A 57,671-nucleotide genomic window follows, 5' to 3' on the forward strand; every position below is an offset into this window, starting at 1 on the left:
AAATACTACGTATATTGAAAGCCGAAAATAGTCTAGTGATGATGGCAAAGAGGTCACACCCGTTCCCATACCGAACACGGAAGTTAAGCTCTTTAGCGCCGATGGTAGTTGGGGGCTTCCCCCTGTGAGAGTAGGACGTCGCTAGGCACAAAGCAGCCACTGAGAAATCAGTGGTTTTTTTATTATTTCAAAACTCAGTAATAAACCCCTAAAAAATGTTAAAATTTAATTGATCTTAATGAACAATTAAAGGGGTGTATTAAAATGGCAACAGGGTTATATAGTGAAAATGTTCAAATTGAAAAAGCAAAGCTACAGGAGTTTATTCAAAATAAAGAGCAATGGGCTGTACTAATACCCGGTTATTTACATCATGAATTTCCGAATGAACAAAATATGATTTGGGTATTTAAAGGGGATTTTGGCATTATCCAAAAAGCTGTAAAGGTTGAGCTTAAGAACAAGGAGGCAAATCCTAATCAAGTTATGTTTGATTTGGTAGGCTTGTCAGATCCGATAAACGGTGACGGTTACTTTGAAATTACACAAAATCAAGACGGTACATGTCAGTTAGTAGGCAATTTAACAATGAAGGCAAGTGGTTTCTTAGCGGGGATGATGAATCCAATTTTAGAAAAGTTTGTACCGCAATTAGTAGAACAGCTAGTACAAGAGATGGCTATAAAGGCTAGTATCTAGTATCTTGATAGAGAGACTGGCGTTAAGTACATTTTAGAATAGTTTAGAAGAGTAGAAGGTCATTGCTATTAGGTGCAATGATCTTTTTGTATTCATCAGCAAAAGTAGTCCGAGATGACATTATATTAAAATGTTTACGAGTCGGAACTGAAATCACTCTTACGTTATTCGCACTTATTATCTGGAATAACTTGACATATTATTTTATAAAGTTAAAATTTGAGTAAACACTCAAAAAAAGCGGTGGTGAAAGGTTTGATCTCAAAGAAGAATAGAATTTTGGAAGCGTCATTAGAACTTTTTACTAAAAAGGGCTTTACCGCAACGACTACTAAAGAAATAGCATTAAAGAGCGGAGTAGCAGAAGGGCTTATATTTTATTATTTTAAAGATAAAAATGAACTTCTTAATTATCTTATTCGTGAATTTTCATTTATTGGCTCTCTACAAAATGAGATAAAAGAGCTTTCAAAAATGGAGCCGTATCCAGCTTTAATTAAAATTGGCCATTTATATGCCAATTTTTTATCACATAATAAAAGCTTTTTAACTTTTATTTGGTCCCCAGAAATAGTACAGAACACGAATGTTAGTAAGGATATTGAGGTTTTTATCAACACAATGGGAGAACAAGTCAGTTCATTTTTGATGAGAGCTTCTTCATGTACTGTAGAAAAAAAGACAATAGAAACAGCAGCTTCAATGTTTCTTTCAACAATTTTAACGCATGTTTTAGTTGAAGAAAGAAAAACAGATAAAATGCCAATTGAAAATAATCATTATATTGAAGAGATAGCTATGGTTATTTTAAAAGGAATTCAAAATTCGGACGCATTTGATTATCTATAGCGAAAGTGACAGCGTTGGAAATTGATATAAGTTGATTGGAGTGAAGATCGGGCGCCCCCCATGAAAGCACCCAGTCGGAATGGAAATCAACCACACTTTATGATGAGAGCTATTTTTGGGGAAACATTTGAGTGATTACTCAATATATTTTATAAAGGAGGAATCATTATGGCACAATGGGTAGGCATGCAAACACTTATTTGGCTATTCCCTATCATGTTTATTCTTCATGATTTTGAGGAAATCATTATGGTTGAAAAGTGGCTAAATAAGAATTCTACAATTTTGTACGAAAGATTGCCGAAAAAAATTGCTGATCGAGTTATGAAACAGTTCTCGATGTCGACAGCGCAGTTTGCGGTAGCAGTAATCGTAATATTCATGTTTGTAAGTAGTTCCACATTTGTGGCAAATCAGTATGTGAATCAAGGGCCATTTGGAGATATCTACTTTTTTACTGTTGTTACGCTAACCTACTTTCTGCATGCGTTTACACACCTTGCACAGTCAATATTTCTTCGTTCCATTACACCCGGTGCACTCACATCTTTGATAATCGTCATTCCATACAGTTTCATTTTGTATCATTCGTTATTAGTCAATAAAGTCATAACTTGGAACATTATTTTTATTTGCTTACCGTTTTGTCTTTTATTGATCCCTATTGCATTACTGGCACATTGGATCGGGAAAAAGGTTATCTGAATTTCACCTTATTTATATTCCATTCGGCAAATGTTTTAGTAACGTAAGTGTTATAATTAACTAAGAATATAACGGAAATGGGTGTTTTGTTTTGCAAAAGAAAAAGCCGATTGTAGAAGGGTTAGAGCGCTTTCGACAACAACAAAATATTTCCTTTCACGTCCCAGGGCATAAGCATGGAGAACTATCCCATCTTCCTCAGCCCTTTAAAGATGTAATGCGGTATGATGTGACTGAATTATCAGGTCTTGATGACTTACATCACCCGGAGGAAATAATATTAGAGGCAGAAAACTTATTGGCAGATACATATGGGGCGATGAAAAGTTTCTTTTTAGTGGGTGGATCTACAGTTGGCAATTTAGCGATGATTTATGCCACATGTAAAAAAGGTGATACGATTATTGTTCAACGTAATGCACATAAGTCTATATTTCACGCAATTGAGCTTGTTGGAGCAAAGCCTGTATTCGTTTCCCCGCTATGGGATGAACGTACATTAACTGCAACCCATGTTTCTTATAAAGATTTAAAAGATGCAATTGATGATTATCCAGAGGCCCGTGCTGTCGTTTTAACGTATCCTACTTATTATGGTATGACATCTAAAGAAATGCAGCAGCAGATTGCGTATTGTCATGAGAAAGGTATTCCTGTTTTAGTGGATGAAGCACATGGAGCCCATTTTAGTGCATGTACCTTGTTTCAACCATCAGCATTGACATTTGGTGCAGACGTAGTAGTACAGTCTGCGCATAAAACATTGCCTGCTATGACAATGGCATCCTTTATGCATGTTAATTCTAACTTAATCGATGTCGATAAAATAAATCACTATTTACGAATGCTTCAATCTAGTAGTCCATCCTATCTTTTATTGGCTTCTTTAGATGATGCACGCTATTATATACAGACATATATGGAGAGTGATGGTGCATATATAATAGAAAAAAGGAATCAATGGATAGAGGCATTACGAGCGATTGGCTCTTTGGAAGTTATTGAGGTAGACGACCCTATAAAATTATTGTTACGTGTTGATGGTTATAGCGGTTTTCAATTACAAGAAGCGTTAGAAGCAAAGCACGTATATGCAGAACTAGCAGATGCGAATCAAGTGTTGCTTGTGCTACCTTTGTTGAAACGTGGGCATAACTATCCATTTGCAGAAATACGTGTCCGTATTAAGGATGCTGTAACATTGTTATTAAGTATACCAAAGGCGGAAACAATAACTGTTTCACAAACAGCCTATAATTTTGTGGCAATTACGGAACCAGCCTATACATTTGATGAAATTGAAAAGTCGGAAAAAGAATGGTTACCGTATATGCGAACAATAGGACGTATCTCTGCTAGTATGATTATTCCTTATCCACCAGGTATTCCATTGCTTGTTCCGGGCGAAAAAATAACAATAGCAAAGCTTAGCCAGCTAGAGGAGTTACTGGCTAGTGGTGCAACGTTCCAAGGAAATCACCGTTTAGAAGAAAAAATGATTGAGATCATTAAATAGTTGGAGGCAATAACAGCATGAATTGCAATTTATTTATTACATTTGAAGGTCCAGAGGGTGCTGGAAAAACAACAGTCATTCAAAAAATAGCCGAGCGACTTGCAGAAGAAAATATCGATGTATTAGCAACGAGAGAACCTGGTGGTATTGAAATTGCTGAGAAAATTAGAAGTATTATTTTAAACCCTGAACATACAGCTATGGATGAGCGTACAGAAGCATTATTATACGCAGGGGCGAGAAGTCAGCATTATTTTGAAAAAGTAAGACCCGCGTTGGATGCTGGTAAAATGGTTATTTGTGATCGATTTATCGATTCCTCATTAGCATACCAAGGATATGCACGTGGTATCGGCGTTGATGAAGTGTTATCTATTAATGAGTTTGCAATCGGCAAGAAGTTGCCCGATATGACAATATTATTTGACCTTGCACCAGAGGTTGGTTTGGCACGGATTCATGCTCATGGAGATCGAGAAGTAAATCGCTTAGATGTTGAAAGTTTAGCTTTTCATAAGAAGGTACGAGAAGGATATTTACAGTTAGTGGAGCGTTACCCTGAGCGTATACATGTCGTCAATGCGGACCAAAATATTGAGCGTGTTGTTGAAGATGTATGGTCATTAATATATGAAGCAATACAGTAAATGCATGAAGTTGTCTACCACAATGTGATATAATGGTAACATCTATAATCATTCGGTAAATGTCTTCTACGCGAAAGCGGAGCGACAGCAGCTGAATGCGGATATTGTTCCTATTCAGTAGATATTCAAACAACTACTGAAATAGGGGAACTCTGGCGTATGTCACGGAATCGGAAAGGAGTGCTTTGTGCAAGCACGAAGCCAAATCCGGACACAATTATGCCTCGGCATAATTGATAAAAGGTAACTAAATTTTTTTTAGATGAATTTTATCGAAGGGGTGAGTGCGAATGAAGTTAGTCGTAGCTGTAGTGCAAGATCAGGATAGCAGCCGCTTATCGAATGCTTTAACGAAAAATCAGTTTCGCGCAACTAAATTAGCGAGCACAGGAGGATTTTTACGCTCTGGAAATACGACGTTCCTTATTGGGACGGAAGACTCTCTCATACCCAAAGTTTTAGATATTATTCGTGATAATTGTCGAGCACGAGAACAAATGGTTGCCCCTGTTTCGCCATTAGGTGGGAATACAGATTCCTATATACCTTATCCTGTAGAGGTAGAGGTAGGAGGAGCGACAGTTTTTGTATTACCAATTGAACAGTTTCATCATTTTTAACTTCTTTCAGCAAGTGTTTTCGTAACGTAAGTGAAACGGCGTACAGAAGTCTCCCGCCTCTATAGGTTGTGAGATGAAATGCGGGTTTAGATTACTTTTCAGCGGGTGTACAAACATCCGCTGAAATAGAGGAACTCAGCCTAAGAACGCCACATCCTGTGGCAATGACTGAGTGACCAACTTCGTGCTGTTGCCGCTGCCGCTTCGCTTTCGCGCAGATAAAACCCTTTTGCTGTCGCTACGCTTTCGCGCAAAAAACATTTGTTGGCCTAAAGCCTCCGGCGGATGTTACGGAAATCGGAAAGAAGTTCTTTGTGCAAGCACAATATATGTATTTGATAAAGAAAGCAAGTGGGGGCGAAACAGCTTGAAGATCAATCAAGATATACGTGTCGGGTTAAATACTAATCGTAAAGAGCCACTGCATAACAATAATCAAAATAACCGATTTGGAGATATGGTCGTCAAGCAAGGAACCAAATTACAGACTGAACAGCTTACACGTTTGCTAGGGGATATTTCTACTGCAGGTGATCGTGTTGCAAGATCACGTAATTTACGAGAACTTGCTCGTTTTAAAATGCTAGTTAAACGATTCCTACAAGAAACGGTAGAGCATGGAATGGATTTAAAGCAATCACATACATGGAATCGTTTTGGTGAAGGGAGACGCTTAAAAATAATTGAAACTATTGATACGCGTCTTGTAGAGCTTGCGCAAGATATTTTAGATGAAGAAAAGGAAGCAATTGACCTTCTAGATAAAATCGGTGAGATTAAAGGCTTATTAATTAATTTGTATATGTAAAACCCGTGTCTCGTTCTCTTGTAGGCGCGGGCTTTTTTCAAATCTATTCAGCAGCCAAATTTTTTTTGCTGAATGACATGAAACTAATCTATCTGTTCTAAAACCGCAGATATTTCTGTACTAAAATTGAGCAATAGGAAACAATTATGCTATAAGTGTAATTGTTATAGGAAGGAATTTTAATATATGGCCAAGAATGTTGAAGAGCTATTCACACTACAACCAGTCGTAATGAAGCAGCTTCAAACGATTTTTGACAAAAATAGATTAGCGCATGCATACATTTTTGATGGCGAAAAAGGGACAGGCAAAGTAGATATTATGCAGTTTTTTGTCAAGTTAATGCTATGCGAGCAACCAAATCAAAATGTTCCATGTGAAACATGTCGAAATTGCAGACGTGTTGATTCTGGTAATCATCCAAATATTCATCAAATTTATCCAGAAGGTCAATTTATAAAAATTGATCAAATACGTGAACTAATTGCAGAAATGAAGATGATGGGTGTGGAAGAGGGACGTAAGATTTATGTACTTCATCATGCAGACCGTCTCAATATTGCATCTGCAAACATGATACTTAAATTTTTAGAGGAACCAGAGGGTGAAGTAACTGCAATTTTGTTAACGGAGCAAATGCAGTCAATTTTACCAACGATTCGTTCTCGCTGCCAGCATATTAAATTTCAAAAAATGCCTCGACACATATTATTAAAGCATTTGCAAGAAAACAACATTTCTTACTCAATGGCTTCTACAGTAAGCATGATGACGAACGAGCTCGAAACAGCTATGATTTTAGCAAATGATGAGCAGTTTGCACATGCTCGAAAAACAGTGTTAAAATTAGTAGAGGCAATTCGTCAGAATGTACATGAGGCAATGCTTGTTGTACATGAAGAATGGTTGCCACTGTTTAAAGAAAAGGGCGAGATGGAGCAGGCATTAGATTTACTACTATTTGCTTACCGTGATATAGTGTCAATAAAAGCTAATCCCGAAGCAGCTTGTACTTACCCAGACATGTTACAAACATTTAAAGAAGCTGCGCTACATTCGACTTATGAACGTCTATCTAGTCAAATGGAATCTATTTTACAGGCACGTTCATCTTTACAGCGTAACATGAATAGGACGTTAATGATGGAGCAGTTAATGCTAAATCTGCAGGAGGGATATACATTTGTATAATGTAGTGGGAGTCCGTTTTAAAAAAGCGGGTAAAATATATTATTTTGATCCAGCATCATATCTACTAGAGGACAGTCAATATGTCATTGTAGAGACAGCTCGCGGTGTAGAATATGGTAAAGTAGTTGTCCCTCAAAAGGTTGTTGAGGATAATGATGTTGTATTACCACTTAAACAAGTTCTACGACCAGCGGATGAACGTGATCGTATCCAAGTAGAGGAAAATGCTGCCGAATCAAAGCGCGCATTTGAACTAGCAAGTACAAAAATCATTGAGCATAATTTAGAAATGAAGCTCGTTGATGTTGAATATACATTTGATCGTAATAAAATCATCTTTTATTTTACGGCTGAAGGACGCGTTGATTTCAGAGATCTTGTAAAAGATCTAGCGTCGATTTTTAGAACACGTATCGAACTTCGCCAAATTGGTGTACGTGATGAAGCGAAGTTGTTAGGTGGCATTGGTCCATGTGGCCGTATGCTGTGCTGCTCAACTTTTTTAGGAGATTTTGAGCCAGTTTCTATTAAAATGGCTAAAGATCAAAACTTATCTTTAAATCCATCCAAAATTTCAGGTCTTTGCGGTCGTTTAATGTGCTGCTTGAAGTATGAAAATGATGAATATGAAGAAGCAAAAGAGGGCATGCCAGACGTTGGTGAAATGACGATGACACCAGATGGCCGTGGTAAAGTTGTAGGTTTAAATGTACTGGAAAGAATCATTCAAGTATATTTACAAGAGCAGGAGCGCACAGTCGAGTATACATTAGAAGAACTGCTAGCATGCGAAAAAAATCTTATTTAAGATAGAGAATTGGACGAGGTGGCTTGGGTGAAGGACCGTAATTTCTTAGATACCGTTATGGAGTTCGAACAACAGCTCGAAGCAATGCAGGAGCAATTTGGTGCATTGAAACAATTTGTAGCGTTAATGATGGAGGAGCATAAGGCACTCGAAACAGAAAATCATCACCTTCGTACACGTCTAGAAGAACTACTTTCTAATGAAAACTCTGTACAGGCTACTGATGAGAAGAAAGAGAATCCGTTAGATATTGGCGAGGGTTATGATAACCTAGCACGTTTATACCAAGAAGGCTTCCATGTTTGTCATGTTCATTTCGGAAGTTCCCGTAAAGGTGAAGACTGTCTGTTTTGTCTATCATTTTTAAATAAACAAAATGTGTAATAGAAGGCTGATTCCCACTATGGTGGTGTCAGTCTTTTGTTTTGTATAGTAGGAGGAAGAAACATGGAAAATTGGTTGAAGGGTGACGAACGATTAGACTATTTATTGGCTGAGAATTTACGTATTATTCAAAGTCCATCTGTCTTTTCGTTTTCATTGGATGCAGTGCTACTTTCGAAATTTGTCAATGTCCCATATCATAAAGGGAAAATTGTTGATTTGTGCTCAGGTAATGGTGTAATTCCACTTTTTCTAAGTGCCAGAACAAAGGGACATATTACAGGAGTAGAAATTCAACCACGTTTATTTGATATGGCTGAGCGCAGTATCCGTTACAATAAGTTAGAAGAACAAATTCATATGGTCCTTGGTGATGTGAAGGAAATTCCTAAGAAGCTTGGTATTGAAAAATATGATGTTGTAACCTGTAATCCACCATATTTTTTAGCACATGAGGCTAGTGATAAAAATTTAAGTGAGCATTACGCTATTGCACGTCATGAACTATATTTAACGTTAGAGGAAGCAATACAATCAGCAAGTAAATTGTTAAAACAAGGCGGAAAGGCAGCATTTGTTCACCGTCCTGGTCGATTACTAGATATTGTTACAGCAATGCGTGCAAATCGTTTAGAGCCTAAACGTATTCAACTGATTTACCCGAAAGAAGGTAAGGAGGCCAATACACTATTAATAGAAGGAATTAAAGACGGTAAGCCTGATCTGAAAATATTACCGCCCCTGTATGTTTATAATGCGAATAATGAATATACAGCAGAAGTGAGAGAAATCCTTTATGGAAAAGAACAATAGCCATTATTTTTATGTGTTAGAGTGTGCCGATCAATCCTTTTATGCTGGCTACACGAATAATGTAGACAGGCGTGTCGATGTACATAATGCTGGTAAGGGAGCAAAATATACGAGAGCGCGAGGACCAGTTGAATGTATTTATGTAGAGGAATTCGATACAAAACAAGAGGCGATGCGTGCAGAATATTCTTTTAAACAGCTAACACGGAAGCAAAAAATGAAATATATAGGGAGGGAAGACGCATGAAATCTCAGAAAAGTACAATGCACGGTCATACAGGTTGTCTATATTTAGTGGCAACACCTATTGGCAACCTAGAGGATATGAGTGTACGTGCGCTACGTATTTTAAAGGAAGCAGATATTATTGCTGCGGAGGATACACGTAATACAAAGAAGCTATGCAACTACTTTGATATAGAAACACCACTGATAAGCTATCATGAACATAATTTAGAGGTGGGGGGAGAAAAGCTATTAACTTTCTTACGTGAAGGAAAAACAGTCGCATTAGTTAGTGATGCTGGTCTACCTTGTATTTCCGATCCTGGTGCAGATATAGTCGAAAAAGCAATCGAGCAAGACTTTCCAGTTGTGCCGGTGCCAGGTCCCAATGCTGCAATATCAGCATTAATCGCTTCTGGATTAACACCGCAGCCTTTTTTCTTTTATGGATTTTTAAATCGAGGTAAAAAGGATCGTCGACAGCAATTAGAGCAACTAAAAAAACGTCAGGAAACCATTTTGTTTTATGAGGCTCCACATCGTATAAAGGACACTTTAAAAGATATGGAAGCTATTCTTGGTAATCGTCGAATCGTATTAGCTCGCGAGTTAACTAAAAAATTCGAAGAGTTTTTACGTGGTACGTTGGCTGAAGCTGTGGAATGGTCACAAACAGAAGAAATTCGAGGGGAATTTTGTATTGTCCTTGAAGGAAACGAGAATGCCGAGGAAGAAAATAGTGAAGAAGCCTATTGGATGACAATGTCTATTGTGGAACACGTCGATTATATTATTAATCAAACAGGTGTTACATCAAAAGAGGCGATAAAAGAAGTAGCGAAACTACGTCAAGTAGCGAAGCGAGAAGTTTATAATGAATACCATAGTTAATGGAAAGAAAGAGGTTGCCTTAATAGGGTGACCTCTTTCTTTGTATATCTATTCAAATAAGTGGCCCATCACCACAGTTCGGAATGACATTTGTTAAAACGCATACCATATATCCGTTGATTGGAGCGGAGTCTAGGCGACTCCTCGGAGATCAGCGATAGAGGAACGAAGACTAAAATCATCACGTCCTGTGATAACGCCTTCGTGACCAACATCTTGTCGCTGCCGCTACGTTACACTACGCTTTCGCACAAAAAACATCTTGTCGCTGCCGCTACGTTGCACTACGCTTTCGCGCAAAAAACTGCTGCTGCCCCAAGCGGGTCTTCGGATGCCCCCAGGAAGTTTTGCTCTGTGCGAAAGCGAAGCGACAGCAACAACAACAACAACAACAAAGCGCCCAGCCGGAACGGAAATCAACTCCACGTTAGATGATGGGCATATAAATCATTTAAATTGATAATAATTGTAAAAAATAGTACCCTTAATCATGAAAGGTCTGACATGGACATTATAAGGGACTTAAGAATTGGTTATATTATATTTAATTGTGTATGCACAAATATCCGCCAAAGCGAAATTGATAAAAACAAAACACCTAAATCACGGTGTTTGATTTAGGTGTATATCAAATTATTTTGTTAAGTTAGATTGGATTTCTTTTACTAACATTTCTGCGCCTTCAGGGCTTAAAATTAATTTGCCTCCAACTAGACGGAAGTTATCATCAGAAACTTCACCAGTTACAGCACATGTCATGTTAGGCATATATTTTTTTAAGATGATTTTGTCATCATCCACATAGATTTCTAAAGCGTCTTTCTCTGCAATACCTAATGTACGGCGAAGTTCGATTGGAATTACTACACGACCTAATTCATCGACTTTACGAACGATTCCTGTTGATTTCATAATTATTTTTCCTCCTAATGTTAAAAAGTTATATTGTATTTCGTCAAATTTCGACATAATTTCTTTGTCTGATAGTTATCATACCAAGTAATGCCATAAACGTCAATTAATTAATACACTAATATTATTGCTTTAAAAAAATTTTTTGAGGAGAAAACAGATATTTTGGTTTTTTTAAAAGGTTTTTATTATATATTTTAATTTATAGTAAAAAAGCTTCTTATTTAAGACATTTAATGGATTGATTCTATCATTCGACATTTTTCGCATACGATAAACTATCAATCAATTATGCCTCGGCATAATTGCGTCCGGAATCGGCTTTGTGCTTGCAGAAAGAGCTCCTTTCCGATTCCGTGACATCCGCCGGAGGCTTTAACTTCTCTCAGCGGGTGTTTGGACATCCGCTGAAAGAAGTTGAAACGAATTTCGTACTTAGTTAGAATAGATAGTATACTGTGAAACAATGGAGGCAGTTCTTGTGAGCGAACAAAACAAAACATTCTATATAACAACCCCTATTTATTACCCAAGTGGGAAATTCCATATCGGTACAGCGTATACAACTGTAGCATCAGATACAATTGCACGTTATAAACGTTTACGTGGTTATGATGTACGTTTCTTAACTGGGATGGATGAGCATGGGCAAAAAATTCAAGAAAAAGCTGCAGAAGCGGGCAAACATCCTCAAGAATACGTGAATGAAATTGCAGATGCTGCGAAAAAACTTTGGGCATTAATGGACATTTCATACGATGACTTTATTCAAACAACGCAAGAGCGTCATACGAAAACTGTCGAAAAGATTTTCCAAAAGTTTTTAGATAATGGCGATATTTATAAAGGTGAGTATGAAGGTTCGTACTGTACGCCATGTGAATCATTCTTTACCGAGACACAATTAGTAGATGGTAACTGTCCAGACTGTGGTCGTCCAGTACACAAAGTTAAAGAGGAATCTTACTTCTTTAATATGAAGAAATACGCAAATCGTCTATTAGCTTATTATGAAGAAAACCTTGATTTCATTGAGCCTGAATCTCGAAAAAATGAAATGATTAATAATTTCATTAAACCAGGGCTAGAAGATTTATCTGTTTCAAGAACTTCATTTGATTGGGGCATTAAAGTTCCTGGAGACCCTAAACATGTAATTTATGTATGGGTAGATGCCTTAACTAACTATATAACTTCATTAGGTTATCTTTCAGAGGATGAAACATTATTCAATAAATATTGGCCAGCAGATGTACATGTAGTTGGTAAAGATATCGTTCGATTCCATACTATTTATTGGCCAATTTTCTTAATGGCACTAGATTTACCACTTCCTAAAAAAATATTTGCCCATGGTTTTATAATGATGAAAGACGGTAAAATGTCTAAATCAAAGGGCAATGTTATTTATCCTGAAATGTTAATAGAACGTTATGGCTTAGATGCGACACGATATTTCCTATTACGTGAGTTACCATTCGGATCTGATGGTGTATTTTCGCCAGAATCTTTTGTTGAACGTACAAACTTCGACTTAGCAAACGATTTAGGCAATTTATTAAATCGTACTATTTCAATGATTAATAAATATTTCGACGGCATTATTCCTACTGAAAATCTTCAGTCGACAGAATTTGATGCAGCTTTAAAAGAGCAGGCTGAATCGGTACGTATTAAATATGAAGAAAGTATGGAAAAAATGCAGTTTAGTGTCGTATTAGCAGACGTATGGACACTTGTTTCGAGAACGAATAAATATATAGATGAAACTCAACCGTGGGTGCTAGCAAAAGAGGAATCAGATAAGCCAAAATTAGGCGCTGTTATGCGAAATTTGGCGGAGAGTTTACACCAAATTGCTGTCATGTTACAACCATTTATGACATCTACTCCCAAACGAATTGTTGAACAGTTAGGCTTGGATGACAAATTCTTAGCATGGGAAACAATTGAAACATTCGGCAATACTATTCCAGCAAACATTAAAGTGGTAGAAAAAGGTATTCCGATTTTCCCTCGTTTAGAGAGTGAAGTTGAAATTGAGTATATTCGTGAAGAAATGCGTGGTTCAGTGAAAACTCCACAAGTGGAAGAAACAAAAGTTGAGCAAAAAGCTGCGGAGATTCCAGAAATTCCTGAAATTACTATTGATGATTTTATGAAAGTTGATTTACGTGTAGCTACTGTAACAGCGTGTGAAACTATTCCGAAGGCAGACAAATTATTAAAGCTTCAAGTGGATCTTGGATATGAGCAACGACAAGTAGTTTCAGGTATTGCAAAGTTTTATTCTCCAGATGAATTAATTGGTCAAAAAGTGATTGTAGTCACTAACTTAAAGCCAGTTAAATTACGCGGTGAATTATCGCAAGGAATGATTCTAGCTGGTGAAAAAGATGGTATTTTAAAATTAGCATCGGTTGATTCGAAACTAGAGAATGGCGCAAAAGTAAAGTAAAAGATTGAAGGAAGGCCTGCTGAATGTAAAAAGTTCAGCAGGCTTTTAAAATCCGTTTTGAAAATAAGCAGTTTATTATTTTGAAATAATTTATACACACTATTCATTAGATTTTTTTGGGTATATAGTAACAAATATGGTGTCCGAGGTTATGAGTAATGTTATAATACTAAATTGTTTGTAACAAAATTGTAACACTGATGAAAAATATGAAATAATAATTTTTAATAAAATCTATGTTAGGAGAATGACGATGTTCATTGATACACATGTACACTTAAATGCAGATCAGTATGAAGACGACTTACAAGAGGTTATAAATAGAGCTCTTGAAGCCAAAGTAGAAACGATGGTTGTTGTTGGTTTCGACCGTAAAACAATAGAGAAAACAATGCAACTGCTTGAACAATATGATTTTGTTTATGGTGTCATTGGTTGGCACCCGGTTGACGCCATTGATTGTACAGAACAGGATTTAAATTGGATTGAGGAATTAGCAGCACATCCAAAAATAGTGGGTATTGGTGAAACTGGGTTGGACTACTATTGGGATAAATCCCCGAAAGATGTTCAACAAGCACTTTTCCGCAAGCAAATTCATTTAGCGCAAAAGCTGAATTTACCAATCATTATTCATAACAGAGATGCTACTGGAGATGTTGTACAAATTTTACGTGAGGAAAACGCTGCTTCCGTGGGAGGCGTTATGCATTGTTATAGTGGCAGTGTGGAAACCGCACATGAATGTATTGCTATGAATTTTATGATTAGTCTTGGTGGGCCAGTGACATTTAAAAATGCACGAATGCCGAAGGAAGTGGCGACAGAAATACCTTTAGAGCATTTGATGATCGAAACAGATGCACCGTATTTAGCTCCTCATCCATACCGAGGAAAACGTAATGAGCCAGCTTTAGTGCCATTAGTTGCAGAAGAAATTGCCCGTTTAAAAGGATTAACGATTGAGGAAATTGCACAGGTAACGACAGCCAATGCGAAAAAATTTTTTAGGATTGACAATTAACTAGCTGAGATGCCTCCAATACTGGGTTTGTGGTTGGCTAAAAAGGTAATGTCAATTTTCTTTGAAATACATTCGGGTTGACAGTGCCAAATCTAGTACGTATAATCCAACTTTGTATTAAGGAGGCGTTTTTTCATGTCAAATAATTCCATGAAAAACTTGTTCTTAGGATCATTGAGGAGTAAGCAAACAGTGATAAGCATTATTTCACTTGTCCTGTTTGTATCTGTAATTTCATTTGTACTTTATCAAGGTACTAAAAAGTCCGTAACGCTTGATGAGAACGGAGAAACAATCGAAGTAACAACACATGCCAAAACTGTAGAACAATTATTACAAGATCAAAATATAGACGTAGCAGAGCATGACAAAATATCACCCTCTCTGAACACCAAAATTGTTAATGGATTAGCAATTTCATGGGAACAGGCAAAAGAAGTAACTATTTCAGTTGATGGAAATCAGTCAAAAGTTTGGACAACTGAAACACAAGTGAAAGACATTTTGAAAGAAGCAAATATTGAAGTATCAGAGCATGACTCATTAGCACAAGGCCTAGATACAGAAATAGGAGCAGACAACAAGATCGATATTCAAAAAGCGTTTCAAGTATCGCTTGTCGATGGCGTAAACAAGAGACAAGTATGGTCCACTTCGACTACGGTCGCTAACTTTTTAAAACAACAAGGAATTCAACTAAGTGAATTCGATCGTGTCGAGAATAACCTGAAGGACGTAATCACTCCGCAGAGTAAAATCACAGTAGTTCGCGTAGAAAAGGTTATCGATGTAGTGGAAGAATCTTTAGATTTCGCAATTGAAAAGAAGCAGGATGCTTCATTGCAACAGGGAAAACAAAAAGTTGTAACAGCTGGCCAAAAAGGATTAATGACTAAAACGTATGAAGTCGTGAAAGAGAATGGCCAAGTTGTAGCTAAAAATTTACAATCTAAAAACGTTGTAAAAGAATCGAAAAAGCAAGTGGTTGCAGTAGGTACTAAAACTGTAGTAGCTAGTGCAGCGACTGTATCACGTGGTTCATCAGAGCCAGCTAGCGGTAAAGAATTTTATGTAACGGCAACTGCTTATACACCTAATTGTAGCGGCTGCTCGGGGATATCTGCCACTGGCATAAATTTAAAATCAAACTCTGGATTGAAAGTAATTGCTGTAGACCCTTCTGTTATTAAGCTTGGCTCAAAAGTTTGGGTTGAAGGCTATGGAACAGCTATAGCAGGGGATACTGGTGGTGCAATTAAGGGTAATCGTATCGACATACTAGTACAATCTGAATCCCAAGCTAGTAATTGGGGAGTAAGGAAAGTGCGTATTAAAGTATTAAATTAAAAAAATTGTAAAATTAATCAAAATTGTTTTTCACTATTATTAGCTTTCCTGTTTTGACTGGCGGGAAAGCTTTTTTATCTTTTTCAGTAATTTGCTCTGGAGGATAAAACCTAGCTATATCTACATAAAGTAAGCTGTAACGGTAACTGTGCAGTTTACTCGACGGCGAATAGCCGTGTATTTCTGTACAATCGTACAGTGCAGTTGTAAAATGGTCTGAAGATAAGGTAGAAAAGAGGAGCCTTTTTGCAAATAAAAGAAATCATTGTTGTTGAAGGAAAAGATGATACAACAGCTATTAAGCGAGCTGTACAAGCAGATACTATAGAAACAAATGGATCGGCTATTTCAGAGGAAACACTGAAGAGAATTCAACATGCACAGGATAAAAGAGGCGTTATTGTTTTTACTGATCCAGATTATCCAGGACGTCGAATTCGTGCCATTATCGAGGAGCATGTAAAAGGTGTAAAACACGCTTTTTTACCGAAAATCAAAACAATTGCGAAAAACGGTAAAGGACTAGGCATTGAGCATGCAGCAGATGAGGATATACGTGAGGCACTGCAACATGTCTATACCCCTAATGAGGTTGAGACAACTACAGATGATATCACTCTCGAAGATTTAATGACGGCACGTTTAATTGGCCATCCACAGGCGAAAACTCGTCGTGATCGTCTTGGGGAAATTTTGAATATTGGTGCAACAAACGGTAAACAACTGCATAAAAGATTAAAAATGTTTCAAATCACAGAAGAGCAATTTGGTGCGGCAATCGCACAGTTAGATCAGGAGGAAAACGATGCATAAGGATATTGCAACACCAATTAGAACACAGGAAATTTTAAAAAAATATGGATTTTCATTTAAAAAAAGCTTAGGTCAAAATTTTTTAATCGATCCGAACATTTTACGAAATATTGTTAGTCATGCAAATTTAACAGAAAATAGTGGTGCAATCGAAGTTGGTCCTGGCATTGGAGCATTAACAGAGCATTTAGCAAGAAGTGCAAAAAAGGTCGTATCTTTTGAAATTGATCAGCGATTATTACCTGTATTAGAAGATACACTTAGCCCATATAATAATGTAACTATTGTACATTCAGATGTTTTAAAGGCAGATGTTGCTAAGGTAATTCAAGAAGAGATGCCAGGTATTGAGGATATTATGGTTGTAGCGAATTTACCTTATTATGTGACGACTCCAATTTTAATGAAATTACTCAATGATCGTTTGCCAATTCGCGGTTTTGTTGTCATGATGCAAAAAGAGGTTGCAGATCGTATTACGGCTAAACCTGGAACGAAGGAATACGGTTCTTTATCAATTGCGATTCAATATTATGTAAAGGCTGACATTGCCATGACGGTACCGAAAACAGTTTTTATGCCTCAGCCAAATGTGGATTCTGCAGTGATCCGTCTTATTAAGCATGATGAACCACCAGTAAAAGTGATTGATGAGGATTTTTTATTCGTTGTTACTCGTGCGTCGTTTGTACAACGACGAAAAACAATCTTCAATAATTTACAATCAGGTTTACCAAATGGTAAGGTACACAAGGAAAAAATTATGGATGCTTTAAAAGCAGTAAATATTGAACCAACACGTCGAGGAGAAACTCTAACCATTCAAGAGTTTGGAAAATTAGCCGATGCACTATACCCTACATTTGCAAAGTAAAAAATTTTTGTTAACTTTTTTGAGTATAAAAAAAAAAACATGTGTTTTTTATGAAAAATAAGTTGACAATATTTATTAGAGGCTGATAAAATATTATATTTTGTTGACATTTTTGGGCGAATCGCTTATACTGTTTAGTAGTGAGGTGTAAGCGAAAATGCCAAAAACTTTAGCGGACATTAAAAAGTCGTTGGATTGTCATTTGGGTAAACGTTTGCAGTTAAGAGCAAACGGAGGTCGCAAGAAAACGGTCGAGTGTGCAGGGGTATTGCGTGAGACATATCGTGCTATCTTTGTAGTTGAGCTTGATCAAGAAGACAATACGTGCAAGCGCGTATCGTATAGTTACACAGATATTTTAACTGAAGCAGTAGAGATTACATTTTTAGACGAGGCAAAAGCTGCTATCGCAAAATAGTTTCTAGTACTTATTTCTATATTTTGAAACACTCATGTATGTAAAAAACTACATGAGTGTTTTGCGTTTTCTGGGACATACTAAAATCGTCAGTTGTTTAAGGAGGAGTTTATATGCCTAGAAAAGGTATCATGTCACCTCGTTTAAAAGAAGAGATCGCTAAAGAACTTGGATTTTATGATGTTGTGCAACGAGAAGGCTGGGGCGGCATAAAAGCTCGAGACGCCGGTAATATGGTCAAACGTGCCATCGAAATGGCTGAAAGAGCAAGTAGTGAGCAAGAGAATAATAAGTAGCCTCTTTGTGAAAATAGACCACTTATTATTTTGAAACTTCATTTCGCAGGGATGAAAACTTCCTGTAAACACAACAACACAACTGACGAAAGAGAACCGTTACACCAAATAGGGGTATACGGTTCTTTTTTTCCATTTTCGCTTTCCCGTTATGGTAAAATAAAATGAATAATCTTGTGAAAGATGAACAACAGGTTTATCTTCATTCAGAAATTGTTTTATATAGTTAAAGCCTCCGGCGGATGTCACAGAATCGGAAAGGAGTCCTTTGTGCAAGCACAAAGCCGATTCCGGACGCAATTATGCCGAGGCATAATTAATAATTAGGAGCATTGTTTATCTGTGCGAAGGCGAAGCGTCAGCCAATTGCGCTAATGCGTAATTGATAAGTGTAGCTATTAAGGAGGAAGAAAGATGCTTTATGTAAAGGCGCCTGCAAAAATAAATTTAACATTAGATGTGCTTTATAAAAGACCGGATAATTATCATGAAGTAGAAATGGTCATGACAACTGTGGATTTAGCTGATCGTATTTGTCTGGAATCTCGAGAAGATGGCGTAATTGAAATAATTTCGACTGATAATTTCGTGCCAAATGATCACCGTAATTTTGCTTATCAAGCAGCGCGTCTAGTTAAAGATACATACGGCATTGGACAAGGTGTATCCATTACTATAGAGAAGGAAATACCAATCGCTGCAGGGTTAGCGGGTGGCAGTAGCGATGCGGCTGCTACACTGAAGGGTTTAAATGAGCTGTGGAATTTAGGGTTATCTATAGATGAGTTAGCTGAATTAGGTTCGAAAATTGGTTCAGATGTTTCGTTTTGTGTCTACGGTGGCACAGCATTAGCAACGGGGCGTGGCGAAAAAATTCAGGAATTGCCTGCACCACCAAACTGTTGGGTAGTCTTAGCTAAGCCTAAAATAGGTGTCTCTACTGCAGAAGTGTATGGAGGATTAAAGGTTGAAGGGTTAGAACATCCAAATACAAAGCAAATGATTCAAGCTATTGACACGGAAGATTATGAGCTATTATGTAAATCATTAGGAAATGTTTTGGAAAGTGTAACATTTAAGCTACATCCAGAAGTAATCATGTTAAAGGAACAGATGAAGCGCTTTGGAGCAGATGCAACATTAATGAGTGGAAGCGGTCCGACGGTGTTTGGATTAGTGGATAGTGAAGCTAGAGTGAGCCGTATTTATAATGGTTTACGTGGTTTTTGCGAAGAAGTATATGCAGTTCGGATTTTAGGTGAGCGAAATACGCTTGCTTAAAACCGCAAGTTTATGTTAATTTTACCTATAAATATTCGTGTTTAGGAGAGGGTCGCATGAAATGGAAGCGTAGTGAACGACTAGTTGATATGACGTACTATTTACTAGAACATCCACATCAGCTGATCCCGCTAACTTATTTTTCTGAACTATATCAATCTGCAAAGTCTTCCATTAGTGAAGATTTGACGATTGTAAAAGAAACTTTCGAAGAAAAAGGAATCGGGTTATTGATGACAGTACCGGGCGCTGCAGGAGGAGTTAAGTATATTCCTAAAATGTCCGAGGCTGAGGTCCGTTTAGTTATTCATGATTTAAAAGCGGAGCTCGAGCATTCAGATCGTTTGTTACCAGGCGGTTATTTATTTATGACGGACTTACTCGGCAATCCAGATTTAATTAATCGAGTTGGAAAGGTATTTGCATCCGCATTTGCTGATCAACAAATTGACGTCATAATGACTGTCGCAACAAAGGGAATTTCTATTGCCCACGCGATTGCAAGACATTTAAATGTACCAGTTGTTGTTGTCAGAAGAGATAGCAAGGTAACTGAAGGATCTACAGTCAGCATCAACTATGTATCTGGTTCTTCCAGAAGAATTCAGACAATGGTATTATCAAAAAGAAGCATGAAGAGTGGACAACGAGTGCTTATTACTGACGACTTTATGAAGGTCGGTGGTACAATGAATGGCATGAAAAATCTATTAGAGGAGTTTGACTGTCAGCTAGCTGGTATTGCAGTGCTAGTAGAGGCTGAGCATGCAGACGAAACTTTAGTAGATGATTATTATTCATTAGTAAAGCTTCATGAGGTCAATGAAAAAGACCGTACAATTGCATTAAGTGAAGGTAACTATTTTTCTAAAAGGGGAAATGACAAATGAAAGTAGTAGCAACAACAAATGCACCAGCAGCAATTGGACCATATTCACAAGGGATTATTGTAAATGGCATGTTTTATAGCTCAGGCCAGATCCCACTAACAGCAACAGGCGAATTAGTGGAAGGTGATATCACTGTTCAAACAAATCAAGTATTTGCAAATTTAAAAGCAGTTTTAGCTGCTGCTGGATCATCTTTGGACAATGTTATTAAAACAACCGTTTTTATGAAGGATATGAACGACTTTGTTGCAATGAATGAAGTATATGCTAGCCACTTCGGCGATCATAAACCAGCTCGTTCAGCAGTAGAGGTTGCTCGTCTACCAAAAGATGTGAGCGTAGAAATTGAAGTTATTGCCATCGTTAAATAAGAAATTTTTTAAGCTCACTAGAAGAGAATGATTAGCTCTTTTAGTGAGTTTTTTTATTTTCATTCAGTTATGTTTACTGCGCGAAAGCAAAGCGACAGCGGCAAATGTTTTCTGCGCGAAAGCGAAGCGACAGCGGCAAATGTTTTCTGCGCGAAAGCGGAGCGACAGCGGCAAATGTTTTCTGCGCGAAAGCGAAGCGACAGCGGCAAATGTTTTCTGCGCGAAAGCGAAGCGACAGCGGCAAATGTTTTCTGCGCGAAAGCGAAGCGACAGCGGCAATCGCTGATAAAGATAACAAACCTACCAATAAAGCTCCGAAAAGGAAATCATGCTATTTTGAAACATTGGATCAATCTGGGCAACATCGTATAGGGTGGCCGACAAACAATTGTCAAAATTTAAGTAAATTAAAGGAAATATTATACTAATGAGTATTCAAATTTTTTAGAAAATTTGATAGACTATAAAAAGGAAAATATTCGGTAATAAAGAATATTATATTTTCATTTAGGCATCTGAGAAGAGAGGTGGTGAGAAAATGGAAGTTACTGATGTAAGATTACGTCGTGTACAGACGGATGGTCGCATGCGTGCGATTGCTTCCATTACACTCGACAATGAGTTCGTAGTTCATGATATTCGTGTGATCGATGGCAATACAGGTTTATTCGTTGCTATGCCAAGTAAACGAACGCCAGACGGTGAATTTAGAGATATTGCGCATCCTATCAATTCTACTACTCGTAATAAAATTCAGGAGATTATTTTAAACGAGTACCATAATTCAAGCGAGGAAGAAGCAACAGAAAAAGCAGAAGAATTAGAAGGAATTGGCGTATAGTTAATAAGAGCTCTTCTTAATTGAAGAGTTCTTTTTATTTTGAGCATAAGAGAAAACGAGCAATTTTAGGAAATACATATTAACATTCGAGCATAAGGTGCATTTGATTTGGAAATTCATCTTTTTGTCAAGTCAACATGCCTTGAAAATAGATGGATTTTGCTATATAGTCATAAGAGAAAATGAGCGTATTGGAGGACTTACAGATGAGCAACATTTTTGCTGTCATTTTGGCTGCAGGTCAAGGTACACGTATGAAGTCCAAATTATATAAAGTGCTCCATCCAGTATGTGGGAAGCCGATGGTACAACATGTGGTGGATCACATTCAAACGTTAGATGTGAATCGCATTGTAACGGTTGTAGGACATGGTGCAGAAAAGGTGAAACAACAGCTTGGCGCTAAAAGCGAGTATGTTTTACAGGCTGAACAGTTAGGGACAGCTCATGCTGTACAACAGGCTGAGACAATTTTAGGTAGCGAAGAAGGTACAACATTAGTTGTTTGTGGCGATACACCACTTATTCGCCCTGAAACGATGCAAGCTTTGTTCGAGCATCATCAAGCAAAGAATGCAAAAGCAACTATTTTAACAGCTATTGCTGAAAATCCAACAGGCTATGGTCGTATTTTACGTGGCGACAATGGACAAGTGGAGCAAATTGTTGAGCAAAAGGATGCTTCAGCAGAGCAGCAATTAGTGAAAGAGATTAATACGGGCACATATTGCTTCGATAATAAAGCGTTATTTGAGACATTGAAGCTTGTGAAAAATGACAATGCACAGGGTGAGTATTATTTACCTGATGTGATTGAAATTTTACAAAAACAAGGCGATGTTGTTGAAGCATATGTAACGCAAGATTTTGAAGAAACACTTGGTGTCAATGATCGTGTTGCTCTGTCTCAAGCAGAGGCGCTAATGCGTACAAGAATTAATGAAAAGCATATGCGTAACGGTGTCACAATTATTAATCCTGAAGCAACATATATTAGCACAGACGCAATGATTGGTCGTGATACTGTCATCCAACCAGGTTCTATGATTGAAGGTACAACTGTTATTGGTGAAGATTGTATAATCGGGCCTAACACACAAATCATAGATAGCCGTATCGGTGACCGAACAACTGTGCATTCTTCTGTTGTCCGTGAAAGCGCTGTAGCAGAAGAAACAGCTATTGGACCGTTTGCACATATTCGACCACTTTCTGACATTGGTAGCCATGTGAAGATTGGTAACTTTGTAGAAGTGAAGAAAAGCAAACTAGGTAATGACACGAAAGTATCACACTTAAGTTATATAGGCGATGCTGAAATCGGAAGTAACGTCAATATTGGCTGTGGTTCCATTACAGTAAACTATGATGGGAAAAACAAGTTCCAAACAGTTATTGAAGATGATGTATTTGTAGGATGTAATACTAACTTAGTAGCGCCAGTGAAAGTTGGAAAAGGTTCATTTATTGCAGCAGGATCTACAATTACAAAAGAAGTTCCTGAGGATGCACTTGCGATTGCTCGTGCAAGACAAGAAAACAAACCGAATTATGTAAGCAAATTAAATTCAAAATAATTATCAACTAAACAGGAGGCCATCATGCCGTATCATTATGCAAACTCACAATTAAAAATATTTTCACTTAATTCTAATAATCCACTTGCTCAAGAAATTGCGCAAGAAATGGGTGTTGAATTAGGTAAATCTTCTGTTAAACACTTCAGCGATGGAGAGGTTCAAATTAGCATTGAAGAAAGTATTCGTGGTTGTGATGTGTTTATCGTGCAATCTACTTCTGCACCAGTAAACGAACATTTAATGGAGCTTTTAATTATGGTAGACGCTGTGAAACGCGCATCTGCTCGTACAGTAAACGTTGTAATGCCTTACTATGGCTATGCGCGTCAAGACCGTAAAGCTAAAGCACGCGAGCCAATTACAGCTAAATTAGTAGCAAACTTACTTGAAACAGCTGGTGCAACACGTGTTATCGTTTTAGACTTACATGCACCACAAATCCAAGGCTTCTTCGATATTTTAATCGACCACTTGATGGCAGTGCCTTTATTATCTGATTACTTCAAATCAAAAGGTATCCCAGAAGATGAAATCGTTATTGTTTCTCCAGACCATGGTGGTGTAACACGTGCTCGTAAAATGGCAGAACGTTTAAAAGCACCTATTGCAATTATTGACAAACGCCGTCCAAAACCAAACGTTGCAGAGGTAATGAACATTGTTGGTAATGTTGATGGTAAAGTGGCAATCTTGATTGATGATATTATTGACACTGCAGGTACGATTACAATCGGTGCGGATGCATTACGTGCAGCTGGTGCGAAAGAAGTTTATGCTTGCTGTTCTCACCCAGTATTATCAGGTCCAGCAATCGAGCGTATCGAAAACTCTTCGATTAAAGAATTAGTTGTAACAAATACAATCCAACTTCCTGATGAGAAAAAATCTCCGAAAATTACAGAGCTTTCAGTAGCTAAATTGATGGCAGATGCAATCTCTCGTGTCTATGAAAATAAATCTGTAAGTACTCTATTTGATTAATATAAATAAACAGATCCCAATATGTGGCTTATTAAGGACAAATCTACGTTTGTAAGTAGATTTGTCCTTTTTCTAGGTTTCTTTTGTTTGAATTTTCTTATAAAAGGGTATATGGTAATTGTGACTTAATAATATTTACACTACTTTATAAAAAATAGTTTACCGCCTAAGGTTGGGGTATATTTTGTTAAAATGTAAGTTATGAATAAGTTGATTGGAGTGGAGGCTGGGCGACTCCTTGGGGAATAGCGTCACAGATAAGACCCTAGAGCGAGCGCATAGGGGAACGAAGGCTAAAAGCATCACGTCCTGTGATAACGCCTTCGTGACCAACATCGGTGCTGTCGCTTCGTTGCACTACGCTTTCGCGCAACAAACATCTGTTGGCCCAAGCGGCTCATCGGACGCCCCCAGGAAGCTTTTCTCTGTGCGAAAGCGAAGCGACAGCAACAAATGATTTATCTGTGCGAAAGCGAAGCGACAGCAACAATTGTTTTATCTGTGCGAAAGCGAAGCGACAGCAACAACAAGGCGCCCAGCTGGAACGGAAATCAACCCCACGTTATGGTGATGAGCTAAAATTGTAGTAAATATTATTATAGCCTTAACAAATGTCGATTTTATCGAAAATAGTGACATTTAATAAGGTGTAAATAAATTTTTCTTGGAAGGGGAAGTATAGTATGAGTACAGTATTAAGTGTTAAAAAGCGCGAAGCTGGGCATCGTTCGACATTAACCCAACTTAGAAAAGGGGGAGCCATTCCTGCAGTTATTTACGGCTATAATTTAGATTCAACCCCAATTTCTATTTCAGAGAAGGAATTCAGAAAGTCTATTCAAAAGAATGGGCAAAACGGTGTGTTTTCGATGGAGTTAGATGGGAAAAAAGTGAATGTTGTTGTATCAGAAATTCAACAATGCTCTATGAAAGATGAAGTAAATCATATCGACTTCTTAGCAATCAATATGTCCGAAGCAATAGAGGCTGAAGTGCCTATTAAACTTGTAGGAGAGTCAGTTGGTATTAGTGTAGGTGGCATATTAATGCAGCCTAACCTAGATGTAAAAATTAAAGTAAAGCCAGCAGATATACCAGAAGCTATTGAAGTTGATATTACTGAACTTAAAATTGGTGAAACAATTACGGTAGCTGATATTCGAGATACGATTGATTTTGATATTATCAGTGAAAGTGGTCATACATTGGTATCAATTATGGCTCCAGCAGTCATTGAAGAATCGACAGTAGATAGTGAACAGGTACAAGAGTAAAAATATTTGTTAAGGAAAGGCTACTGAGGAAGTTAAACTTCTTCAGTAGCCTTTTATATTTTAAATTAATATATGTGTTGTTTTAAAACCATTTCCTATATGTATGGTTGAAGTGAGGATTTTAAATAATATCAAGCCATTATTGAACTTTTACTTTCAAAAACTGTACAAACTGCTTTCTGAGTGCATGATATGGTAAAATAATGACTATTAGATTTGAAAGAAGAGGGGTACTTATGAAAATTATCGTTGGTTTAGGGAATCCGGGTAAGCCTTATGAGCATACAAGACATAATATTGGCTTCGATGTTATTGATGCATTAGCTGAAAAATGGGGTACACCTTTAACTAATTCAAAGTTTAATGGTATGTATGCAACGGTACATCGTCCTGAAGGGAAGGTTCTACTTGTTAAACCTTTAACATATATGAATTTATCGGGGGAATGTGTTGGGCCTCTTATGAACTATTTTGATATTGATGTGGAAGATTTAATTGTTATTTATGACGATTTAGATTTAGAAACAGGGAAATTACGCCTTCGTCAAAAAGGAAGTGCGGGTGGACATAATGGTATTAAATCATTAATTCAGCATTTAGGTACTCAAGAATTTAATCGTATACGTGTTGGGGTTAATCGCCCGCCAGCTGGCATGAAGGTAGCGGATTACGTGTTATCAAAATTTTCAAAAGAAGATCAAGCTATTGTTGGCGAATCTATTGAAAAGAGTGTAAATGCTGTAGAAGAATCTCTTTCAAAGCCATTTCTTGATGTGATGAATCGCTTTAACGGGTAACAATAGGTTAAATCGTAGTTTGGATATTAAAGTTGTCTAGGATGACGATTAAAATGTTTTTTCCTGCGACTTCAGCTAATTAAATATATAGTATAGTCTTAAACACAATGCAAAAACTATCTCTATTCTAAATGGCGCTAAGGCAAAATTGGAAGTGCATAATCTGTTTTAGAAATGTCTATACTTTAAGTAGTAAGTTGCTTAAAGGAGGATGATTTGGAGATGTCAGTTCGCTATCGATGTCGGCATTGTGAAGTAGAAATAGGAACACTACCATTTGATGCAGATGATACAATTCGAAAACTTCATATTTTCGAATTGGGTGAAGCAGATGATTATGTTGAAAAAGATCAGCATGGTCACACGACGGTACACTGCATTTGTGAGCAATGTGAGGATTCGCTGAAACAATATCCAGATTATCACGCACTCAATAAATGGATTCAATAATTGGAAGGATGCTTTGGCGCACATCACGTGCGTTCAAAGCTTTTTCCATTTAACTTTTTCAGCAAATGTTTTATGTAACGAAAGTGAAACGGCAGTTACAAATGTTTTATGTAACGAAAGTGAAACGGCAGTTACAAATGTTTTATGTACCGAAAGCGAAGCGACAGGTACAGAAGTCTCCCATCTTTATAGGTGGTGAGATGAATGCGGTTTTAAGTAACTTTTCAGCGGGTTCCAAACATCCGCTGAAATAGAGGAACTCAGGCTAAGAACTTCACATCCTGTGAAAACGCCTGAGTGACCAACATCGGTGCTGTGTTGTTGCTGTCGCTTCGCTTTCGCACAGACAAAAACACGTTGCTGACGCTGCGTTAGCACTACGCTTTCGCGCAATAAACATTTGTTGGCCTAAAGCCTCCGGCGGATGTCACGGAATCGGAAAGGAGTGCTTAAAGGATGTTAGCCTAAAATCATCGCATCCATGCGATAACGGCTAACTGACCTGCATCGGTGAAAACGCCACGTCCTGTGGCATTACCGAAATGACCGACATCGTGTCGGCCCTCACGCAGGCCTAAGCACAAAGCCGATTCCGGACGCAATTATGCCGAGGCATAATTGATAAATATACAATAAAGATGCATATTATAGTACTAGATTACTAGTCATGGCGATTAGTATTATGCGCTGAAAGGAGCTTTTGACATTGGAAGTTTTACGACAGCTTGTGATGCAGGACAAACATATCACATCATTTTTACAGGAGATTCAGAGCGGTCATTCTGCAACACAGCTTATAACAGGATTAACAGGAAGCGCGCGCCCGTTAATGGTCGATGCGTTATTTGAATATGTAAAAAAACCTATTTATATTGTATCTCCTAATCTATTGCAGGCACAAAAGATGGTTGACGAGCTAGCGGGACTTTTAGGTGAGGAGCACGTTCATTATTATCCTGCCGATGAGTTTATTGCTGCTGATTTGTCTGTTGCCTCTCCAGAGTTACGTGCTGAGCGTATTGCAACACTTGATTGCCTAGCTAGAGGGGAAAAAGCTGTTTATGTGATACCGGTTGCGGGCTTACGCAAAATAATGCAGCCTAAAGAGCATTGGCTACAGTATTTTTTACAAATTGCAGTAGGCGAAGATATTCAGATTGATGAATGGCTACAAACGTTAGTAGAGATGGGGTACGTACGTAATTCGATGGTGACAACACCTGGAGAGTTTGCGCTACGTGGGGGCATATTAGATATATATCCACCATATTTAGAGGTGCCGATTCGTATTGAATTATTTGATACGGAAGTTGACTCGATTCGAACGTTTTCTGCGGATGACCAACGTTCTATTGATAAATTGCAGAAAGTTCGTATTCTACCAGCATCAGAAGTTATTTTGACAAAAGAAGAAAGAATAACATTAGCAGGCCGTTTAGAAGCTGCATTAGCGACGAGCTTAAAGAAAGTCAAAAAGCAGGAGACGAAGGAATTACTGTATCAGCATATTCAATATGATATTGAATTGTTACAGCAAGGAAATTTACCAGACTACGTAAATAAGTATGGTTCATTATTGTATGAGAAAACATCATATTTAGGAGATTATTTTGTACATGATGGCATTGTGCTGTTTGATGAGCTCGGACGTATTCAGGAGGTTATGGATGCCTGGGAGCGTGAAGAGGATGAATGGTTTTTATCATTAATTGAAGAAGGAAAAATGGTGCATGATGTAAAGCCAGCATTCTCTTTGAAAGAAATTCTAGCAATGCTGTCTCAGCAAAAACTATATTTTTCATTATTTTCAAGGACATTTGCAGGTGTATCCTTTAATAAGACGACGAACTTTTCTTGCAAGCCAATGCAGCAATTTCATGGTCAAATGTCATTATTACAAAGTGAGGTTGAACGCTGGCTACTTGGTAAATTTACAGTACTGATTGTTGCGAGAGATAAAGAGCGTGTTAAACGTGTACAACAAATGCTTGAGGAATATGATATTCATACGACAATTGGTAAGCCGACAGAAGCGGGTATTTATATTGTGGACGGCTCACTATCTAGTGGCTTTGAATTACCACTACAACGCTTGGTGGTTGTCACAGAGGATGAGCTATTTAAACAACAGGCGAAGAAAAAAGCACGTCCTCAAAAAATGACGAACGCAGAACGTATTAAAAGTTATACAGAAATTAAACCGGGCGACTATGTTGTACATGTACATCACGGTATTGGGAAATATATCGGCTTAGAAACATTAGAGGTAAATGGTACACATAAGGATTACTTACACATTCGATACCGCGCAGATGATAAGTTATATGTTCCAGTAGAGCAAATAGATTTAATCCAAAAATATGTAGCATCTGAAGACCGAGAACCGAAGCTACATAAATTAGGTGGAGCAGAGTGGAAAAAAGCTAAAGCAAAGGTATCCTCTGCTGTACAAGATATTGCTGATGATTTAATTAAGCTGTATGCGAAACGTGAAGCAGAGAAAGGCCATGCATTCGCGATTGACAACGACGATCAGCGCAATTTTGAGGCTTCTTTCCCTTATGAAGAAACAGAGGATCAGCTACGTTCAATTATCGAAGTAAAACGTGATATGGAGCGTGAGCGTCCGATGGATCGTCTTGTATGCGGAGACGTAGGATATGGTAAAACAGAGGTAGCGATTCGTGCGGCATTTAAAGCAATTCAAGATGGCAAGCAGGTTGCTTTCCTTGTACCGACAACGATTTTAGCGCAACAACATTACGAAACGATTCGTGAGAGATTCCAAGACTTTGCTATTAATGTAGGTCTCTTGTCTCGTTTCCGCACCAAAAAAGAGCAAACGGCGACGTTAAAGGGTTTAAAAGAAGGGCAAATTGATATTGTCGTTGGAACGCATCGAATTTTATCTAAAGATTTACTATTCCAAGACCTTGGACTGCTGATTGTTGATGAGGAGCAACGTTTTGGTGTAACGCATAAGGAAAAAATTAAACAGCTAAAGACGAATGTTGATGTATTAACCCTAACGGCAACTCCGATTCCAAGAACGCTTCATATGTCGATGGTAGGTGTTCGTGATTTATCGGTAATTGAAACGCCACCAGCAAACCGTTTCCCTGTGCAAACATATGTAATGGAGCATAGCGGTGCATTAGTGCGGGAAGCTATTGAGAGAGAAATGGCGCGTGGTGGGCAAGTATTTTACTTATACAATCGTGTAGAAGATATGGCTCGTAAGGTTGATGAAATTCAAATGCTTGTTCCAGAAGCGCGTATTGGGCATGCGCATGGCAAAATGACGGAATCAGAATTAGAATCTGTCATATTAGCCTTTTTAGAAGGTGACTATGATGTGCTTGTAACGACAACCATAATTGAGACAGGCGTGGATATACCAAACGTTAACACATTGATTGTTCATGATGCTGATCGAATGGGCTTAGCACAGCTTTATCAATTGCGTGGGCGTGTTGGGCGTTCTAATAGGGTGGCATATGCTTACTTTATGTATCAACGTGATAAAGTTCTTACAGATGTAGCTGAGCAAAGATTACAGGCGATTAAAGAATTTACAGAGTTAGGTTCAGGATTTAAAATTGCTATGCGTGATTTATCTATTCGTGGTGCTGGTAACCTGCTTGGAGCGCAGCAACATGGCTTTATTGATTCTGTCGGTTTTGACTTGTATTCACAAATGTTGGAAGAGGCAATTGCTGAGCGCCAAACAGGTGTGAAAAAAGAGGAGAAGCCTGATATTGAAATTTTATTGAGTATTGATGCGTATATTCCGGATGTATACATTCCTGACGGCTATCAAAAAATTCAAATGTATAAACGTATTAAAGCAATGGATCAAGTAGAGGAGTACAGCGAAATCATGGAGGAATTACAGGATCGTTTCGGTGATCTTCCAATTGAAACAGAGCGTTTACTGCGAATTGCACGTATGAAAGTATGGGGCTTAGGTACAGGTGTATTGTCTGTGAAAGAAAAGCAAAAAATTATCACAATATTGTTGTCTGAAGAAGGTACAGGACAGGTTGACGGCGGTAAAATTGTGGAAGAATCTATGAAATTTGAACGTGCTGTCGGTTTTGGTATGGATGGTATGCAATTGAAATTAACGATTGATGAACGAAAGTGCGGGAAATATCAACCCTTTGAAATTTTAGAAGAAATGATGCATATTATTGCTAACGCCAAAAAATAACAGTAGAAGAAAAGCTGATCTTATCTCCCTGAGATAATGATCAGCTTTTTACTGTAGAAAAACAAAAATACAAGGAAATCTTTGTGAATGTTGTGGCACTTTATCTTCATTTGTTGATTGGACTGTAGACTGTGTGACTCCTTAGAGATTAACATCACAAATTGAGGATCGGGAACTAGATACTAGGGAAAATAAGGGTAAAAGTATCGCCTTTTATGATAATTGCTTTGTGATAAACATTCTTTATCCTTATTGACGCAATTGGATAGCTTAGATTATTATTATTTTTTAATAAATTTTTTTAATAAATTATTTATAAAAAATTGTTTTTGTGGTTAATCTAATATAAGTTGATTGAAGTTGAAAATTCTACATGTTAGAAGTATTTGCTTAGGTTTAAAGGACTTTTTGAAAATATTGTTGGATGTGAAATCCTTTTTCTTCAGTTTTTGCATAGATTGCTTCATAAAAAACCATACTAAAATTGAAAAAATTTCATTGTAGCGAAAGCGAGGATTAAGAATGAAGGCAACAGGAATTGTTCGTCGTATTGATGATTTAGGGCGTGTGGTTATTCCAAAAGAAATTCGTAGAACGTTACGTATTCGTGAGGGTGACCCACTAGAAATTTATACAGACCGTGAAGGCGAAGTTATTTTAAAGAAATATTCTCCAATTAATGATTTGGGAGAATTTGCAAGAGAATATGTAGAAACATTATATGAAACGTTAGGTACTCCTGCGTTTGTAACCGACCGAGATGAAGTAATTGCTGTCTCAGGGATTGGTAAGAAAGAGTATATTAATCGTCGTATTACATCCTTTGCGGAAAGTTTTATGGACGAACGTTCAACAAAAATAGAAAAAATGGAAACAACTATCGAGATTGTTCCTGGACAATATGAGCAAGTAAAGTCTTATTGTGCAACACCTATTATGGTAAACGGTGATCCGATCGGCTGCATTATCATTTTGTCTAAAGTACATTTTATCGGTGAAGTTGAAGTGAAAGTTGCTGAAACAGCTGCCAACTTCTTAGCTAAACAAATGAATGGTTGATGAGAATTGAAAGTTATTGCGCTGACCTTTTTAGGCTGTACAATAACTTTTTTTTTCGTACATAGTTTTACGGTAGTGCTACCCGCGCGCGTCAAACTTTGGAGATATGCTATACTATTGGCATTGTTAAAGAAGGAAAGAGGGCAATTTATGTCGGAACGTTTTGGCATGAAAAGCTACATGAAGGGCGCGGCTTTACTTACAATTGCTGCTCTTATTGTGAAGGTTCTTAGTGCAATTTATCGTGTGCCTTTTCAAAATCTTGTTGGTGATGAAGGATTTTATATTTATCAGCAGGTGTATCCAGTTATATCTATTTTCGTCGTATGGACATCTAGTGGATTTGCAGTAGCTATTTCAAAAATGCTTGCAGATAATGATTGTATTATAGATCCGCTAGAGCGAAATCAGAAACGAAGCGGTATTATGCGTATTGTTTTTCGTTATTTAACAGTGCTATCGTTGTTGTTTTTTGTTGCTTTATTTGGTGGTGCTGAAATAATCGCACAGCTCATGGGCGATACTCAGCTTGCACCTTTAATACGGACGGGTTCATTTATAGTACTTGTCATGCCAGTTCATGCTATTTTAAAGGGTGGCTTCCAATCGAGAGGCATTATGGAGCCGATTGCTTATGCGCAAGTCCTTGAACAAGCTGTGAGAGTAGCTATCATTTTAGCAGGAACTTTTATCATTATGAAGACGACAGAATCACTATATAGTGCTGGCCAAATGGCCATCATAGGTACAGTTATTGGTGAAATTGTAGGCTTTGTATTACTTGCGTGGATGTTTAAAAAACGTTTTGGTCTATTTAAAGATAAGAAACAACAGCAACGTATCGAAAGTTTTCCCATTATTAAAGAGGTAACATTGCTAAGTTTAAGTGTAAGCATGAGTGGTTTATTGTTACTTGGCTATCAGTTAGTTGATTCTTTTACAATTTATTCGCTATTAATAGATAGTGGAATGGATCAGACGGTAGCTAAGGCAACAAAAGGCGTTTATGACCGTGGGCAGCCATTGGTACAGCTTGGAGTCGTCATTGCTTCTTCACTTTCACTTGCTATTGTGCCTCTTGTTGCGCATATGTCCAAAAAACAGGAAGGCCGTAGTGCAATTCCGTTTATTCAACTAACGTATAAAGCGTCTGTATTATTTGGGTGGGCAGCATCTCTAGGCTTAATACTCGTTATGCCTTATATTAATGCAATGCTCTTTAAAACAGATACACTGTCGGAAGTACTTATGGTATATGTATTACAAATTGTGCCATTGTCGATTATTTTAACATTTACAGCTATTTTGCAAGGCTTTGGGAAATTAAAAAAGCCGGCTTTATTTTTGATTATAGGTTTTATACTAAAAATAATATTGAATATGCTGACAATTAGTTTATTTGGTGTACTAGGTGCGGCTATTGCTAATAATATAGGTCTTTTGTTTACTGCTCTAATGCTTATTTTTTATTTGAAAAGAATGACTGCTATTCAATTAGCGCCAGCCAATTTTTACAAAAAAGTTGGGATTGCATCAATTAGTATGGCGGCTGTAGTGCTAGTTTGGCTACAGATTATACCACCGTTGTTAGACCGATTTTTATCACCTCGATTTGTCGCTGTGGTAGCAGGTTTTTCAGCCGTATGTCTAGGAGCGTTTGTAATGATCACAATAATTGCTAAGTTACGAGTCCTAGTCGAAAAAGAGTGGTATTTACTACCGTTTGGGCGCAAAATGGCAGTTTATCAATTATGGTTAAATCGAAAGAAGTAGGTGGATTGATTGAATACTTTAACAGTTATTGGTCTGGGTGCAGGTGATTTTAATCAGCTGCAAATGGGGGTCTATAAAAAACTAAAAGCGGCTAGAAAATTATATGTTCGTACAGTGGACCATCCTGTATTAGAAGAATTATCAGCTGAGGGCTTACAATTTGAAAGCTTTGACGCAGTCTATGAAAAACATAATACGTTCCAGCCTGTATATGAGGAAATTGCAGAAAGGCTTGTGGCTGCTACAGCAAATGAAGATGTCATGTACGCTGTACCGGGGCATCCACTTGTCGCGGAGCAGACTGTACAATTGCTTATTGCCGCTGCGGATGAGGGAAAAGTAAAACTAGTCATTGAAGGTGGACAAAGTTTCTTAGATCCAATTTTTGGCGCGTTAAAAATCGACCCAATTGAGGGTTTTCAACTACTGGATGGCACTAGCTTTTCTATGCATGACATTAACATGCGTCAACATATTTTAATAGCCCAAGTATATGATACGTTTAGTGCATCAGAAGTAAAGCTAACGTTAATGGAGAAATACGATGACGAATACCCTGTTACAGTCGTTACAGCAGCGGGCTCTTCACAGGAGAAATTAGTGACAGTACCACTTTATGAGCTCGACCAAAGCGTTGAGGTGGACAATTTAACAACGGTATATGTGCCGCCTGTGAAATCACAAGAGGACGCTTTACGAGACTGGACAACTTTCCGTCAAATTATTGCTGTTTTACGAGGTCCGAATGGCTGTCCGTGGGATCAAAAGCAAACACATGAGTCATTGAAAAAATATTTACTAGAAGAAGCACACGAATATTTGGCAGCAGTAGATGCAGAGGATGACTTTGCGATGATTGAGGAGCTTGGAGATGTACTGTTACAAGTGTTCCTTCATGCACAAATCGGAGAAGATCAAGGTTACTTTACATTAGAAGATGTATTAGCTTCAATAAGTGAAAAAATGATTCGTCGACACCCGCATGTGTTTGGAGATGTATCGGTTGAAGATGCTGAGGGTGTTGTAGCAAATTGGGAAGTTATAAAAGCGGAAGAAAAGGGTATAAGTGATAAACCGCTATTAAAAGAGGAATACCGGGCGTCCTCTGCTCTACAAACAGCATATAATTATCAAAAAAGAGCTGCGAAGGTAGGGTTTGATTGGCCTGATGTAGATGGCGCATGGGACAAGTTTGCAGAGGAATGGCAGGAATTTCGTAATGAGGTGACGAAAGGTACAAATGCGTCACGTCTTGATGAATTTGGAGATGTCTTGTTCACACTTGTGAATTTAGCGCGTTTCTACAAACTATCTCCAGAAGAGGCTATGTTACATGCGAATGAGAAGTTTGCGAGACGCTTTGGTTATGTGGAAGCAAAGGTAAAGGAAAGTGGAAAGCCATTTTCTGATTATACATTAGAACAATTAGATGCTTTCTGGAATGAAGCGAAGCAGCTAGAAAAGGAGTAAAAATATGCGATTAGATAAATTTTTAAAGGTATCACGTTTAATTAAACGCCGTACATTAGCGAAGGAAGTAGCAGACCAAGGTCGTATTACGATCAATGATAAGGTCGCGAAAGCTAGTAGTGCTGTTAAAGCTGGCGATGAGCTAGCTATTCGTTTTGGACAAAAAATTGTGACAGCGCGTGTAGAGGAATTACGTGATACGGTGAAAAAAGAAGATGCCGCAAAAATGTTTACTATTTTGAAGGAAGAGCGTCTTGAAAAAATAGAACCTGAATTTATTGATGACGAGGACTGATGAAATGTAACGGTATCTTAGTGTCATTCAGTCGTTGCCACAGGACGTGGCGTTCTTAGACTGAGTTCCTCTATTTCAGTAGGTGTTTGGACATCCACTGAAGAGCATTCATTCTGTCACCTCAGGGATGGGTATCATCTACTGAATGAAGATAAAAGTTAGCAACTTTAATAAAGTTGTCATGCTTTGAAGGTTGTCCGCATAAAGTGAACAGAAGCTAGGACGACTAAAGGAGGAAAAAAATGACGCTACATCAAGAAAGTAACCGTTACACAATTCCATCTGGAGAACATATTTTAACGATTCGTAATCGTAAAAGAATGGACATGACTTCTGTAAAATCGATTGAACGCTTTGATCAGGAAGAGTTTTTTATCAAGACGTCCCAAGGGCATTTGTTAATCCGTGGAGAAGAACTGCATATCGTTCATTTAGATGTTGACAAAGGGTTATTGACACTTGAAGGAACTGTAAAAACTTTGCAGTACGACGAGGAGGAAAGTGGCTTCTCGAAAGGTTTCCTTCATAAATTGTTTGGATGATTGTTAGTGAACAATTTGTTCAGCTATTAGTCATGGTTTTGAGCGGTATAGCAGTCGGGTTCATTATTGATAGTGTAAGGCTCATTGTTTTTTCAACTCCAAAAAGGTCAAGCCTTCGAAGATGGATGATGGTATTTGAATTACTTACCTGGATTCTGCTCGGTGGCCTGACATACTATTTATTATTTTGGCTAAAAGATGGCGCTTGGCGGGCTTATGACCCGCTAGCGCAAATAGCCGGAATTTTTTTGTATCAAACGTTTTTTCAAACTTTTTTACGTTTCGTCGCAAGGGTTTTGGTGAATATAACTTGGAGACCCCTGTGGTTCATCATACGATTAATAAGTGCTATCATTCGACAAATTTTTAACCTCTTAATAAGTATTGGAGCGTTTCTTTTAAGACCTTTTGTCAAAATTTATTCGTATTTGTCCAACACTTTTTTTAAAAAAGTTCGATTTATCAAGTATAATAAAAGACAACAATAATTTTCGGAGGTGCGGGCATGCCTAAACGTCGTTCATCAAATGATGACCAACAAAACTATACTAAACTTGATAATGACTATGTCCGTAACACGGATAAAGCTATAAATCGTAAAATTCAAGCGCGAAAACGGAAAATGCGCCGTATTACCTTTTTTGCGATTGTACCAGTCGTCATTATTGCCTTTCTCTTAAATGTACTTTGGAATCAAAGTGAAACGCTAGCTGTAAAAGAGGAGAAAAAGGTTGAAGCGAAGGAGCGTCTTTCTGAATTGAAAGATGAGCGAGAGTCGTTAAATCTTAAAATTAAACAGCTAGAGGATGATGAGTATATCGCAAAGCTATTACGCAAAGAGTATTTTTTATCCGAAGAAGGTGAAATAATTTTCATTATACCGGACGAAAAAGATAAAAAAAGCGATATACTGGAGAAAAAAGATAAAAAAGACAGCGTATCAGAAAAGAAAGGTAAAAAAGAAGACTGAAAAGCTATGTATTGTTGACACTCTTTTATTGTTATATATAATGAAAAGAGAAACTTATTGCAGTAAAAAGTTTGATTAAATTGATTACATGACTCAAATGAGTCGCTTAATTTTTAAGGAGGAGCATTTTTTTTATGTCAATTGAAGTAGGCAGCAAGGTACAAGGTAAAGTAACAGGAATCACAAATTTTGGAGCATTCGTTGAGCTGCCAGACGGCAAAACAGGCTTAGTACACATCAGTGAAGTTGCTGACAATTATGTAAAAGATATCAATGAGCATCTAAAAGTTGGAGATGAAGTTGAAGTAAAAGTGATGAATGTTGAAGCGGACGGAAAGATCGGTCTTTCAATCCGTAAAGCAAAGCCTCAAGCAGAGAGACCAGAGCGTCCAGCACGTCCACGTCGCGATAATCGTTCTAATGATCGCAACGATCGTCATCAGCCAAAAGAGAATTTTGAGCAAAAAATGGCACGTTTCTTAAAAGATAGTGATGAACGCCTAGCAACACTTAAACGTGCTACAGAATCTAAACGCGGTGGTCGCGGAGCTAGAAGAGGGTAGTTTGCTGACTGTTTTAATCGTAGAAAAAGTGTGTTAAATAGAGTTGGGATTAGCTTTTTAATAAAGCTAATCCCTTTTTTTATAAGTCATAATAACTTTTCTAGTAGGATCTACGTGTCGTCCTACAACGTGGATGTTGGTCTTTTCTTCTTTTTAGGAGCTTGCGCGGGTGCTTGTTCTACTATTGTTTCTGAAGACTTTTCAGCTGGATTAACAACCATTTTGACAAGTAAAAATACACCGTAAACACTAACCGCTAATCCTGTGAGAAGTAAAAATATTTGTACGGCAAATGGTAAATTAATAAGAATGGATACGAGAATAATCATAGAGCCACTTCCGCAAATTAAAGCGGCTTTAGTTAATGAACCCAAAGGAAATAAACCTCCTAGTTTACACGCTTTTTTATCATTATTAGTATGCCATATTTTTAAGCTCATCACCATAACTTGGACTGTGCGCTTCCTGATGAGCCGTCTAGGTGCAACAAATGTTTTTATGTGCGAAAGCGAAGCGACAGCAACAACRGGGTTTTGTCTGTGCGAAAGCGAAGCGACAGCAACAACGGGGTTTTGTCTGTGCGAAAGCGAAGCGACAGCAACAACGGGGTTTTGTCTGTGCGAAAGCGAAGCGACAGCAACAACGGGGTTTTGTCTGTGCGAGTCTCAGATAGTAAAAAATAAATGTGATATTTCTAGTATTCAACTTTAAAGCTTAAAAGGTACTATTAACCTGCAAAAAAATAGGCGCCTCAGAAATTATTCTGAGACGCCTATTTGAGATGACCCCTACGGGATTCGAACCCGTGTTACCGCCGTGAAAGGGCGGTGTCTTAACCACTTGACCAAGGGGCCTACTATGGTGGCGGCCGAGGGGATCGAACCCCCGACCTTACGGGTATGAACCGTACGCTCTAGCCAGCTGAGCTAGGCCGCCATTAAGATTATGGAGCGGAAGACGAGGTTCGAACTCGCGACCCCCACCTTGGCAAGGTGGTGTTCTACCACTGAACTACTTCCGCATTTTGCTAAGCAACAAGTTATATAATACATGCCTTTGTAACTATCGTCAAGAAGTTTTTTTAAAAAAATTAATAAAAATATATGGTTTTATAAATTATTTAACTTTTTTCAGCGAATGTTTTGTGTGGCGAAAGCAAAGCGGCCAGTTATAGAAGTAGTCTTGTACTGAATTAAGATAAATAGAATGCGTTTAACAAATGTCATCCACAACCTTTGGGGATGAACCTTTTGATGGGGAATTATCAAATCTTTTGTTCTTAAGTAGAAAAGTATCAGCGAACTACTAGCTATAGTATTTTGAAGAAATAGGGAGCATCGATCATTGAAAAAGTAAGGTTAAATATGTACTAAACCTCTATGGCATAGATTTTGTAACGTATTTTAAGTGACAATACTGGAACTGAGTTGTGTAATTTTCGTAATTTTTAAACAAATTATACAGAAAGAGATGGTTCTAACTTTGTACAGCTTATCATTTTAGTAGAAATTGTTGCCATTTCTCGTATTTATGCATATGTATTCGTCGAAATGTTTATATTTTTTTCTGTCACCGTCAGACAATCTTTCCATACATAATTTCTTATAATAGCTCCAAAAGTGCGGAAAGGGGATAGTGAAATGACGAGTATTGAATGGTATAACACGGCAAATGTAGGCGAACAGAAATTAGGAGTGAAAAAAAGGCAGTTGTTAATAGGATCTTTATTTTTTTTAACATCCTTCTTTTTAGCTCAGTCTGTTGTATTTGAAGCGGCCGTACCTTTCTCAGTACCTTTTTGGGCAATTATTCGAACGAAGTATAAGGAATATGCCAAATATGTTCTGTTCGGTGGTTTGATAGGCTGTTTTTTCCTTGGTCTTGGACAAGTCTTCATTTTAGCATTGCAGATTGTCATGTATGAATGTATTATGCGCTTCCGTTATTGGCAGCTACCACAAAGTATAGCAGTATCTTTAGCGGTACTGCTTGTGCAGATAATGTGGCAGGGAGTTATGTATCAAGGTTTACCTCCGGTGCTTGTGCAATTTTATGTAGGCTGTGAAGCGGCTTTAGCTCTTATTATGACGCTGTTTATGCAAGTGCTGTTTGTCAATTCTCATGAATGGTTTACGAGTCATTGGACTTATGAGAAGTTAGGCTCTGGTTTAGTTGTATTTGCTGCTATGCTTACAGGGATGCAAGCGATAGTTGTTAGTTATTTTTCACTCCCCATTTTTTTATTGCAGCTATTCATTTGCTTCGGTGCGTTAGTAGGAAGTGTACCATTAGCGACGGTTATAGGAGCCGTGCTCGGGACTCTCATTGGTGTTGCAAAACTTTCATTTACGGGTATGCTGTCTGTAGCCACCTTAACAGGATTGTGTGCCGGGATGGGGGCTCGTGTTGGAAGATTCGGTGTAGCAATTGGCAGCATCTTGCCAAGTGTGTTTTTTTTATTTTACGATGCAACATTGCCGTTAGATAGCGTTTATTTTACATCGATTGCTGTTGGGAGTATCGTTTTTCTAACCATCCCGAATAAATATACCGAAAAGGTGCGGGACAAGCTGTTTCCACAGCGTGAGGAGATCTTACTAGCCCGTCAAAATTGGTTAACAGAGCATGTTACGTTTAAATTAGAACATTTTCAGCATTTTGTACAGTTTATGAAGGAGCTTGTGTTTGAGCGTTTTATGACCGCCCCATTAGAAGCGGCGAAGGAAGTGTCACCGATGAATACATGCTTAAGTTGTTTCCGCTATGATCGCTGTTGGGGAGCGCAAAATAACGGAATGGATAAGCTCATGACAGACTGGTTTCATATGAAAGGCGTTGGAAAGGATTCTGGTATTCATCGTGTCGAAGAACAAATACGCTATAAATGTGTGAAATCAACGAAAATTTTCGAAGAATTAGAAACAGAGCTGTACAGAGAGCGCATTAATGGTCAGTATTTTCATGGTAAGAAAATGATTGCGCTTCAGCTACGTGATATGAGCAATCATCTAAATCAGTTAATAGCGGAGATGAAAGAAGAGACTATTTCATTCGTTAGTGTGGAGAAGGACATTACTCAACGATTAAAAGATGCTCATATTGAATGTTTTCAACTAGATGTGCTTAGTAATAAGCCTGGAGCACGAAAAATTGTCTGTGCTTTAGCACCAGCACGAGTCAATTGGGAGGAAGACACATCATTAGCTGAACGGATGATATTGCCCATTTTATATGATATTTTTGAAGAACCATTTGAAATTGAAAAAGTAGTAGCAAGTGATATACCGTTTCGTCACATTCAAGTAAGCTTTAGATCAGCTATTAGCTTTGAAGTAGAGTATGATATATATAGCATGTCTAAAGAAGCGACCTTATATTCCGGTGATTCCCATGCTTTATTTCAATTACATCCAGGACTATTTGCAATTTTATTGTCAGATGGTATGGGTCAGAGTAAAGAAGCACAGCATGAGAGTAGAAAGTTAATACATTTAATGCGAGAATGTTTAAATTACAATATGAACCCAGAGACTGCGATGCATACGTTGCATTATGTCATGTCCTTAAAGCAACAAGATGATATGTATGCAACGCTTGATTTTGCACTTGTCGATTTACAACACGGTGATTTATGGTCGTGGAAGGCTGGGGGAATGTCTACGTACATTTTACGTGGGAAAGAGGTGCTGAAGGTTGAAAGTAATGCAGCGCCTGTAGGTTTTTTATCCATTTCAGCAGTCGAGGCTGAAAAAAGAAAGCTTAAAGCTGGCGATGTGATTTTGATGCACTCTGATGGATTATTTTCAAGTGTTGATGATTGGGACGAGCAAGAAGAGGTATTTTTAGCGTATGCGCAGCAAGTAGCAGGAACTACTAAAACCATCCAGGAAAAACTAACAACGATTATGCAATCCTTCCAATCTTACTATGCCATTGAAGACGATTGCACTGTATTGATGTTAGAGGTTACACATGTTGTACCTACATGGGCTGTGTTTAGGCCAGTTCAACACTCTATGAGCAATTCATCATAAAAGAGAACGAAAAGGGGAGGAGAAGCGTTTGTCACTTGAATTAAAGGTCAAAAAATTTATCGAAGAAGAGCAATTATTACAGCAAGACGATCATCTTCTCATCGCCGTTTCGGGTGGAGTGGATTCAATGGCTTTGCTCCATTATTTTGTCAAAACAAAAGAGCAGTGGGGAATTACGATTGGAGCCGTACATGTTGATCATATGCTAAGAGGAGAGGCATCTGCTGAGGACAGAGCGTTTGTCCAAAAATATTGTGATGAGAATGGTGTATACTTATATGCAAAGGCAATTCCAATACCAGAGATTATAGCTTCAGAAAATGGGAATACACAGCTTATTTGTCGTAGAGAGCGGTATCAATATTTTAAAGAGGTCATGGGAAAAACAAATGCTAGCAAGCTTGTAACTGCACATCATGCGGACGACCAACTGGAGTCAGTATTAATGGCCCTGACAAAAAATGCAACGATAAATGGTATGCAAGGTATACGTTCAAAACGTATTTTTGAAGGAAAAACATTAATTCGTCCGTTTTTAACGGTTACAAAGTCCGAAATAAGGGAATATTTACTTAAGCAAGGTTTAGATTATAGGGAAGACGCTAGCAATGCTAAGGACACCTATGTACGCAATCGTTTTAGACATCATGTGGTGCCTTTGTTGGAGGCAGAAAATCCACGAGTAACAGAGCAAGTAACCCATTTTACTAAACAATTGCAAGAAGATGATGCCTATTTAATGACATTAGCGGAGGATGTATTTTCTAGAACAGTAGAAAGAATTGACGGAAATACATATAGCATGGAAATTAAGGCTCTTCAATTGGTACCACTTGCTTTACAAAGGAGGCTCATTTTAATACTATTAAACTATCTTTACAAAGATTCAAATACGATACAAAGTTATGCTTTATTGACTTCAATTTCAAAGCTTTGTGATACGACAGCTGGGTATGCTGAAGTTCACTTACCAGAAGATTTTATAGCAGTTCGCCGTTACGGAAAATTAACGATTCAGAAGAAAGAACCATTAGAAGGTCAAGCTTCTCCTGAGAAAAAAATTGTTTCGACTGCTAATGGGTGGACAACGCTGACAAATGGTGAACGTTTATGCGTAGTCGAGTTGCCTGATTTATCGTCTGAAATGCTGACGGATACTGCACAACTTTTTTATTTTAACGCTAGCAAACTCAAACTTCCACTCTATGTTAGGGCGCGTAAGGACGGGGATAGAATACTGTTAAAAGGAATGGATCAGCCAAAACGCTTATCTCGCCTTTTTATAGATGAAAAGATTCCTTTAAATGAGCGGAATAGCTGGCCGGTACTGATTTCTCAATCTGAAGAGGTCGTAGCGGTAATTGGTGCGCGTATGGGAATGTTGTTTTCAACCTCTCCGCAACCAAACGATGATACAGTGCTCATCGTAGACTAAGGTCTTTGTAAAATTTCACCGCAAATGGTTGAACATTTTTTTATACACCCGAGGAGGAATCGATATGTTACAAAAAGACATCGAAAAAGTTATGATTACAGAAGAACAATTGCAAGAAAGAATCGCTGAATTAGGAGGACAATTGACAGAGGAATACAAAGATTCATTCCCGTTAGCTGTTGGTGTTTTAAAAGGAGCGATGCCTTTTATGACAGACTTAATGAAACGTTTCGATTCTTTCATTGAGCTAGATTTTATGGATGTTTCTAGCTATGGCAATGCTACAGTTTCATCTGGTGAAGTAAAGATTCTAAAGGATTTAAATACAAGCGTTGAGGGGCGTGACGTATTAATCATCGAGGATATCATTGATAGTGGCTTAACGTTAAGCTATTTAGTAGACTTATTTAAATACCGTAAAGCAAAGTCCATCAAAATCGTTACATTGTTAGATAAACCATCAGGTCGTAAAGTAAACTTAGCAGCTGATTATGTTGGTTTTGAAGTACCGGACGGTTTTGTTGTAGGGTATGGTTTAGACTACGCAGAGAAATACCGTAATTTACCATACATTGGCATTTTAAAGCCGGAAGTTTATTCTTTCTAACAAGTAAGAAGTCAACGAAAGAACACCAGCTATGAAGAGTAAGAGCCTCCAGTGTAGGTCATAGATGTTTTTTTTAACTTCTTCAGCGGGTGTTCAAGCACTCGTTGAAATTGGGGAACTTAGGCTAAGAACTTCACATCCTGTGAAAACGCCTGAGTGGCCAACATCTGTTGTTGTTGCCGCTTCGCTTTCGCACAAAAGACATTTGTTGGACTACAACCTCCAGACGCAATTATGCCGAGGCGTAATCGATCATAAATCAAAAAAATCTAGGCAAATTGTTCTGAAGTAACGGATACAAACGCTGGAACATAGTAAATAAATGCATAAATATGTTTCGATTTCGACAAAAATCGCACGAAACTTTTTTTATGTAGGGCTTTTCGTTGTATGATGAAATCATGATATGTTAAGATTTTACTTATAATTTTTCTGTTGTAATGAGGAGGCTGGAGATGAATCGAATATTTCGATATACCATATTCTATTTACTGATTTTCTTAGTGATTATCGGTATTTTTGGTACTTTCAATGGTGGAACTTCACCAACGAAAGAGTTAACTTATCCCGAGTTTATAGAAGCTCTAGATAAGAATGAAATAACAAGTGCTACAATTCAACCTGATAAATCAGTATACGTCGTTGAAGGTACATTGAAGGGATATGAAAAAGGAGAAAGCTTTACTGCAAACATCCCTACCAATAACCCATCTTTAATGGACCGCATCGATGAGGCTGCTAAGGATAAGAATAGTAATATTAAATATTTAACAGCACCAGAAACAAGTGGATGGATTCAGTTCTTTACAGGAATTATTCCTTTCATCATTATCATTTTCTTATTCTTCTTCCTAATGAGTCAATCTCAAGGTGGCGGTAATAAAGTGATGAGCTTTGGTAAAAGTAAAGCTAAACTTTATGACGATCAGAAGAAAAAAGTTCGTTTTACAGATGTAGCGGGTGCTGATGAAGAGAAAGCAGAGCTTGTAGAGGTTGTTGATTTCTTAAAAGATCACCGTAAATTTACTGAAATTGGTGCTCGTATTCCAAAGGGTATCTTACTTGTGGGTCCTCCTGGTACAGGTAAAACATTACTTGCACGAGCAGTCGCAGGTGAAGCAGGCGTACCATTCTTCTCGATTTCAGGTTCTGACTTCGTAGAAATGTTCGTCGGTGTCGGTGCATCACGTGTTCGTGACTTATTTGAAAATGCAAAGAAAAATGCACCTTGTATCATCTTTATCGATGAGATTGATGCAGTAGGTCGTCAACGTGGCGCAGGTCTTGGTGGTGGCCATGACGAGCGTGAACAAACATTGAACCAATTGTTAGTTGAAATGGATGGTTTCGGGGCAAACGAAGGTATTATTATTATCGCTGCAACAAACCGCCCAGATATTTTAGATAAAGCGTTATTACGTCCTGGTCGATTTGACCGTCAAATTACAGTAGGACATCCTGATGTAAAAGGTCGTGAAGCGATTCTAAAAGTACATGCTCGCAACAAGCCTTTAGCAGATACAGTAGATTTAGCAGCTGTTGCACAACGTACACCAGGTTTCTCAGGTGCCGATTTAGAGAACTTGTTAAATGAAGCTGCACTTGTAGCGGCTCGTAAAAGTAAACGTACAATTAATATGGCAGATATCGATGAGGCATCTGACCGAGTAATTGCAGGTCCAGCAAAAGCTAGCCGCGTTTACTCAGCGAAAGAGAAGAAACTTGTATCCTTCCATGAAGCCGGACACGTAGTTGTTGGTTTAGAGCTAGATGAAGCAGATACAGTACACAAAGTAACAATCGTTCCTCGTGGTCAAGCTGGAGGTTACGCGATTATGCTACCGAAAGAAGAACGTTTCTTCACAACAAAACAAGAACTATTAGACCGTATTGCGGGACTTCTTGGTGGTCGTGTGGCAGAGGAAATCGTACTTGGCGAAGTATCAACTGGGGCACATAACGACTTCCAAAAGGTAACAAGTATTGCGCGTGCCATGGTTACTGAATATGGTATGAGTGAAAATCTTGGTGCAATGCAGTTTGGTTCAAGTCAGGGTGGGAATGTATTCCTTGGTCGTGACTTTAATTCAGATCAAAACTACTCTGATTCAGTCGCTTATGAAATTGATAAGGAAATGCAAAAAATTATCGATTCGCAATATGAGCGTACTAAACGAATCCTAACTGAAAAACGTCATTTACTTGATTTAATTGCAAACACATTAATGCAAAAAGAAACATTGAATGCGCAAGAAATCGAGCACTTACGTGATCACGGTGTCTTACCGGAACCAGAGGTAGAACCGGTTGTGGAAGCTCCTAAAGCTGAAGCTCAACCAATATTGGATGTAGTTGGTGAACAGGCTGTTCAAAAAGAATTGCTTAGCAATGAGCCGGATCCAACAACAGCTGATTTACCTAAAGAAGGTAGAGAATCGAATGATACACCAAAAGGTATCGATGAAAAGCGTGATTAATATGAGAAAGACTGTTTACGATTTTAGTAAGCAGTCTTTTTCTTTGCCTTTTTTCTGTAATAGGTATTACGATAGAATCTATATTACGCAGCTGCGTATATAGGTTCTTAATTTTTTAGGACCAAAATAGATAGGAGTGTTGTAACGTGGGAAATGTAACATTGAATAATGGTTTAGAGATGCCGTTAATCGGCTATGGCGTCTTTCGAGTGCCTGAAGGGAATGACTTGGCTGAGGCGGTTAAAACAGCTATTGCAAAAGGTTACCGTAGCATTGATACAGCCCAAGTGTATCGCAATGAAGAAAGTGTTGGACGAGGAATTCGTGCAGCAATTGACGAGGGCTTAGTAACACGTGAAGAATTATTCGTAACATCAAAGGTTTGGAATGATGGACTTTCCTATGAAGAAACACTTGCAGCTTATGATAGTAGTTTAGAGAAGTTAGGGCTAGACTATTTAGATTTATATTTAGTTCACTGGCCAGGTATAGACACAAATTATGTTGATGTTTATAAAGCGCTTGAAAAAATCTATCAAGATGGCCGTGTACGCTCAATTGGCGTTAGTAATTTCCATGTGCACCATTTAGAAAATTTATTAAAGGAAACATCAGTTGTTCCTGTTATTAATCAAATTGAATTCCATCCGCACTTAACTCAAGAGGAAGTACGTGACTATTGTAAGGGAAAAGGAATACAGGTAGAAGCATGGTCACCACTAATGAATGGTTCTTTGTTGGAAGAATCATTGATTCAGCAGCTAGCTTCTAAATATGGCAAAACGCCAGCACAAATCGTCTTACGCTATGATGTGCAGCATGGTGTAGTCACTATTCCAAAAACAATGACTCCTGCGCGTATGACGGAAAATCTAACGGTCTTTGACTTTGTATTAACAGAAGAAGAAATGGCTCAGTTAGATACACTAAATGATGGACTACGTTGCGGACCAGACCCAGAAAAATTTAATTTTAAATAAAATGTAAGGAGCTACCTAATATGATGGTGGCTCCTTTTTTTTAATATGGATCTTCGGCAAATCGAGGGGTTGATTTCCGTTCCGACTGAGCGCGTCCGATGAGCCGCTTCACTCGCGTTGCTCGCTCCAGGGTCTCATCTGTGACGCTAATCCCCAAGGAGTCGCCCAGCCTCCACTCCAATCAACCAAATCACATGACATACGTTTTAACAAAGTAAATCAATTGATTCACATAGCAAGTATCCTTAGACATGTAGTTTTATAGCAAAAGGGTTTAGTCTGTGCGAAAGCGAAGCGACAGCAACAAAAGGGTTTAGTCTGTGCGAAAGCGAAGCGACAGCAACAACAAATGCATAAATTTTATAAAAGTTCTATACTATTGCTGATTGGAGTGGAAGGCTACTCGACTCCCGTAGGAAAGCGAGACAGGCGAGACCCTGCACGGAGCGGAGGAAGCGGCTCGTCGCTCGCCCACAGGAAAGCGAGTAGCCTGGAACGGAAATCAACTGCACTTTTTAGTATTAGATTTAATTTGAAAGGAGCTACCTAACAACTAGGGTTTCTCCTTTTTACAGTGAGCATGTATGCTATTTCATAGTAATAAAAATGTGGTATCATTTTCTAAAGTGTTTTAACTTCTTTGTGTAAGCGCAAATCCCATTCCGGACGCAATTATGCCGGGGGATAATTGATCTTTATTTTTTGTGCATGAGTATGCATTGTTTTAGTTGTATCAATCGCATAATGACAGGTACAATGACGATGAGGGGCAATAAATAGGAGGCATCAACCATGATTTTAGTTTTAGATGCAGGAAATTCGAATATCGTATTAGGTGTCTATGATGAAAACGATCAATTGGCCTTCCATTGGCGTATGGTGACAGACCTTCATAAAACAGAAGATGAATACGCAATGCAAGTATTATCTTTCTTTAATCATGCAGGTATTTCATTTGAACAGATTACAGGTATTATTATATCCTCTGTTGTCCCACCAATAATGTTTTCGTTAGAAGCGATGTGTCAAAAGTATTTTCGTAAAAAACCGCTCGTTGTAGGACCAGGTGTGAAAACAGGATTGAATATTAAATATGAAAACCCACGTGAAGTTGGCTCAGACCGCATAGTGAACGCTATTGCAGCTCTTGATGTTTATAAAGCACCATTGATTATTGTTGATTTTGGTACTGCCACAACATATTGTTACTTAAACGAAAAGGGCGATTATATGGGCGGTGCTATCGCTCCAGGTATTTCGATTTCAACGGAGGCGCTCTATACACAGGCAGCAAGATTGCCACGTATTGAAATATTGCGCTCAACACATATTGTTGGAAAGACAACGGTATCTGCGATGCAAGCCGGGATTTTTTATGGCTTCGTTGGGCAAGTTGAGGGAATTGTTAACCGCATGAAAGCACAAAGTAAGGAAGAGCCTTTAGTAATTGCTACTGGAGGATTAGCAAATTTAATTGCTGGGGAGACGCAAACTATTGATGTAGTCGATCCGTTTTTAACATTAAAAGGCTTATATAAGCTATATAAACGCAATCAATAAGAAATGAGGGACATTTCATTTATGAAAGACTATTTAGTACGAGGTTTAGGGTTCAATGGACAGGTTCGCGTTTTTGCAGCTTGTACAACAACAACTGTAGGAGAAGCACAACGTCGTCATAATACATGGCCTGTTGTGTCGGCAGCCCTTGGTCGTTCTATGACTGCTGCGGTGATGATGGGTGCCATGTTAAAAGGTGAGGAAAAAATAACTGTTAAAATTGAGGGTAACGGTCCAATCGGTCCAATGGTAATTGACAGTAATGCGCACGGTGAAGTACGTGGCTTTGTAACAAATCCTCACGTTCATTTCGATTTAAATGAGCACGGTAAGCTTGATGTTCGAGCGGGTGTTGGAACAGAGGGTTCATTAACAATCGTAAAAGATCTTGGCCTGAGAGACATGTTCTCTGGACAAACGCCAATTGTATCAGGTGAAATTGCTGAGGACTTTACTTACTATTTCGCTACATCGGAGCAAGTGCCTTCATCAGTTGGATTAGGGGTTTTAGTAAATCCTGATAACACAATTCTTGCAGCTGGTGGCTTTATCCTTCAATTAATGCCAGGGTGTGAGGAAGAGACAATCAATGAAATTGAGCAACATCTTGCTACTATAGAGCCTGTTTCAAAAATGATTGAAAAAGGTTTTACACCTGAGCAAATTTTAGAAGCTGTATTAGGAAAAGGCCATCTACAAATTTTAGATTCCATGCCGGTAGAATTTAAATGTCAATGTTCAAAAGAGCGATTTGGTGCAGCGATTTTAGGGTTAGGGATACAGGAGATTCGAGAAATGATTGAAGAGGATGGCGAAGCGGAAGCACAATGTCACTTCTGTTTAGAAACATACCACTTCTCAAAAGAAGAGTTAGAAGGATTCATCGATGAGCTCAACGCGTAATCGACGACCTTTATCCTCTGCAACACCCAACCAAACGCCCTTATTGCAACGTCGTCTGAAGACAAAACCTGCTTTAACAGTTATTGCAATCTTATTATTAGGAAATATTTTATGGTTTATTACTTGGTTAATTCCTAATAAAGACCAGGAAATTGGTAGCGACGAGCAAGTCGCTGCCGTTGACGGGGATATTATTACGCGTCAAGAGTGGATGGTTGCCATGGAAGAACGCTATGGTAAAGAGACGCTACAAAATTTAGTGAATGAATCTGTGATGGAAAAGGCAGCTGAAAAGTTTAAAATACAAGTAACGGATAAGGAGATTGATTTAGAATTAGCCTTAATGCGTTCTGCTCAAGATAAATTTGATACTGCCATGCAAAACCTTTCATCAGAGCAACTGCGACAAAAAATCCGCTCACAGCTTATTTTGGATAAAGTACTGACAAAAGATATGGTTATAAAAGAAGACAGTATTGAAAAATATTATGAGGAAAATCAGGCACTGTACAATACGAAAACAAGCTATCGTACGAATTTTATAGAAGTGGATTCGAAAAAAGCTGCTGAGGAAGCATCAAAGGAAATAAAAGATCCCTCTGATTTTTCGGTGCTAGCACGTGAAATTTCAGTAGACAGTGCGTCAGCTAGCTTAGGCGGAGATATTGGTTTCCTCACAGAAAAACAGGAAAATGTCGATCCAGCCATTTTAAAAGCAGTGAAGGCTTTAAAAGCAGGTGAGGTCAGTAAAGCGTTTAAGCTTGCTAACGGTCATTACGGAATTGTACAAGTTCAAGAGATAACAGAAGGACAATCCTTTACATATGACGATGTGAAAGAACATATTGAACGTGAGCTTGCGTTAGAGCAACTGCCACAACATGTTACACCGGAAACGTTTTGGTCTGAATTTAATGCAACTTGGTATTACGGTGAAGCGAAAAAAGGTAAATAACAGATTGCTCTGAAATGAGTATCGATTATGCCTAGGCATAATCTCGTCCGGAATCGGCTTTGTGCTTAGGCCTGCAGATGTTTTTTGTGCGAAAGCGTAGTGCTAACGCAGCGTCAGCAACAGATGTTTTTTGTGCGAAAGCGCAGTGCTAACGTAGCGGCAGCAACAGATGTTTTTTGTGCGAAAGCGTAGCGACAGCAACAACACAGCACGATGTTGGTCACTCAGTCGTTGCCACAGGACGTGGCGTTCTTAGACTGAGTTCCTCTATTTCAGCTCACCATCTATAGAGGTGGGAGACTTCTGTATCTGTCACTTCGCTTTCGCTACATAAAAATAATTGCTGAAAGAAGTTAAAGAATCTGCGAGATATCTGCGGGAAAAGTGAGCCAGGGAAACCCCTGCAGACGTTTAGCGTCAACAGAGTAATGGCTGCCCCAGGATATTGAGCAGATTTTTGTTTTCCTTCATTTGCCCAAAAAACTTTTGACGTAATTACGCCAGGGCGAAATTTAATTTGGATCGGTTGTAATAAATATTCTGAAAATATAAGTTATATTTATTGACAATCGAATGGAAAAATTGATAAAATCAAAAATAAGTAAAACCTATAAAATTAGTAGGGATTAGGAGTGGATTGATAAATGAGTAGATTAGCAAACTCAGTAGCTGAATTAGTTGGTAAAACGCCAATTGTTAAATTAAATCATGCAACAGGTGAAAACGAAGGTACTGTTTATGTAAAATTAGAATATTTTAACCCTGGTAGCTCAGTGAAAGACCGTTTAGCTTTAGCGATGATTGAAGCGGCTGAAAAAGATGGTACATTAAAGCTAGGTGGTACAATTATTGAACCGACTTCTGGTAACACAGGTATTGGTCTTGCGATGATTGCTGCCGCTAAAGGTTATAAAGCGATTTTGGTAATGCCAGAAACAATGAGCTTAGAGCGTCGTAACTTATTACGTGCATATGGTGCAGAGCTTGTATTAACACCTGGACCAGCAGGTATGAAAGGTGCAATTTCTAAAGCGGAGGAATTATCTGCTGAGCATGGCTACTTCTTGCCACAACAATTCACGAACCCAGCCAATGCGGTTGTTCACCGTTTAACAACTGGTCCAGAAATTGTAGAAGCATTTGAAGGTTTAAAATTAGATGCATTTGTTGCTGGTGTCGGTACAGGTGGTACTATTACGGGTGCGGGTGCCGTGCTAAAAGAGAAATATCCAGATATTGAAATTATTGCTGTTGAGCCAAAAGATTCACCAGTACTTTCTGGCGGTCAACCAGGGCCTCATAAAATTCAAGGTATCGGAGCTGGTTTCGTACCTGAAGTGTTAGATACAGATGTATATTCTTCTATATCTCCAGTTGAAAATGAGATTGCTTTCGAGGTAGCTCGTAAAGTAGCACGTGAAGAAGGCATCTTATGTGGTATTTCATCAGGTGCAGCTATTCATGTTGCGATTGAAGCAGCAAAACGTTTAGGTAAGGGTTCTAATGTTCTTGCAATCGTACCTTCTAATGGGGAACGTTATTTATCAACACCTTTATATCAATTTGAAGACTAATCCAATTATTTGTAAGTAAGGGCTCCTTTAACGAGGAGTCTTTTTTTTAGTCGATTTGCACAAAATTTGTGCCAAATGAAAAATACGACCCTGCAATCAATAATTAAAAAAACTGCCCGTAAATGTTAGTAGTATAACTAACATCTATGGAGCAGTTCAAAAAATATGATTAGAATAGTCTTCACTATACAACTGTATTACTTAAGACTTTTACGAAGCCATTGTTAGTGGCAGTTTTAATTAATTGACTAATAGATTCACGTGCTTTAACAGTGGATAAATACCATTTATCTGCAGTAACATCATGAATTAATACTTCTGGGTATCCATTCAATTCTTCATCCGAGAAGGGTCCATTTAAAGAATAAAGGTCAAACTGTTGAATGCTTTTATTTTCATGACTCATAAAATTATATTGCCCATCCTTATAATAGGAACCCGGATCGTCTAGATTAATTTGCCATGAATAGTTAGCAGGGGCATCAACAACTTTTCCTTTATTTTCAGTGAAAACTTTATATAAGGCTTTATTATAGGTGTTCCCTTGGATCTGCTGTACGATCCCACCCATTGTCATGTGGTATTCATATTGAGTAGCTTTTACTTTTACATTGTTTATAAGCAATGACGCAGTATCCACTGTTACTGTGGAATTTTGATAATTGACCTGACAACCAAAAGTCTCTGCAATAAATCGAATAGGAACAAATAGTCTATTGTTCTTTAAATACGGTTTGACATCAAGTAACTCTGTTTTACCGTTTTTTATAACGGTGTTGCTATTCGGTTGTAACGTTATCTGCATTTTGTTATTCGTTAGTGTTACTTTGGAGTCTTTCCAATTTACTGTTGCTCCTAAATTTTCGCTGATAACACGCAAAGGCACCATTGTTCGATTATTCTTAGTTTCTGGTGCTGCATCTGTAGTAACGACAACACCATCGATCTTAATTGTACTATTTGCCGCATATGCAGGTAGAGAAGTCAGCGTGAGGATCATTACAAGGAAAATTCCCGAAAAAATCTTCTTCATTGTATAACAGCTCCTTTTTATAAAACAAGCATACATAATTAGAAAATTTTTCTATTTACTATTAATATAGCAAAAGCTCTTCTTTTAGACAATTTGTAAAGTTGAAATACATATTTACGCTTTCAGTACAAAAGGCGCTTGTGGCTGACGCTTCGCTTTCGCTACATAAAACAATTGCTGAAAGAAGTTAAATTTTACATGGTAATTGAAAAATATTCGCTTCAAAACAATATTCAAGTTAAGATGGAATCACATCATATGACTTAAAGGGGAATAGCAACTTGAAGACAATACTGACGAAAACAATATCGATGGATGCAGACTCGTTTTTTTATAGTTATAAGAAGCAAACTGAAGCAGAACAAGCACATGTATTTTTAGAAAGTGGACGCGGAGGAAATTTTACAATAGCTGCTTGGAATCCGCTAGCTATAGCACAATCAATCGAGAATGGTTTACTTGTAAATTGGAGAAATGGTGAGACTGAAAACTTAAATGGTGAACCTCTTGCTTTGTTAGAGAAATTAGTGGAGAACTATCACGTTTCATATAATGCGGAGCTTCCTGTTTTTCAAGGTGGAGCTATCGGGTTTGTTTCATACGATTACGCTCGTAAAATTGAAGTGTTACCTAATAATGCTGTCGATGATTTACATATACCAGATATCTACTTTTATATTTTTGATTGCTGGGCAGTACACGATGTGAAAACAAATAAAGTAACGCTTATGAAGCTAACAGACTGTAATGTGGATTTGGAAGAATGGGCTAATGTGTGGCAAGAGGCCGCGCAAGAAGGATTGCTTACACGTAAATTTGAAAAAACAAGCGCTGTAGAAATAGTAAATGACGAAAGTGAATTGTTAGTATCATTTGCTGGGACTGCCTTTGAGGACGCGGTAAGTAAAATCCAAACATACATAGCGCAAGGCGATGTATTTCAAGTGAATTTGTCGGTACGCCAATCCAAAAAGTTAAATGCAACTGCAATGGATGTATATGAAGCATTACGTGCATTTAATCCTTCACCTTACATGGCTTATATAGAAGCACCTGATTTTGCTGTCGTTTCTGGTTCACCTGAGCTTTTGGTGAAGCGTCACGGTAATGAGTTGTCTACTCGGCCGATCGCTGGTACACGACCAAGAGGGAAATCTGAGGCAGAGGATTTAGCGTTAGCACAGGAATTGATTGATAACGATAAGGAACGTGCTGAACATGTAATGCTTGTTGATTTAGAGCGCAATGATTTAGGAAGAGTATCTACATATGGGACGGTTGAAGTAGATGAGTTTATGGTGATTGAACGCTATTCACACGTGATGCACATTGTTTCCAATGTACGAGGAGAAATAGCTGAAGGGAAATCGAATGCAGATGTAATCCGTGCTATGTTCCCAGGAGGAACGATAACAGGTGCACCTAAAATTCGTACGATGGAGATTATTGAAGAATTAGAACCTGTAAGACGAGGATTATATACAGGTTCAATTGGCTGGCTAGGTTACACAGGTGATATGGAATTTAATATTGTTATTCGTACAGCATTTGTTAAAGATGGAGTAGCGCATATTCAGGCAGGAGCAGGCATTGTTATTGATTCTGTACCGGAAAGAGAATACCAAGAATCTTTAAATAAAGCGAAGGCGATGTGGCAGGCAAAGGCAATGGCGGAGGAGCGAGCAAAATGATTTTAATGATTGATAACTACGATTCTTTTACGTATAACCTTGTACAGTATTTTGGGGAGTTTGGTCATGAATTAGTGGTCAAAAGAAACGATGCATTAACGGTGAAAGATATTGAGCAGCTTGCACCAGATATGATTGTCATTTCGCCAGGCCCATGTAGCCCGAATGAAGCAGGTGAAAGCCTGAACATTATTAAGTATTTCGCGGGAAATATTCCGATTTTAGGCGTTTGCCTTGGCCATCAAGCCATAGCCCAAGTATTCGGAGGGAATGTAATACGAGCTGAGCGTCTGATGCATGGTAAAACATCACCTGTACTACATGCTGAAATAGGTTTGCATAAGGGGATGCCAAATCCATTTGCAGCTACTCGTTACCACTCCTTAATTGTAGAGAAGGAAACGTTACCGACATGTTTTGAAGTGACGGCATGGACAGAAGAAGGCGAAATTATGGGCATTCGTCATAAGGACTATCCAATTGAGGGAGTGCAATACCATCCTGAATCGATTATGACGGAGCAAGGTAAAAAGCTTCTACGCCAATTTATAGATTTGTATGTTGAGGGAGCGAAGTAAATGCTGTGCTGGATGAATGGAGACTACATAGCGGCGCAGGACTTGAGCATTTCACCATTTGATCATGGATTTTTATACGGGTTAGGCTTTTTTGAAACATTTCGAACGTATAAGGGAAAGGTGTTTTGCTGGGAAGCACATATGGAAAGGTTGCAAATCGCGCTTTCTCAATATCGTATTCATATGCCGTATCCTGAAGAGGAATTACTTAATGTTGTTCAGCAATTAAATGAACAAGCCGATGGGCAGGATGGGTATTTCCGAATAAATGTCTCAGCTGGAGAGCATAGTATCGGTTTACAGCCTACTGAATATAGACAACCGAATGTTATTGTTTTTCGCAAAGAATTACATGATACACCTCGAGGTATGGAAAAAAACGCACAGTGGCTTGTAACACCGCGTAATACTCCTGAAAAAGGGCTTCGAGTGAAATCGCACCATTATGGCAATAACGTTCTTGGGCGTTTTGAGATGCCATCTCTGGCGCAACAAGAGGGCTTCTTTTTAACGGAAGAGGGCTTTGTTGCTGAAGGTGTAACATCAAATATCTTTTGGGTGAAAGATGATATACTATATACGCCTTCCTTAGAGACTGGTATTTTACCTGGAATTATCCGAGCGTGGGTAATAGAGCGAGCACAATCTCTTGGGATCAAAGTGAAAGAAGGTTTCTTTACTAAAGAGGATGTAGAGCAAAGTTCAGAGTGCTTTATTACTAACTCTATACAAGAGCTTGTTCCAATTCTTAAATTAGAGAGCAAGCAGTTATTAGGCAATAAAGGGCCTGTTTATTCGCGTTTACATGAAACACTTGTCAATGAAGTGGAACAAGAATAGAAGGAGAATTAACATGCTAGAAAAATATACAACACCATTAACTATTAACGGTATCACGTTAGACTATACAGAGGAAACTTTTGTGATGGGTATTTTAAATGTCACACCGGATTCATTTTCAGATGGAGGAAAGTACAATAACGTTGAAGCTGCTGTTGCACAAGCGAAAAAAATGGTAGCTGATGGCGCTAAAATTATTGATGTTGGTGGAGAATCAACACGGCCAGGTTATGAACGTATTTCCGATGAAGATGAAATTGCACGAATTGTACCAGTTATTCAAGCTTTAGTAGCTGAAGTGCCAGCAGTTATATCGGTTGATACGTATAAAGCGAACGTAGCTCGTGCAGCCATTGAAGCCGGTGCGCATATTATTAATGATATTTGGGGAGCGCAAGCTGAACCTGAAATCGCTCAGGTTGCCGCAGATTTAAATGTACCAATTATTTTAATGCATAATCGAGACAACACTAATTATGGTACTGATTTCTGGATGACGGCAAAGGCTGACTTAGAGAAGAGTATTGCTATTGCTCGGAATGCAGGTATACCAGATAATCATATTATTTTAGATCCAGGCATAGGCTTTGCGAAAACTACCGCTCAAAATATAGAAATGATGCATCATTTAAAGGATTTAGTAGCAATGGGTTATCCTGTTTTGCTTGCGACTTCACGTAAATCAATGATTGGTAATGTCTTAAAGCTGCCTGTTGAGGAGCGTATAGAAGGTACAGGAGCAACAGTTGTTTACGGTATTGAAAAAGGCTGCCATATGATTCGTGTACATGATGTAAAGGAAATGGCGCGAGCTACACATATGGCTGATATTTTAGTGGGTAAGCGTATTTATAAGGAGGAAGCGTGATGGACTATATTCATTTAAAGGATATGCAGTTTTATGGCTATCATGGCGTTTTAGCAGCGGAAACAACACTCGGCCAACGCTTCCGTGCCAATGTATCACTTGCTGTAGATATGACAAAGGCTGGAGAGACGGATGACTTAAACTATACGGTGAACTATGCAGAGGTTTATGCGTTATGCCGTGATATCGTAGAAGGAGAGCCTTTCAAGCTTATTGAAGCACTTGTATCCAAAATAGCAAACAGTATTTTAGAGACATACTCAGAAAAGGTTAAGGGTGTTCGCGTGGAGCTTATTAAACCAGACCCACCAATCCATGGCTATTATAAAGAAGTATCGGTAGAGGTAACGAGAGGTGATTACTAATGAATGATGTGTATTTATCGATCGGTACAAATATGGGAGATCGACTTGAAAACCTACAACATGCTGTTACCCTTTTAAAGGGCAAAGAGGAAATTGAAGTTGCACACATTTCTTGTGTTTATG

63 protein-coding genes, 3 tRNA genes and 1 rRNA gene (1 of these 67 running past the window's edge) are annotated in these 57,671 nt (G+C 38.2%); 59 read left to right on the plus strand and 8 right to left on the minus strand.

What is annotated here, in order from left to right; all coding sequences use genetic code 11:
* The first annotated feature begins 31 nt into the window (after window positions 1–31).
* The 7 genes from rrf to AC1DCY_RS20530 all read left to right on the plus strand — a co-directional run bounded on the left by rrf (window position 32) and on the right by AC1DCY_RS20530 (window position 5,036).
* A 5S ribosomal RNA gene (rrf, locus tag AC1DCY_RS20500) occupies window positions 32–147 on the plus strand.
* 117 nt (window positions 148–264) lie between these two features.
* On the plus strand, window positions 265–699 hold the full coding sequence (locus AC1DCY_RS20505; RefSeq protein WP_477353204.1) for an SRPBCC domain-containing protein: 435 nt from the start codon (window positions 265–267) through the stop codon (window positions 697–699).
* A 279-nt stretch (window positions 700–978) separates the two neighbouring features.
* Window positions 979–1,548, plus strand: coding sequence for a TetR/AcrR family transcriptional regulator (locus tag AC1DCY_RS20510; protein ID WP_477353206.1), 570 nt, complete (start codon window positions 979–981; stop codon window positions 1,546–1,548).
* A 168-nt stretch (window positions 1,549–1,716) separates the two neighbouring features.
* On the plus strand, window positions 1,717–2,253 hold the full coding sequence (locus tag AC1DCY_RS20515) for an HXXEE domain-containing protein (protein WP_477353208.1): 537 nt from the start codon (window positions 1,717–1,719) through the stop codon (window positions 2,251–2,253).
* Between the two features lie 91 nt (window positions 2,254–2,344).
* On the plus strand, window positions 2,345–3,769 hold the full coding sequence (locus AC1DCY_RS20520) for an aminotransferase class I/II-fold pyridoxal phosphate-dependent enzyme (protein WP_477353210.1): 1,425 nt from the start codon (window positions 2,345–2,347) through the stop codon (window positions 3,767–3,769).
* A 17-nt stretch (window positions 3,770–3,786) separates the two neighbouring features.
* Entirely contained in the window at window positions 3,787–4,416 is a 630-nt protein-coding gene (gene tmk / locus AC1DCY_RS20525; RefSeq protein ID WP_049667341.1) for a dTMP kinase, read from the plus strand.
* A 290-nt stretch (window positions 4,417–4,706) separates the two neighbouring features.
* On the plus strand, window positions 4,707–5,036 hold the full coding sequence (locus tag AC1DCY_RS20530) for a cyclic-di-AMP receptor (RefSeq protein WP_049667342.1): 330 nt from the start codon (window positions 4,707–4,709) through the stop codon (window positions 5,034–5,036).
* A 135-nt stretch (window positions 5,037–5,171) separates the two neighbouring features.
* Here AC1DCY_RS20530 and AC1DCY_RS20535 read toward each other — a convergent pair whose 3' ends face one another.
* Entirely contained in the window at window positions 5,172–5,297 is a 126-nt protein-coding gene (locus AC1DCY_RS20535) for a hypothetical protein (protein ID WP_477353212.1), read from the minus strand.
* A 106-nt stretch (window positions 5,298–5,403) separates the two neighbouring features.
* On the opposite strand from AC1DCY_RS20535, the gene AC1DCY_RS20540 reads away from it, so the two are divergent.
* The 8 genes from AC1DCY_RS20540 (at window position 5,404) to AC1DCY_RS20575 (ending at window position 10,616) form a co-directional block, all read left to right on the plus strand.
* Window positions 5,404–5,844, plus strand: coding sequence for a YaaR family protein (locus AC1DCY_RS20540; RefSeq protein WP_132364275.1), 441 nt, complete (start codon window positions 5,404–5,406; stop codon window positions 5,842–5,844).
* A 186-nt stretch (window positions 5,845–6,030) separates the two neighbouring features.
* Window positions 6,031–7,035 (plus strand): DNA polymerase III subunit delta', encoded by a 1,005-nt coding sequence (gene holB, locus AC1DCY_RS20545; protein WP_477353214.1) that lies wholly within the window; start codon window positions 6,031–6,033, stop codon window positions 7,033–7,035.
* Window positions 7,028–7,843 carry a PSP1 domain-containing protein gene (locus AC1DCY_RS20550; RefSeq protein ID WP_477353216.1) on the plus strand — a complete coding sequence of 272 codons (816 nt, stop codon included), beginning with the start codon at window positions 7,028–7,030 and terminating at the stop codon, window positions 7,841–7,843. Before holB ends, AC1DCY_RS20550 begins: the two co-directional genes overlap by 8 nt.
* Before the next feature lie 27 nt (window positions 7,844–7,870).
* Entirely contained in the window at window positions 7,871–8,227 is a 357-nt protein-coding gene (gene yabA / locus AC1DCY_RS20555; RefSeq protein ID WP_477353218.1) for a DNA replication initiation control protein YabA, read from the plus strand.
* 63 nt (window positions 8,228–8,290) lie between these two features.
* On the plus strand, window positions 8,291–9,040 hold the full coding sequence (locus AC1DCY_RS20560) for a tRNA1(Val) (adenine(37)-N6)-methyltransferase (protein WP_477353219.1): 750 nt from the start codon (window positions 8,291–8,293) through the stop codon (window positions 9,038–9,040).
* On the plus strand, window positions 9,024–9,287 hold the full coding sequence (locus AC1DCY_RS20565) for a GIY-YIG nuclease family protein (RefSeq protein ID WP_477353221.1): 264 nt from the start codon (window positions 9,024–9,026) through the stop codon (window positions 9,285–9,287). The genes AC1DCY_RS20560 and AC1DCY_RS20565 overlap by 17 nt, the downstream gene beginning before the upstream one ends.
* Window positions 9,284–10,156 (plus strand): 16S rRNA (cytidine(1402)-2'-O)-methyltransferase, encoded by an 873-nt coding sequence (rsmI, locus tag AC1DCY_RS20570; protein WP_477353223.1) that lies wholly within the window; start codon window positions 9,284–9,286, stop codon window positions 10,154–10,156. Before AC1DCY_RS20565 ends, rsmI begins: the two co-directional genes overlap by 4 nt.
* A 331-nt stretch (window positions 10,157–10,487) precedes the next feature.
* Window positions 10,488–10,616 (plus strand): hypothetical protein, encoded by a 129-nt coding sequence (locus AC1DCY_RS20575; protein ID WP_477353225.1) that lies wholly within the window; start codon window positions 10,488–10,490, stop codon window positions 10,614–10,616.
* A gap of 173 nt (window positions 10,617–10,789) precedes the next feature.
* Here AC1DCY_RS20575 and AC1DCY_RS20580 read toward each other — a convergent pair whose 3' ends face one another.
* On the minus strand, window positions 10,790–11,068 hold the full coding sequence (locus AC1DCY_RS20580) for an AbrB/MazE/SpoVT family DNA-binding domain-containing protein (RefSeq protein ID WP_276563222.1): 279 nt from the start codon (window positions 11,066–11,068) through the stop codon (window positions 10,790–10,792).
* Window positions 11,069–11,549: 481 nt separating this feature from the next.
* Here AC1DCY_RS20580 and metG point away from each other — a divergent pair, with 481 nt between their 5' ends.
* The 19 genes from metG (at window position 11,550) to AC1DCY_RS20675 (ending at window position 26,962) form a co-directional block, all read left to right on the plus strand.
* Window positions 11,550–13,526 (plus strand): methionine--tRNA ligase, encoded by a 1,977-nt coding sequence (gene metG / locus AC1DCY_RS20585; RefSeq protein WP_477353228.1) that lies wholly within the window; start codon window positions 11,550–11,552, stop codon window positions 13,524–13,526.
* Between the two features lie 253 nt (window positions 13,527–13,779).
* Window positions 13,780–14,550 (plus strand): TatD family hydrolase, encoded by a 771-nt coding sequence (locus AC1DCY_RS20590; protein WP_477353230.1) that lies wholly within the window; start codon window positions 13,780–13,782, stop codon window positions 14,548–14,550.
* Between the two features lie 135 nt (window positions 14,551–14,685).
* The gene (locus AC1DCY_RS20595; RefSeq protein ID WP_477353231.1) at window positions 14,686–15,897 is read left to right on the plus strand and encodes a ubiquitin-like domain-containing protein; all 1,212 of its coding nucleotides are present in this window, start codon (window positions 14,686–14,688) and stop codon (window positions 15,895–15,897) included.
* 246 nt (window positions 15,898–16,143) lie between these two features.
* Window positions 16,144–16,710: a ribonuclease M5 gene (rnmV, locus tag AC1DCY_RS20600; RefSeq protein ID WP_477353233.1), complete on the plus strand. Its 567-nt coding sequence runs from the start codon at window positions 16,144–16,146 to the stop codon at window positions 16,708–16,710.
* The gene (gene rsmA, locus AC1DCY_RS20605; protein ID WP_402934777.1) at window positions 16,703–17,584 is read left to right on the plus strand and encodes a 16S rRNA (adenine(1518)-N(6)/adenine(1519)-N(6))-dimethyltransferase RsmA; all 882 of its coding nucleotides are present in this window, start codon (window positions 16,703–16,705) and stop codon (window positions 17,582–17,584) included. The genes rnmV and rsmA overlap by 8 nt, the downstream gene beginning before the upstream one ends.
* Before the next feature lie 157 nt (window positions 17,585–17,741).
* Window positions 17,742–18,002: a biofilm formation stimulator Veg gene (gene veg, locus AC1DCY_RS20610; protein WP_049667356.1), complete on the plus strand. Its 261-nt coding sequence runs from the start codon at window positions 17,742–17,744 to the stop codon at window positions 18,000–18,002.
* Window positions 18,003–18,115: 113 nt separating this feature from the next.
* A complete protein-coding gene (locus AC1DCY_RS20615) occupies window positions 18,116–18,298 on the plus strand; it encodes a small, acid-soluble spore protein, alpha/beta type (RefSeq protein ID WP_323651183.1) in 183 nt (60 codons plus the stop codon).
* 414 nt (window positions 18,299–18,712) lie between these two features.
* Window positions 18,713–19,579 carry a 4-(cytidine 5'-diphospho)-2-C-methyl-D-erythritol kinase gene (gene ispE, locus AC1DCY_RS20620; RefSeq protein WP_477353236.1) on the plus strand — a complete coding sequence of 289 codons (867 nt, stop codon included), beginning with the start codon at window positions 18,713–18,715 and terminating at the stop codon, window positions 19,577–19,579.
* Between the two features lie 56 nt (window positions 19,580–19,635).
* A complete protein-coding gene (gene purR / locus AC1DCY_RS20625) occupies window positions 19,636–20,469 on the plus strand; it encodes a pur operon repressor (protein ID WP_079563681.1) in 834 nt (277 codons plus the stop codon).
* A complete protein-coding gene (locus tag AC1DCY_RS20630) occupies window positions 20,466–20,840 on the plus strand; it encodes a RidA family protein (RefSeq protein ID WP_049667360.1) in 375 nt (124 codons plus the stop codon). The genes purR and AC1DCY_RS20630 overlap by 4 nt, the downstream gene beginning before the upstream one ends.
* Window positions 20,841–20,883: 43 nt before the next feature.
* On the plus strand, window positions 20,884–21,126 hold the full coding sequence (locus tag AC1DCY_RS20635) for a hypothetical protein (protein WP_477353238.1): 243 nt from the start codon (window positions 20,884–20,886) through the stop codon (window positions 21,124–21,126).
* 252 nt (window positions 21,127–21,378) lie between these two features.
* A complete protein-coding gene (spoVG, locus tag AC1DCY_RS20640; protein ID WP_477353239.1) occupies window positions 21,379–21,681 on the plus strand; it encodes a septation regulator SpoVG in 303 nt (100 codons plus the stop codon).
* A 206-nt stretch (window positions 21,682–21,887) separates the two neighbouring features.
* Window positions 21,888–23,258 carry a bifunctional UDP-N-acetylglucosamine diphosphorylase/glucosamine-1-phosphate N-acetyltransferase GlmU gene (glmU, locus tag AC1DCY_RS20645; protein ID WP_477353241.1) on the plus strand — a complete coding sequence of 457 codons (1,371 nt, stop codon included), beginning with the start codon at window positions 21,888–21,890 and terminating at the stop codon, window positions 23,256–23,258.
* 24 nt (window positions 23,259–23,282) lie between these two features.
* Complete coding sequence (locus AC1DCY_RS20650) at window positions 23,283–24,242, plus strand: ribose-phosphate diphosphokinase (RefSeq protein ID WP_477353242.1); 960 nt, start codon at window positions 23,283–23,285, stop codon at window positions 24,240–24,242.
* Between the two features lie 338 nt (window positions 24,243–24,580).
* Window positions 24,581–24,829 carry a hypothetical protein gene (locus AC1DCY_RS20655; protein ID WP_477353244.1) on the plus strand — a complete coding sequence of 83 codons (249 nt, stop codon included), beginning with the start codon at window positions 24,581–24,583 and terminating at the stop codon, window positions 24,827–24,829.
* Window positions 24,830–24,925: 96 nt separating this feature from the next.
* On the plus strand, window positions 24,926–25,516 hold the full coding sequence (locus tag AC1DCY_RS20660) for a 50S ribosomal protein L25/general stress protein Ctc (protein ID WP_477353245.1): 591 nt from the start codon (window positions 24,926–24,928) through the stop codon (window positions 25,514–25,516).
* Between the two features lie 236 nt (window positions 25,517–25,752).
* Window positions 25,753–26,313, plus strand: a complete 561-nt coding sequence (pth, locus tag AC1DCY_RS20665; protein ID WP_477353246.1) for an aminoacyl-tRNA hydrolase — start codon at window positions 25,753–25,755, stop codon at window positions 26,311–26,313.
* Window positions 26,314–26,535: 222 nt separating this feature from the next.
* The gene (locus tag AC1DCY_RS20670) at window positions 26,536–26,763 is read left to right on the plus strand and encodes an anti-sigma-F factor Fin (RefSeq protein WP_049667366.1); all 228 of its coding nucleotides are present in this window, start codon (window positions 26,536–26,538) and stop codon (window positions 26,761–26,763) included.
* A 13-nt stretch (window positions 26,764–26,776) separates the two neighbouring features.
* A complete protein-coding gene (locus AC1DCY_RS20675; protein WP_477353247.1) occupies window positions 26,777–26,962 on the plus strand; it encodes a hypothetical protein in 186 nt (61 codons plus the stop codon).
* On the opposite strand, the gene AC1DCY_RS20680 is transcribed toward AC1DCY_RS20675, so the two are convergent.
* On the minus strand, window positions 26,950–27,156 hold the full coding sequence (locus tag AC1DCY_RS20680; protein ID WP_477353248.1) for a hypothetical protein: 207 nt from the start codon (window positions 27,154–27,156) through the stop codon (window positions 26,950–26,952). The genes AC1DCY_RS20675 and AC1DCY_RS20680 overlap by 13 nt on opposite strands.
* Before the next feature lie 313 nt (window positions 27,157–27,469).
* Between AC1DCY_RS20680 and mfd the strand changes: the two genes are divergently transcribed.
* From mfd to AC1DCY_RS20725, 9 genes are all read left to right on the plus strand, one after another.
* Window positions 27,470–30,976: a transcription-repair coupling factor gene (gene mfd / locus AC1DCY_RS20685; protein WP_477353249.1), complete on the plus strand. Its 3,507-nt coding sequence runs from the start codon at window positions 27,470–27,472 to the stop codon at window positions 30,974–30,976.
* Window positions 30,977–31,498: 522 nt separating this feature from the next.
* Entirely contained in the window at window positions 31,499–32,035 is a 537-nt protein-coding gene (gene spoVT / locus AC1DCY_RS20690) for a stage V sporulation protein T (RefSeq protein WP_477353250.1), read from the plus strand.
* Window positions 32,036–32,185: 150 nt separating this feature from the next.
* On the plus strand, window positions 32,186–33,808 hold the full coding sequence (locus AC1DCY_RS20695; protein WP_477353252.1) for a putative polysaccharide biosynthesis protein: 1,623 nt from the start codon (window positions 32,186–32,188) through the stop codon (window positions 33,806–33,808).
* Between the two features lie 9 nt (window positions 33,809–33,817).
* Window positions 33,818–35,278: a bifunctional methyltransferase/pyrophosphohydrolase YabN gene (yabN, locus tag AC1DCY_RS20700; protein WP_477353254.1), complete on the plus strand. Its 1,461-nt coding sequence runs from the start codon at window positions 33,818–33,820 to the stop codon at window positions 35,276–35,278.
* Window positions 35,279–35,282: 4 nt separating this feature from the next.
* Window positions 35,283–35,573 carry an RNA-binding S4 domain-containing protein gene (locus tag AC1DCY_RS20705; RefSeq protein WP_132364343.1) on the plus strand — a complete coding sequence of 97 codons (291 nt, stop codon included), beginning with the start codon at window positions 35,283–35,285 and terminating at the stop codon, window positions 35,571–35,573.
* Between the two features lie 242 nt (window positions 35,574–35,815).
* The gene (gene yabP, locus AC1DCY_RS20710; protein WP_004229167.1) at window positions 35,816–36,115 is read left to right on the plus strand and encodes a sporulation protein YabP; all 300 of its coding nucleotides are present in this window, start codon (window positions 35,816–35,818) and stop codon (window positions 36,113–36,115) included.
* Entirely contained in the window at window positions 36,112–36,603 is a 492-nt protein-coding gene (gene yabQ / locus AC1DCY_RS20715) for a spore cortex biosynthesis protein YabQ (protein WP_460015230.1), read from the plus strand. The genes yabP and yabQ overlap by 4 nt, the downstream gene beginning before the upstream one ends.
* A 17-nt stretch (window positions 36,604–36,620) precedes the next feature.
* A complete protein-coding gene (locus AC1DCY_RS20720; RefSeq protein WP_477353258.1) occupies window positions 36,621–37,085 on the plus strand; it encodes an FtsB family cell division protein in 465 nt (154 codons plus the stop codon).
* 134 nt (window positions 37,086–37,219) lie between these two features.
* Window positions 37,220–37,648, plus strand: coding sequence for a S1 domain-containing RNA-binding protein (locus AC1DCY_RS20725; RefSeq protein WP_036215142.1), 429 nt, complete (start codon window positions 37,220–37,222; stop codon window positions 37,646–37,648).
* A 122-nt stretch (window positions 37,649–37,770) separates the two neighbouring features.
* On the opposite strand, the gene AC1DCY_RS20730 is transcribed toward AC1DCY_RS20725, so the two are convergent.
* Complete coding sequence (locus AC1DCY_RS20730) at window positions 37,771–38,022, minus strand: hypothetical protein (RefSeq protein WP_477353261.1); 252 nt, start codon at window positions 38,020–38,022, stop codon at window positions 37,771–37,773.
* A gap of 94 nt (window positions 38,023–38,116) precedes the next feature.
* Between AC1DCY_RS20730 and AC1DCY_RS20735 the strand changes: the two genes are divergently transcribed.
* The gene (locus tag AC1DCY_RS20735; protein WP_477353263.1) at window positions 38,117–38,359 is read left to right on the plus strand and encodes a hypothetical protein; all 243 of its coding nucleotides are present in this window, start codon (window positions 38,117–38,119) and stop codon (window positions 38,357–38,359) included.
* Window positions 38,360–38,430: 71 nt separating this feature from the next.
* Here AC1DCY_RS20735 and AC1DCY_RS20740 read toward each other — a convergent pair.
* The 3 genes from AC1DCY_RS20740 to AC1DCY_RS20750 all read right to left on the minus strand — a co-directional run bounded on the left by AC1DCY_RS20740 (window position 38,431) and on the right by AC1DCY_RS20750 (window position 38,669).
* Window positions 38,431–38,502 (minus strand) — tRNA-Glu (locus tag AC1DCY_RS20740).
* 5 nt (window positions 38,503–38,507) lie between these two features.
* Window positions 38,508–38,584: transfer RNA gene (locus tag AC1DCY_RS20745), tRNA-Met, on the minus strand.
* A gap of 10 nt (window positions 38,585–38,594) precedes the next feature.
* Window positions 38,595–38,669 (minus strand) — tRNA-Gly (locus AC1DCY_RS20750).
* A 619-nt stretch (window positions 38,670–39,288) separates the two neighbouring features.
* On the opposite strand from AC1DCY_RS20750, the gene AC1DCY_RS20755 reads away from it, so the two are divergent.
* From AC1DCY_RS20755 to cysK, 9 genes are all read left to right on the plus strand, one after another.
* On the plus strand, window positions 39,289–41,682 hold the full coding sequence (locus AC1DCY_RS20755) for a SpoIIE family protein phosphatase (protein WP_477353264.1): 2,394 nt from the start codon (window positions 39,289–39,291) through the stop codon (window positions 41,680–41,682).
* A 28-nt stretch (window positions 41,683–41,710) separates the two neighbouring features.
* On the plus strand, window positions 41,711–43,117 hold the full coding sequence (gene tilS, locus AC1DCY_RS20760) for a tRNA lysidine(34) synthetase TilS (protein WP_477353266.1): 1,407 nt from the start codon (window positions 41,711–41,713) through the stop codon (window positions 43,115–43,117).
* A gap of 64 nt (window positions 43,118–43,181) precedes the next feature.
* A complete protein-coding gene (hpt, locus tag AC1DCY_RS20765) occupies window positions 43,182–43,724 on the plus strand; it encodes a hypoxanthine phosphoribosyltransferase (protein WP_477353268.1) in 543 nt (180 codons plus the stop codon).
* A gap of 455 nt (window positions 43,725–44,179) precedes the next feature.
* Entirely contained in the window at window positions 44,180–46,201 is a 2,022-nt protein-coding gene (gene ftsH / locus AC1DCY_RS20770) for an ATP-dependent zinc metalloprotease FtsH (RefSeq protein ID WP_477353270.1), read from the plus strand.
* 146 nt (window positions 46,202–46,347) lie between these two features.
* Window positions 46,348–47,181, plus strand: coding sequence for an aldo/keto reductase (locus AC1DCY_RS20775; RefSeq protein WP_477353272.1), 834 nt, complete (start codon window positions 46,348–46,350; stop codon window positions 47,179–47,181).
* Window positions 47,182–47,973: 792 nt separating this feature from the next.
* Window positions 47,974–48,741 (plus strand): type III pantothenate kinase, encoded by a 768-nt coding sequence (locus tag AC1DCY_RS20780; RefSeq protein ID WP_477353274.1) that lies wholly within the window; start codon window positions 47,974–47,976, stop codon window positions 48,739–48,741.
* A 21-nt stretch (window positions 48,742–48,762) separates the two neighbouring features.
* The gene (gene hslO / locus AC1DCY_RS20785) at window positions 48,763–49,644 is read left to right on the plus strand and encodes an Hsp33 family molecular chaperone HslO (RefSeq protein ID WP_477353276.1); all 882 of its coding nucleotides are present in this window, start codon (window positions 48,763–48,765) and stop codon (window positions 49,642–49,644) included.
* Window positions 49,628–50,599, plus strand: coding sequence for a peptidyl-prolyl cis-trans isomerase (locus tag AC1DCY_RS20790; protein WP_477353277.1), 972 nt, complete (start codon window positions 49,628–49,630; stop codon window positions 50,597–50,599). Before hslO ends, AC1DCY_RS20790 begins: the two co-directional genes overlap by 17 nt.
* A gap of 644 nt (window positions 50,600–51,243) precedes the next feature.
* Entirely contained in the window at window positions 51,244–52,173 is a 930-nt protein-coding gene (cysK, locus tag AC1DCY_RS20795; RefSeq protein WP_477353278.1) for a cysteine synthase A, read from the plus strand.
* Window positions 52,174–52,357: 184 nt separating this feature from the next.
* On the opposite strand, the gene AC1DCY_RS20800 is transcribed toward cysK, so the two are convergent.
* Complete coding sequence (locus AC1DCY_RS20800) at window positions 52,358–53,206, minus strand: copper amine oxidase N-terminal domain-containing protein (RefSeq protein WP_477353280.1); 849 nt, start codon at window positions 53,204–53,206, stop codon at window positions 52,358–52,360.
* Window positions 53,207–53,487: 281 nt separating this feature from the next.
* Between AC1DCY_RS20800 and AC1DCY_RS20805 the strand changes: the two genes are divergently transcribed.
* The 6 genes in view from AC1DCY_RS20805 to folK are tightly spaced (at most 13 nt apart) and all read left to right on the plus strand, a layout consistent with a single transcriptional unit that may run on beyond the window.
* Window positions 53,488–54,897 carry an anthranilate synthase component I family protein gene (locus AC1DCY_RS20805; protein ID WP_477353282.1) on the plus strand — a complete coding sequence of 470 codons (1,410 nt, stop codon included), beginning with the start codon at window positions 53,488–53,490 and terminating at the stop codon, window positions 54,895–54,897.
* Complete coding sequence (gene pabA, locus AC1DCY_RS20810; RefSeq protein ID WP_477353284.1) at window positions 54,894–55,475, plus strand: aminodeoxychorismate/anthranilate synthase component II; 582 nt, start codon at window positions 54,894–54,896, stop codon at window positions 55,473–55,475. The genes AC1DCY_RS20805 and pabA overlap by 4 nt, the downstream gene beginning before the upstream one ends.
* Entirely contained in the window at window positions 55,476–56,315 is an 840-nt protein-coding gene (gene pabC / locus AC1DCY_RS20815) for an aminodeoxychorismate lyase (protein WP_477353286.1), read from the plus strand.
* 13 nt (window positions 56,316–56,328) lie between these two features.
* Complete coding sequence (folP, locus tag AC1DCY_RS20820; protein ID WP_477353288.1) at window positions 56,329–57,183, plus strand: dihydropteroate synthase; 855 nt, start codon at window positions 56,329–56,331, stop codon at window positions 57,181–57,183.
* A complete protein-coding gene (gene folB, locus AC1DCY_RS20825) occupies window positions 57,183–57,548 on the plus strand; it encodes a dihydroneopterin aldolase (protein ID WP_053485347.1) in 366 nt (121 codons plus the stop codon). Before folP ends, folB begins: the two co-directional genes overlap by 1 nt.
* Window positions 57,548–57,671: the 5' end (the start) of a 2-amino-4-hydroxy-6-hydroxymethyldihydropteridine diphosphokinase gene (folK, locus tag AC1DCY_RS20830; RefSeq protein ID WP_477353290.1), read on the plus strand. Its footprint extends 398 nt past the window's final position; only the first 124 of its 522 coding nucleotides appear in the window; its start codon is at window positions 57,548–57,550; its stop codon lies beyond the right edge, outside the window. The genes folB and folK overlap by 1 nt, the downstream gene beginning before the upstream one ends.

This window comes from Lysinibacillus sp. 10T31, from assembly GCF_056394365.1.

What these genes read in the sequence shown, in the direction of transcription:
- AC1DCY_RS20505 (WP_477353204.1), top strand. Translation starts at nt 265, where the DNA reads ATGGCAACAGGGTTATATAGTGAAAATGTTCAAATTGAAAAAGCAAAG.
- AC1DCY_RS20515 (WP_477353208.1), top strand. Translation starts at nt 1,717, where the DNA reads ATGGCACAATGGGTAGGCATGCAAACACTTATTTGGCTATTCCCTATC.
- tmk (WP_049667341.1), top strand. Translation starts at nt 3,787, where the DNA reads ATGAATTGCAATTTATTTATTACATTTGAAGGTCCAGAGGGTGCTGGA.
- AC1DCY_RS20530 (WP_049667342.1), top strand. Translation starts at nt 4,707, where the DNA reads ATGAAGTTAGTCGTAGCTGTAGTGCAAGATCAGGATAGCAGCCGCTTA.
- AC1DCY_RS20535 (WP_477353212.1), bottom strand. Translation starts at nt 5,297, where the DNA reads ATGTTTTTTGCGCGAAAGCGTAGCGACAGCAAAAGGGTTTTATCTGCG.
- holB (WP_477353214.1), top strand. Translation starts at nt 6,031, where the DNA reads ATGGCCAAGAATGTTGAAGAGCTATTCACACTACAACCAGTCGTAATG.
- AC1DCY_RS20560 (WP_477353219.1), top strand. Translation starts at nt 8,291, where the DNA reads ATGGAAAATTGGTTGAAGGGTGACGAACGATTAGACTATTTATTGGCT.
- AC1DCY_RS20565 (WP_477353221.1), top strand. Translation starts at nt 9,024, where the DNA reads ATGGAAAAGAACAATAGCCATTATTTTTATGTGTTAGAGTGTGCCGAT.
- rsmI (WP_477353223.1), top strand. Translation starts at nt 9,284, where the DNA reads ATGAAATCTCAGAAAAGTACAATGCACGGTCATACAGGTTGTCTATAT.
- AC1DCY_RS20575 (WP_477353225.1), top strand. Translation starts at nt 10,488, where the DNA reads ATGCCCCCAGGAAGTTTTGCTCTGTGCGAAAGCGAAGCGACAGCAACA.
- AC1DCY_RS20580 (WP_276563222.1), bottom strand. Translation starts at nt 11,068, where the DNA reads ATGAAATCAACAGGAATCGTTCGTAAAGTCGATGAATTAGGTCGTGTA.
- AC1DCY_RS20590 (WP_477353230.1), top strand. Translation starts at nt 13,780, where the DNA reads ATGTTCATTGATACACATGTACACTTAAATGCAGATCAGTATGAAGAC.
- AC1DCY_RS20595 (WP_477353231.1), top strand. Translation starts at nt 14,686, where the DNA reads ATGTCAAATAATTCCATGAAAAACTTGTTCTTAGGATCATTGAGGAGT.
- rsmA (WP_402934777.1), top strand. Translation starts at nt 16,703, where the DNA reads ATGCATAAGGATATTGCAACACCAATTAGAACACAGGAAATTTTAAAA.
- veg (WP_049667356.1), top strand. Translation starts at nt 17,742, where the DNA reads ATGCCAAAAACTTTAGCGGACATTAAAAAGTCGTTGGATTGTCATTTG.
- AC1DCY_RS20615 (WP_323651183.1), top strand. Translation starts at nt 18,116, where the DNA reads ATGCCTAGAAAAGGTATCATGTCACCTCGTTTAAAAGAAGAGATCGCT.
- ispE (WP_477353236.1), top strand. Translation starts at nt 18,713, where the DNA reads ATGCTTTATGTAAAGGCGCCTGCAAAAATAAATTTAACATTAGATGTG.
- purR (WP_079563681.1), top strand. Translation starts at nt 19,636, where the DNA reads ATGAAATGGAAGCGTAGTGAACGACTAGTTGATATGACGTACTATTTA.
- AC1DCY_RS20630 (WP_049667360.1), top strand. Translation starts at nt 20,466, where the DNA reads ATGAAAGTAGTAGCAACAACAAATGCACCAGCAGCAATTGGACCATAT.
- spoVG (WP_477353239.1), top strand. Translation starts at nt 21,379, where the DNA reads ATGGAAGTTACTGATGTAAGATTACGTCGTGTACAGACGGATGGTCGC.
- glmU (WP_477353241.1), top strand. Translation starts at nt 21,888, where the DNA reads ATGAGCAACATTTTTGCTGTCATTTTGGCTGCAGGTCAAGGTACACGT.
- AC1DCY_RS20650 (WP_477353242.1), top strand. Translation starts at nt 23,283, where the DNA reads ATGCCGTATCATTATGCAAACTCACAATTAAAAATATTTTCACTTAAT.
- AC1DCY_RS20660 (WP_477353245.1), top strand. Translation starts at nt 24,926, where the DNA reads ATGAGTACAGTATTAAGTGTTAAAAAGCGCGAAGCTGGGCATCGTTCG.
- pth (WP_477353246.1), top strand. Translation starts at nt 25,753, where the DNA reads ATGAAAATTATCGTTGGTTTAGGGAATCCGGGTAAGCCTTATGAGCAT.
- AC1DCY_RS20670 (WP_049667366.1), top strand. Translation starts at nt 26,536, where the DNA reads ATGTCAGTTCGCTATCGATGTCGGCATTGTGAAGTAGAAATAGGAACA.
- spoVT (WP_477353250.1), top strand. Translation starts at nt 31,499, where the DNA reads ATGAAGGCAACAGGAATTGTTCGTCGTATTGATGATTTAGGGCGTGTG.
- AC1DCY_RS20695 (WP_477353252.1), top strand. Translation starts at nt 32,186, where the DNA reads ATGTCGGAACGTTTTGGCATGAAAAGCTACATGAAGGGCGCGGCTTTA.
- AC1DCY_RS20705 (WP_132364343.1), top strand. Translation starts at nt 35,283, where the DNA reads ATGCGATTAGATAAATTTTTAAAGGTATCACGTTTAATTAAACGCCGT.
- yabP (WP_004229167.1), top strand. Translation starts at nt 35,816, where the DNA reads ATGACGCTACATCAAGAAAGTAACCGTTACACAATTCCATCTGGAGAA.
- yabQ (WP_460015230.1), top strand. Translation starts at nt 36,112, where the DNA reads ATGATTGTTAGTGAACAATTTGTTCAGCTATTAGTCATGGTTTTGAGC.
- AC1DCY_RS20720 (WP_477353258.1), top strand. Translation starts at nt 36,621, where the DNA reads ATGCCTAAACGTCGTTCATCAAATGATGACCAACAAAACTATACTAAA.
- AC1DCY_RS20725 (WP_036215142.1), top strand. Translation starts at nt 37,220, where the DNA reads ATGTCAATTGAAGTAGGCAGCAAGGTACAAGGTAAAGTAACAGGAATC.
- AC1DCY_RS20755 (WP_477353264.1), top strand. Translation starts at nt 39,289, where the DNA reads ATGACGAGTATTGAATGGTATAACACGGCAAATGTAGGCGAACAGAAA.
- hpt (WP_477353268.1), top strand. Translation starts at nt 43,182, where the DNA reads ATGTTACAAAAAGACATCGAAAAAGTTATGATTACAGAAGAACAATTG.
- ftsH (WP_477353270.1), top strand. Translation starts at nt 44,180, where the DNA reads ATGAATCGAATATTTCGATATACCATATTCTATTTACTGATTTTCTTA.
- AC1DCY_RS20780 (WP_477353274.1), top strand. Translation starts at nt 47,974, where the DNA reads ATGATTTTAGTTTTAGATGCAGGAAATTCGAATATCGTATTAGGTGTC.
- hslO (WP_477353276.1), top strand. Translation starts at nt 48,763, where the DNA reads ATGAAAGACTATTTAGTACGAGGTTTAGGGTTCAATGGACAGGTTCGC.
- AC1DCY_RS20790 (WP_477353277.1), top strand. Translation starts at nt 49,628, where the DNA reads ATGAGCTCAACGCGTAATCGACGACCTTTATCCTCTGCAACACCCAAC.
- cysK (WP_477353278.1), top strand. Translation starts at nt 51,244, where the DNA reads ATGAGTAGATTAGCAAACTCAGTAGCTGAATTAGTTGGTAAAACGCCA.
- AC1DCY_RS20800 (WP_477353280.1), bottom strand. Translation starts at nt 53,206, where the DNA reads ATGAAGAAGATTTTTTCGGGAATTTTCCTTGTAATGATCCTCACGCTG.
- pabA (WP_477353284.1), top strand. Translation starts at nt 54,894, where the DNA reads ATGATTTTAATGATTGATAACTACGATTCTTTTACGTATAACCTTGTA.
- pabC (WP_477353286.1), top strand. Translation starts at nt 55,476, where the DNA reads ATGCTGTGCTGGATGAATGGAGACTACATAGCGGCGCAGGACTTGAGC.
- folP (WP_477353288.1), top strand. Translation starts at nt 56,329, where the DNA reads ATGCTAGAAAAATATACAACACCATTAACTATTAACGGTATCACGTTA.
- folB (WP_053485347.1), top strand. Translation starts at nt 57,183, where the DNA reads ATGGACTATATTCATTTAAAGGATATGCAGTTTTATGGCTATCATGGC.